The organism is Burkholderia sp. Bp8991, assembly GCF_003853795.1.
GTDB lineage: Bacteria > Pseudomonadota > Gammaproteobacteria > Burkholderiales > Burkholderiaceae > Burkholderia.
Genome location: NZ_QTQJ01000030.1, coordinates 1 through 57,671 on the forward strand (window position 1 = coordinate 1; position 57,671 = coordinate 57,671).

Sequence of the window (57,671 nt, forward strand, 5' to 3'; positions counted from 1 at the left end):
ACGAGGATCTCGCCCTGCTGGAACGGCTCGAGGCCGTTCACGGTCTTGATCAGCGTCGACTTGCCCGAGCCGGACGGGCCGCAGACGACGACCACCTCGCCTTTCTTGACCTCGGTCGTGCACTCGGCGAGAACCTGAAACTGGCCGTACCACTTGGAAACGTTGCTGATGGAAATCATGAAAGTCCCTGCATCGTAATGAGGCGCGCGCGGCGCCGGTTCAGCGCGCCTTCGCGACGCGATAGCGGCGCTCGAGCGTGCGCGCATACCACGTCAGCGGGAAGCACATCGCGAAGTACAGCAGCGCGACCATCGCGTAGATCGGAAACGGCTTGAATACCGCGTTGGTGATGATGTTGCCGGTCTTGGTCAGTTCGGTCAGCCCGATGATCGACGTGAGCGCGGTGCTCTTCACCGCCTGCACGAGGAAGCCGACGGTCGGCGCGAGCGCGATCTTCCACGCCTGCGGCCACACCACGTAGCGCAGCCGCTGGGTCCACGTCATGCCGAGGCTGGCCGCCGCGTGCCACTGGCCGTGCGAGACCGCGTCGACGCAGCCGCGCCAGATGTCGGCCAGACAGGCGCTGGCGTTCAGCGTCAGCACGACCGACGCCGCGACCCACGGCGTCACGTCGATGCCGACCAGCGGCAATCCGAAGAAGCCGAGGAACAGTTGCATCAGCAACGGCGTGCCCTGGAACAGTTCGATGTACAGGATCACGAAGCGGCGCAGCGCCGGCACGGGCGAGATGCGCATCGCCAGCAGCGCGAACCCGGCGAGGCCGCCGCCGGCGAACGTGATCAGCGACAGCAGCACGGTCCAGCGCGCGGCGAGCAGCAGGTTCCATGCAATGTCCTGGAAGGTGAATTCGATCATCGCGCACGTTCCGTCGGCAGGTGCGTTTCAGGGGAGCGGGCGCGCCACGTGAAGCGGGCAACCCGCGTGCGCCGCGGTGCGGCAGCCGCGCCGTGGCGCGTGCGACCGGCGAACAGCCGCCGGCCGACGCGATTGAGCAGCATGCGCAGCGCGATCGACAGCAGCAGGTAGATCGCGGTCACGACGATGTAGATCTCGAACGCGCGGAAGTTGCGCGACTGGATGAAGTTGGCCGCGTAGGTCAGGTCGGGCACCGAGATCTGCGACACGACCGCCGAGCCGAGCATCACGATCAGGACCTGCCCGAGCAGCGCGGGGTACACGTTCGCGAGCGCCTGCGGCAGCACGACGTGGCCGAACACCTGCCGGCCGTGCAGCCCGAGCGCCCGCGCGGCCTGCACTTGCCCGTGCGGCACCGATTCGATCCCGGCGCGCAGGATCTCGACCGCATAGGCACCCAGGTTGACTGTCATCGCGAGCACGGCCGCCTGCGCTTCGTCGAGGTGTACGCCGAGTGCGGGCAGCCCGAAGAAGATGAAGAACAACTGGACCAGGAACGGCGTATTGCGGATCAGCTCGACGTAGGACGCGACGAGCGCGCGCGCCCAGCGCGGGCCGGCGAGCGCGATCCACGCGCCGCCGGTGCCGAGCAGGCCGCCGAGCACGGTCGCGGCCGCGGTCAGGGCGAGCGTCACGCCGACGCCGCGCGCGAGCATGCCGGCGTAGAGACCGAAATCGCTGAAGTCGAACACGTAGCTCATCGCGATGCCTTGGGTCGAGCGTGCGGGGCGAAGGCGCTGCGCATCACAGATCGGCCGGCAGGGCAGCGTGCAGCCACTTCTGCGACAGGGTGTTCAGCGTGCCGTTCTTCTTTGCGCCGGCGATCGCGTCGTTGACCTTCTGCATCAGGCGCGGCTCGTTCTTGTTCAGGCCGACGTGGTCGGGCGAGCTGAACAGCGAGAACTTCTGTTCCGGATCGATCGACGGATGACGCGCGATGATCGTGGCGCCCACGTCGTTGCCCACCACCAGCAGTTGCGCCTGTCCCGACAGGAACGCCGCGATCGCGCCGTTCGGGTCGTCGAAGCGCTTGATCGTCGCGCTCGGCGGCGCGACCTTGCTGATGCTCAGGTCCTCGAGCGTGCCGCGCGCGACCGCGACCGATTTGCCGGCGAGATCCGCGTTGCCCTTCACGGCGAGCGACTTCGGGCCGAATACCGCGAGGTAGTACGGCGCATACGCGTTCGAGAAGTCGATCACCTTCGCGCGCTCCGGCGTCTGTCCGACCGACAGCAGCATGTCGGTCTTGCGGTCGGCGAGATACGCCATCCGGTTGTCGCCGGTGACCTGCACGAGTTCGACCTTCGCGTTGAGCGCCTTGCCGATCAGGTTCGCCATGTCGATGTCGTAGCCCTGCGGCTTCATGTCGGGGCCGATCGAACCGAACGGCGGGTAGTCCTCGAACACGCCGATGCGCACGACGCCCGATTTGGCGATCGTGTCGAGCGCGTCGGCGTGCGCGAGCGGCGCGACGGCGGCCACGCCGGCGGCGCAGGCGCAGAGGAGGGCGGTGCGGGCGAGCAGGCGTCGCACGAGGCGGTTGGCTTGGGTCGATGCGTTCATGGCGGGATCCTTGTTGCTGCGTTGGGGAACGAAAGGAAAATCAGACGCCGCGTGCGGCGATCAGCTTGCATGCGTGTGCCGGCAGTTCGGCGGCAACCGGCATGCCGACGTGCAGGTCGGGTGTCTCGCGCGGCGTGGTCGCGGCCGTCAGCGTGAAGCCGCGGCAATCGATGGTCGCCTCGATCGACGCGCCGACGTCGCGCACGAACGTGATCGTGCCGGCGAGCGTGTTCGGCGCGCCCGACGCCGTCGCGCCCGGCCGCACGCATACGTCCTCGGGACGAATCAGCAGGCGCACGGCGTCGGGCGCGCGTGGCGTGTCGGGCGCGCGCCCGATCGAGAGGCGCTGTCCGCCCGGCAGGACGATCGCGTCGTCGCCGTCGCGCGCGACCGGCAGGATGTTGCCGAGGCCGATGAAGTCGGCGACGAATTCGTTGACCGGGTCGCGATAGATGTCGAGCGGCCGGCCGACCTGCTGGATGCGGCCTTTCTCCATCACGACGATCTCGTCGGCCATCGTCATCGCTTCGCGCTGGTCGTGCGTGACCATGATGGTCGTGATGCCGAGCCGTTGCTGCAGCAGCCGGATCTCGACCTGCATCGCCTCGCGCAGCTTCGCGTCGAGCGCCGACAGCGGCTCGTCGAGCAGCAGCAGGCGCGGCGACGACGCGATCGCGCGCGCGATCGCGACGCGCTGGCGCTGCCCGCCCGACAACTGCGTGACGAGCCGGTCGGCCATGTGCGGCAGCTGGATCAGCTCCAGCAGCTCGGCGACGCGCCGCGCCTGCGCGGCCCGGTCCGTCTTGCGCAGCCGCAGCGGGTACGCGATGTTCTGCGCGACCGTCATGTGCGGAAACAGCGCGAGCGACTGGAACACCATGCCGAAGTCGCGCCGGTTGGCGGGCACGTGCGTGAGGTCGCGGCCGGCGAACGTCACCGTGCCGGAGGTCGGCGTGTCGAGGCCGGCGATGATCCGCATCAGCGTGGTCTTGCCGCAGCCGGACGGGCCGAGAAAGCAGACGAGCTTGCCGTCCGGCACCGACAGGTCGACGTGATCGACCGCATACGCCTGGTGGAAGCGCTTGGTCACGTTCTGGAGGATGAGCTGGGTCATGACGGTTCCTTGCATGGTCGAGGGCGGGGCCGTGCGCGCATTAGAGCGCGACGCCCTTGTCGCCGACGAGTTTTTCGAGCATCCAGATCAGCGCGAAGTCGATCGCGACCGTGAACACGGCGAAGCAGAACACGGTCGGGTCGAGCGACGACACGGTGCGGCTGTAGAGCCAGACCGGCAGGGTCATCGTGTCGATGCTGTACAGGAAGAACGTCACCGTGAATTCGTTGAACGACACGATGAACGCGAACAGCATCCCGGCGAGAATCCCGGGCCGCATCAGCGGCAGCACGACGTCGACGAGCGCGCGCCGCGGGCTCGCGCCCATCACGCACGCGGCTTCCTCGAAGTCCGGGCTGATCGACGCAACCGAGGCGGCGCAGTTCTTCACGGTGAACGGCAGCGTCAGGATCACGTGCGCGACCACGAGCCGCACGATGCCGAGCTCGACCGGCAGCGCGTTGAACACGATCAGTAGCGCGAGGCCGAGCATCACGAGCGGATAGACGATCGGCAACGCGACGAGCTGCTCGACGAGCGCCTTGCCGCGGAAGCGGCAGCGCGACAGCGCGTAGGCCGCGGGCACCGACACGGCGGTCGCGATCAGCATCGTCGCGACCGCGACGACGAGGCTGGTCGTCAACGCGGCGCCCATCGACTGCGCGCTGCCCGCATCGGACGACACGAACGTCTGCCAGGCGGCGCGATACCAATGCAGGCTGAACTCGCGCGGCGGGAATTCGAGCGTGCCCGATGCGCCGAACGACATCGTGATCATCGTCAGGATCGGCAGTGCGGCGAGCAACAGCACGAGCGTCGCGAGCGTGCCCGTCGCGCGACCGAGGCGGCCGGGCAGGGGCGTACGCAAGAGCAGGGTATTCATCGGCTCACCTCGCCGGCACCTTGCAGGGTGCGCACGAGGCGCTGGGACACCGCCATCACGACGAGCGTCGCGGCCATCAGCACGACGCCCGATGCCGACGCGGCGGGCCAGTTGAGCAGCGGCGCGACCTGGTCGTGCACGAGCACCGCGAGCATCGGCACGCGTCGGCCGCCGAGCAGCAGCGGCACCGCGAATGCGCTGGCGTTGTATGCGAACACGAGCAGCGCGCCGGCGACGAGGCCGGGCATCGCGAGCGGCAGCGTCACGTGCCGCAGCGTCTGCCAGCGGCTCGCGCCGAGCGTCGCGGCGGCTTCGTCGTATGCGCGGGACACCGCACGCAGCGCGCTCGACAGTGGCAGCACGGCGAGCGGGAACGCGGTCTGGATCAGCCCGAGCAGCACGCCGTGCTCGCGGTACAGCAGTTGCAGCGGCCGGTCGACGACGCCCGAGGCCAGCAGCGCGCGATTGAGCAATCCCGCCGGGCCGAGCATCACGAGCCAGCCATAACCTTGCAGCAGCAGGTTCACGAGCAGCGGCAGCAAGACGCCGGCGAGCATCAGCCGGCGCGCGAGCCGCGATTCGGTGCGCGCCATCGCGAGTGCGACCGGGATCGCGAGCAGCACCGCGCACACCATGCTCTGGAACGCGAGGCGCAGCGTGAGCCACAGCGATTTCGTGAAGTACGGGTCCGCGAGATCGGCGTAGTTCTGCAGCGTGAAGGTCCGCCATTCGTCGCCGGATACGCCGACGCTCATGCGCAACACGGTGAGCGTCGCGGCGGCGAGCACCGCGAGGAACGCGAGGATCGGCGCGAGCAGCAGCCACGGCGGCACGCCGGCCAGCGCGGGCCCGGCGTCCGAGCCGGCGCCGGCCGGTGTGCCGGCGGCCGGCGCCGCGTCGCGGGGGGAGGACAGGGAGGCCATGTCGTTACGCCGCGAAGAGGGCCGTGTAGCGCTTGATCCACGCCGGCTGGACGACGGCGAGCGCCTTGTCGTCGTGCAGCACGGCCTTCTCCGCGATCTGCTGCGGCGACGGCACGAACGCGCGGCTTTCCGCGGGAATCACGGCCTTCCCGTTCACGGGCCCGTTCAGCACGTCGGCCGCCATCCGGCCCTGCACGCCCGCGTCGAGCGAATGGTTGATGAACGCGTGGATCAGGTCGAGGTCGCCCGGATGCGCCTTCGGGATCACCGTGAACATCAGTTGCGTCGCGAAGCCTTCCTTCATTCCGTACGTCACGCCCATCTTGTAGTCGGGCTTGCGGATCTGGTCCGGGAAGAACGCCGGCGAATAGATGCCGCCGATGTCGAGCGAGCCGGTGCGGAACAGGTCGGCGACCTGGTTCGGGTTCTCGCCGAGGGTCATCACGCGATCCTTGAGCTGCGCGAGCTTCCTGAACCCCGGATCGATGTTCTGCTGCGAGCCGCCGGCCAGCTTCGCGGCGATGATCGCGAGGTCGACCGCTTCGGCCCACTCCGGCGGCGGCAGGAACAGCCGCCCGGCATATTTCGGATCCCACAGTGCCTCGTAGCTCGACGGCGCGCTCTTCACGGTCGCCGTGTTGTAGATCAGCCCGTCCGACCACAGCAGGTAGCCGATGCCGAAGCCGTTCGCGCCCGTGCGGTATTGCGGCGCGACGTCCTTCAGGTTCGGCAGCCGGTTCAGGTCGGGCTTCGCGAGCAGGCCGGCGTCGGCGAGGCCGGCCGCGCCGACGCCCGCGAGCGTGATGACGTCGTAGGTCGGCCGCTCGCCCGCGGCCTTGACCTTCGCGACCATCCCCGACGTGCCGTCTGCGCGATCGGCGATCACGCGCGCGCCGGTCTGCTTGCTGAAGGTTTCCGCGATGTTGCGCAGCGCGGCCGCGCCGGTATCGTCGGACCAGGTGAGCAGGCGCAGCGTCTTGCCCGCGAAGCTTCCCGACTGAGCCTTCGCAGTCCTGATGAACGGCATCGGAATGGCGGATGCGGCGAGTGCCGTGCCGAGGGTTTTGATCACCTGCCTTCTGCCCGCCTTGAAGTGTTGCATGGCCGTCTCCTGATGAACGATGCCGGGTGGTTCGATGCCGGTCGCCGGATGGCGGCGCGGGTGTGGATGAACTGTAGGGAGGTCAAATTTCCGCAACAAACGAAATATCCGCATGCGCGCCATGACATAAACGCATGGGTCGCCGGCCTCAGCGGGCCGCCGTCATGACCTGCTTGATCTCCTGGAAGGCGGCCAGTCCGAACGGGCCGAGCTCGCGCCCGACGCTGCTGCGCTTGTAGCCGCCCCATGAGGTTTGCGGATAGATCAGTTGCGGCGTGTTGATCCACACGACGCCCGCCTCGAGCGCATTGGCGACCCGCCTGCCGCGCGCCGCGTCGCGCGTGACGACAGTTGCGACGAGCCCGTATTCGGTATCGTTGGCGGCCGCGATCGCGTCGTCCTCGGCGTCGAACGCGCGCACGCACAGCACCGGCCCGAAAATTTCGTCGCGCCATAGCGCGCAGCCGGCCGGCACGTCGGCGAACAGCGCGGGGCGGATGAAGTAGCCGGGGCCGGCGAGCGCGTCGCCGCCCGTCACGAGCCGCGCGCCGTCGGCGCGGCCCTGTGCGATGTGGCGCTTCACGCGTTCGTATTGCGCGCGGTTCGTCAACGGGCCCATCTGCACGCCGGGTGCGAACGGCGGGCCGACGACGGTCGTCTCGATCCGTTGCGCGAGGCGCGCGATCAGGTCGTCGGCGAGCGGGGCGGCCACGAGCACGCGCGAGGTCGCCGAGCACATCTGCCCGGCGTTGAACAGGCCGCCGCCCGCGATCAGTTCGACCGCGTGATCGAGGTCGGCGTCGTCGAACACGACGATCGACGATTTGCCGCCGAGTTCGAGACCGACGCCCTTGATCGTGTCCGCGGCCGTCTTCATGACCTGCGCGCCGACTGCCGTGCTGCCGGTAAACGACACCTTCGCGACGAGCGGATGCGCGCACAGCCGGGCACCGACCTCGTGGCCGGTGCCCGTCACGACGTTCAGCACGCCGGGCGGCAGGCCCGCTTCGGCGACGATCGCGGCGAGTTCGAGCTCGGGCAGCGGTGTGATCTCGGACGGCTTCAGCACGACGGTGCAGCCGGCGGCGAGCGCGGGCGCGAGCTTCCATGCGGTCGTGACCATCGGGAAATTCCACGGCACGATCAGCGCGGCGACGCCGGCCGGTTCGCGCCGGATCCACGCGCGATGGTCGCCGCCGGGCAGCGCGATCTCGGTTTCGCCGTCGGTGTCGAGGGTATCAGCGAGGCCCGCGTAGTAGTCGAAGGTGGCGATCACGTCGGCGACGTCGATCTCGGCTTCGGCGAACGGCTTGCCGTTGTTGAGCGACTGCAGTGTCGCGAGCCGCGTGCGCCGTGCGTCGACGCCGCGCGCGATGGCACGCAGCAGCGCCGCGCGTGTGGCGCCGGTCGTGCGTTTCCAGTCGCGAAACGCGCGCGAGGCGGCTTGCACGGCATGCTCGACGTCTGCCTCGCCGCCCGCGCTGACGTCGGCGATGACCATTTCCGTCGACGGGTCGACGACGGGCAGCGTCGCGCCGCCGACGCTCGTGCGCCACGTGCCGTCGATGAAGTGGCGCGTGTGCAGCGGCGGATCGAACGCGAGATCCGGTGTCGTGCTCATCGCCGCACCTGTTCGAACCAGGTTGCCTCGTCGATTTCGATCACGGTCGGCATCGGACGTGCCGTCGCATCGCGCAGCGCGTCGGCCAGCGCGTCGGGCGTCGCGGCCGCCTGCGCCGCGCAGCCGAAGCCGCGTGCGAGCGTCTGGAAATCGGGCGTATACGGATCGACGCCGACCGGCGTGATGTCGCGCTCGACCATGTATTTGCGGATCTCGCCGTAACCGCGGTTGTTCCAGACGATCACGATCACCGGCACGCGAGCCTCGACCGCGCTCGCGAGCTCCGGCAGCGTGAACTGCAGGCCGCCGTCGCCGATCAGGCACACCACGGGCCGCGCAGGCGCGGCGAGCTTTGCGCCGATCGAGGCGGGCAGCCCGTAGCCGAGCGTGCCGTAGCCGGTCGACGAGTTGAACCAGCTGCGCGGTGCCGGCGCATCGTGCGTGAAATTGCCGACGTAGACGGGGCTCGTCGAATCGCCGGCGATGATCGCGCCGGGCAGCGCGGTGACGATGGTGTCGATCAGCCGTGCCTGGGCACGCGCGGCGCCGTCGTGGCCGGCCGCGATCGCGGCACGCACGGCGGCCACCCGCGACGCGCCCCAGCCGGGCTCGGGTGCCGGCGCCGGCCGTTCGTGCAGGCGGGTCGACAGCGCGCCGAGCGCCAGCCGCGCATCGCCGGCGATGGCGATTTCGGCGCGCGCGTTGCGCATCAGCTGTTGCGCGTCGATGTCGATGCGGATCAGCCGGCCGTCGATCGCGAAGCCGCCGTCGAACGTGACGTCGTAATCGGTTTCGCCGAGTTCGGTGCCGACCGCGAGCACCACGTCGGCCTCGCGGATCGCCGCGCGCGTGGCCGGTAGCGACTGGGTGGAGCCGATCAGCAACGGGTGGCCGGCCGGCAGCAGGCCCTTCGCGTTGATCGTCAGCGCGACGGGCGCGTGCAGGCGTTCGGCGAGTTCGCGCAGTTCCGTCGCGGCGTGGATCGCGCCGCCGCCGGCCAGGATCAGCGGCCGCCGGGCCTGCGCGAGCAGGTCGGCGGCTGCCGCGAGCGCGTTCGCGTCCGGCGCGGGGCGCGCGGGCAGCGCGAGCGGCGCGGCGGGCAGCGCGGGCGCCGGCATCACGATCACGTCGAGCGGGATCTCGATATGCACGGGCCGCGGACGCGCGCTTTCGAACACCGCGAAGGCGCGCGCGAGGACCTGCGGCAGGTCGGCCGCGTCGAGCAGCGTGTGCGAGAACGCGGTGAGCCCCGCGAACACGTCGCGCTGCGACGGCAGCTCGTGCAGGCGGCCGTCGCCGCTGCCGAGCTCGCGCCGCGCGTTGACGCTCGAGATCACCAGCATCGGAATCGAGTCCGCGTAGGCCTGTGCCATCGCGGTCGCGATATTGGTCATCCCCGGCCCGGTGATGATGAAGCAGACGCCCGGCCGGCCGGTGACGCGGGCATAGCCGTCGGCCATGAATCCGGCCCCCTGTTCGTGGCGCGGCGTCACATGACGGATCGACGATGCGGCGAGGCCGCGATAGAGCTCGACGGTATGCACGCCGGGAATGCCGAACACGCATTCGACACCCTGGCGTTCGAGAAGATCGACGAGCGCTTCGCCGCAGGTGCGGGGGCGCGCATGGAACGGTGCCGCCGTGGCCGCGCAGGCCTCGGCAATGCAGGAGACAGGGGCGGGATGGTTCATGGATCGTGACGTGCCGATTGGGAGGGGGAGTGGCCCGTACCGCAAGCAACGGGCATGAAGCGGATTGTCGGGGTCGATCGGCGCTGCCAACAATCGATTAGTTTTCATGCAGCGCATGAGCGCCGTGCATGGCGGCGTCGAGGCTTGCCGACGGCCCGACGCTTGCCGCGGCGAGCGGTCGGCATGCGCGGGAACCGTTCGGCCCGCGCACGATTCCCGCGTCCTGCTGCTTCACTCTCCATCGGGTACGCGCGTGCCCGGATGTTCGTGGTTGGCGGGCCGGACCCGTCAACGGCATGCCCGGCCCGGCCTGCAGGCGAACCCGCGACGGTCAGTGCGGCGCGGTGAAGCGCGGATCGATATACGCGTCGACGTCCTGCGACTGTTTGTACACGGCGTTACGCACGTTGAACGCATTCGCGTTGCGCGTCGAGCCATAGATCGAGTCGAGCCCGTCGCCCTTGCGGAACGCACGCTTCGCGGCAGCCTGGTCGAGCAGGTGCGTGCCCTTCAGCAGCGGAAGGTATTGTTCCGGCGCGAGCCCGACACGCGCGGACATGATCCTGACCGCGTCGGCCTGCGTCTTCGGGTCGTTGATGTACGCGACGCAGCGGTACCAGACCTTGACCACCTTCGCCCAGTCGGCCCGGCGCGCGGCGAGGCTCGCGGGCGCAACCGTGATCGCATCGTAGATCAGCCCCGGCGCATCGGCCGACGTGAAGATCGCCCGTGCGCCCGGTGCGCGCTTCAGCGCCTCGCCCGCGTTCGGCTGCCAGGCGGCCACCGCGGCGATGTCGGACGACGAGCCGAGCACCTGCGGCAGTTCGTTGGTTTTCGCATTCACGAGCGTGACGTCGCCGTCCTTGAGCCCGTGCTTCTGCAGCGCGGTTTCGAGCAGCAGGTGATCGACCAGGCCGAGCTCGACGCCGACCTTCTTGCCCTTCAGGCCTTCGACCGTGCGCAGCGGCGGCTTCGCGACGATCATGTCGTTGCCGGCCGAATAGTCGGTCAGCAGGATCATCACGTTCTTCGCGCCGGCCGCGCCGGTGACGAGCGCATCGCCGTTGGTCGCCGCGACCGCGTCGAGCTTGCCCGCGGAAAACGCGTCGAGCGACGCCGAATAATCGAACCATTCGAAGTCGACGTCGACGCCGGCTTCCTTGAACCAGCCCTTGTCGAGCGCGACCTGGAACGCGACCCAGCCGGGCCAGTCGCTGTAGCCGATCTTCAGCGGCGCGGCCGCGTGCACGGCGGGCGCCGTCAACAGCGCGGCGGCCGTGACGGCGGCCCCCAGTGCATGACGGACGAAACGGAGGGACGGCAGGCGGCGGAGCGCCAGGGCGGGACGGGTCATCGTTGTTCTCCAGGAGACCGGGATCGGGATCGTCGATTCGGACCGCGCCTGTGCGCGGTCCGGCCGCGTGGCCGGTTCCTGCGGATGCGGAACGAACGAAGCGGCCACGGAGAGGCGCGACGGCCGTTGCCATCGCCAATCTCCCGGGCTTTTGTCCCGCCGTGTAGCGCGGGTGCGTCCGGTCTCGCGATCGGACGCACCCGCGCCGGGCTGCTCTCGGACCAGACGTTCGATGAACCGGAACCCTAGCACCCCTAAGATGCGACGCTGCCGCACCTCTCGGCGTCATGCCGAGCGAGAAGCGTGCCAATGGCACGCGGTCACGCGATTCAACGGCGCCGCGCGGCGCGCTGAAGTTCGATGAAGCGGGCGGAGAACAGCGCGCTCAATGCGCGCCGGAGCAGGTCGAGCTTGTTCATGACGCGTGAGATATCGAGTGACGATGCATCCGTTCAGCAATGCCCATGCCATTGCCGAACGCGCGGCGCAGGTGCGCGCGATCCGCACTGCGCCGGTGCGCGATCGCATGCGCATGGTGCGCCGCACGCCCGCTGCGAGGGCAAGCCGTCGTCGCCGCCGATTCGTGCATGCCGCGGGTCGGCGCGCCGTCGTGCCGCGTCGTGCGGTCGTTGCGCGGTCGTCGTGTGGTCGTTGCACGGCGGCTGGCACGCAACTCGCTAGATTGACGCTCGAGAGGTGCGAAGCAATTTGCATCATCTTCAGGATCGCTAGGGTTCCGGTCGTGCGGCGTTCGCGCCGCGCGATGACTGGTCCGAGAGCAATCCGGTCTTGCGTTCGCCTCGATTCGAGGAAACGGCGAGGCTCCACGGAGGGATAAAAGCCCGGGAGGTCGCGATGTCGTTCGGTCGCCCTCTCACGCCTTTTGTCCAACCCTCCACGGAGCCGCCATGTCGCCGAGCCCCCAAGCCCTCCTTGCCCCGCCGCCGCACGTCGTGTGGGAAACGCTGATTCCCGCAGGCACCCACTGGTCCGGCATCCTGCGCCGCGGCCTCGCGCTGCGCCTCGTCGACGTCGACGGCGGCGCGAACCTGTCCGCCGTGTTTCATCGCCAGGAAGACCCGCTCGAACGCTACAACATGGCCGATACGCTGAAGGCGCAGCACACCGCGCATCTCACGCGCGGCCATGCGCTGTACACGGACATGGGGCGCGTGATCGCGTCGATCACGGCCGACACGCTCGGCTGGCACGACCCGCTCGGCGGTGTCGGCGATGCGCGCTTGTTCGCGCACAAGTACGGCACGAGTTCGTACCAGGCCGATCGCAACGCGATGATCCGCAACGGCCGCGACAGCCTCGTGCTCGAGCTCGCGAAATACGGACTGTCGGCGCGCGATCTCGCCGCGAACGTCAACTTCTTCAGCCGGCTCGACACGCGCGACGACGGCACGCTCGATTTCGTCGCCGGACATTCGCCGGCCGGCAGCGCGCTCGACCTGCGCTTCGAGATGAACACGCTCGCGGCGTTCTCGACCGCGCCGCATCCGCTCGATCCGCGTACCGACTATGCGCCGAAGCCCGTGAAGCTGATCGCGTACCGCGCGTATCCGGCGGACGGCGCCGCGCCCGAGGACGACCCGTGCCGGCGCGCGTGCGCCGAGAACATGCGCGGCTTCACCAACACCGACCGCCTGTTCGCGTAAGGAGCCGGACCATGCCGATCATCGAAAGCCGTCTCGACCCGCGCGACGCGATCCACGACACCACGCTGAACGCGGGCGAACCGTGGCTGCACGACCTGAAACGCGGCCAGGTCTTCCGCATCCTCGACCTGGAAGGCAACCAGGCGGTCGACACGTTGTTCTACCGCACCGACGACACCGAGGAGCGCTACAGCGCGCAGGACACGATTCGCGCGCAGCGCAACCTGTACCTGAGCGCGGGCAGCGTGCTGCTGTCCAGCCGGGGCAACCCGATGGTGACGATCGTCGCCGACACGTGCGGGCGCCACGACACGCTCGGTGGCGCGTGCGCGGCCGAGAGCAACACCGTGCGCTATGCGCTCGACAAGCGCTACATGCACAACTGCCGCGACAGCTTCCTCAACGCGATCGCGCACTGCACGTGCGGCGCGGGTGCGCGGCTCGGCAAGCGCGACCTCGTCGGCAACGTCAACTTCTTCATGAACGTGCCCGTCACGCCGCTCGGCGGGCTCACGTTCGAGGATGGCATTTCCGCGCCCGGCAAGTACGTCGAGATGCGCGCGGAGATGGACGTCACGGTGCTGATCTCGAACTGCCCGCAGCTCAACAACCCGTGCAACGGCTACAACCCGACGCCCGTGCGCCTCACGATCTGGGAGGCCGAATGAACCTCGCCCACGCTCGCCATCGTTCGCGGGAGGCCGCATGAGATTCGCCAAAGTCCTCGTCGCGAACCGCGGCGAAATCGCATGCCGCGTGATCCGCACGCTGAAGCGGCTCGGCATCGCGTCGGTCGCGATCTATTCGGACGCCGATCGCGACGCGCGTCACGTGGCGCTCGCCGACGAAGCCGTGCGGGTCGGGCCGGCGCCTGCGGCCGACAGCTACCTGAACGTCGCGGCGATCCTCGCCGCCGCGCGCGAGACCGGCGCGCAGGCCGTGCATCCCGGCTACGGCTTCCTGTCCGAGCATGCGGGCTTCGCCGATGCATGCGAAGCGGCGGGCCTGCGCTTCATCGGCCCGCGCGGCGATCACATGCGCGCGTTCGGCCTCAAGCACACCGCGCGCGCGCTCGCCGCCGCACAGGGCGTCGCGCTGTTGCCGGGCACGGGCCTGCTCGACGACGTGGCGACGGCGCTCGCCGAAGCCGGCACGATCGGCTATCCGGTGATGCTGAAAAGCACCGCGGGCGGCGGCGGGATCGGCATGTCGCTCTGCCGCGATGCCGCGCAGCTCGAGGCAGCGTTCGAATCCGTCGTGCGGCTCGGCAACGCGAACTTCGCGCATGCGGGCGTCTATCTCGAGAAGTTCGTCGAACACGCGCGGCACATCGAAGTGCAGATCTTCGGCGACGGCCGGGGCGGCGCGATCGCGCTCGGCGAACGCGATTGCTCGGTGCAGCGCCGCAACCAGAAGGTGATCGAGGAAACGCCCGCGCCGGACCTGACCGATGCCGAGCGCGACGCGCTGCACGCGAGCGCGGTGCGGCTCGCCCGCGCGGTCGGCTACGCATCGGCCGGCACCGTCGAATTCGTGTTCGACGCGAACGCGCGCCAGTTCTATTTCCTCGAGGTGAATACGCGCCTGCAGGTCGAGCATTGCGTGACCGAAGCGGTGACGGGCGTCGATCTCGTGGAATGGATGATCCTGCAGGCCGAAGGCGACCTGCCGCCGCTCGACACGCTCGCGGTCGCGCCGCGCGGCGCGAGCATCCAGGTGCGGCTGTATGCGGAGGATCCGCACAAGCAGTTCCTGCCGAGCGCCGGCCTGCTCACGCACGTCGCGTTTCCGGACGACGTGCGCGTCGACGGCTGGATCGAGGCGGGCACCGAGATCAGCGCGCATTACGATCCGCTGCTCGCGAAGCTGATCGTGCGCGGCGATACGCGGCGCGACGCGCTGGCCGCATTGCAGGCCGCGCTCGCGCGTACCGAGCTGTACGGGATCGAGACCAACCTCGACTACCTGCGCGCGATCGCCGGCTCGGACACGTTCGCGCGCGGCGCGCCGACGACGGCATTCCTGTCGCGCTTCGCGTTCGCGCCGCACACGATCGACGTGCTCGACGGCGGCGTGCAGACCACCGTGCAGCAGGCCCCGGGGCGCGTCGGCTACTGGAGCGTCGGCGTGCCGCCGTCCGGGCCGATGGACGATCGCGCGTTCGACCTCGCGAACGCGCTGCTCGGCAACGCGCGCGACGCGGCCGGGCTGGAATTCACGATGGTCGGCGCGACGCTGCGCTTCAACACGGCGACGCTGTTCGTGCTCGGCGGCGCGCCGCTCGCGGCCACGCTCGACGGCGAGCCCGCGCCGTTCTGGCAGGTGCTGCGCGCGCGGCCCGGTGCGGTGCTCAAGCTCGGCGGCGTGACCGGCGCGGGCGTGCGCGCATGCCTGGCCGTGAAGGGCGGGCTGCAGGTGCCCGACTATCTCGGCAGCAAGGCGACCTTCACGCTCGGCCAGTTCGGCGGCCACGCGGGGCGCGCGCTGCGCAAGGGCGACGTGCTGCATCTGCACGCGGACGCGGGGCGCGGCGACGCGGGCGCGACGCTGGCCGCGGCCGAGGTTCCCGCGCTGACGCACGCATGGACGCTCGGCGTGCTCGACGGTCCGCACGGCGCGCCGGACTTCTTCACGCCCGACGACATCGCGATGCTCTACGGCACGCAGTGGACGGTCCATTACAACTCCAGCCGCACCGGCGTGCGGCTGATCGGCCCGAAGCCGCAATGGGCGCGGGTGGACGGCGGCGAGGCGGGCCTGCATCCGTCGAACATCCACGACAACGCGTATGCGATCGGTGCGGTCGATTTCACCGGCGACATGCCGGTGATCCTCGGCCCCGACGGCCCGAGCCTGGGCGGCTTCGTGTGCCCGGTGACGGTCGTGCGCGACGAGTTGTGGAAGCTCGGGCAGTTGCGCCCGGGCGACACCGTTCAGTTCGTGCGCGCCCGCGTGTCGCCCGCGCCTGCTGCCGCCGCGGTCGTGCCTGCGGCTTGCGCCGGCGCGCCGGACGATTGCGTGCTGCATCGCGATCCGGCGGCCGGCGGCGGCATCGGCGTGGTGTACCGGCGCTCCGGCGATCGCAACGTGCTGGTCGAATACGGGCCGCTCGTGCTCGACCTGAACCTGCGCTTTCGCGTGCATGCGCTGATGTGCTGGCTCGACGCGCACCGGCTGCCCGGCATGCTCGACCTGACGCCGGGGATTCGTTCGCTGCAGGTGCAGTTCGACGCGCGGACGCTGCCGCTCGCCACGCTGCTCGCGCATCTGCAGGCAGCCGAGCGCGAACTGCCCGACGTGGCCGACATGCGCGTGCCGAACCGCATCGTGCATCTGCCGCTGTCGTGGGACGACCCGTCGACGCGCATCGCGATCGAGCGCTACATGCAGTCGGTGCGGCCCGATGCGCCGTGGTGCCCGAGCAATATCGAGTTCATCCGGCGCATCAACGGGCTGGCGAGCATCGACGACGTCAAGCGCATCGTGTTCGACGCGCGCTATCTGGTGATGGGGCTCGGCGACGTCTATCTCGGCGCGCCGGTCGCGACGCCGATCGATCCGCGGCACCGGCTGGTGACCACGAAGTACAACCCCGCGCGCACCTGGACGCCGGAGAACGCGGTCGGCATCGGCGGCGCGTATCTGTGCGTGTACGGGATGGAAGGGCCCGGCGGCTACCAGTTCGTCGGCCGGACCGTGCAGATGTGGAACCGCCACCGCACCACGCGCGAATTCGAAACCGGCAAGCCCTGGCTGCTGCGCTTCTTCGACGAGATCCGCTTCTACGAAGTCAGCGAAGCCGAGCTGACCGCACTGCGCGCGGATTTCATCGCGGGCCGTGCGGCGCTCGAGATCGAGGAATCCGTGTTCGATCTGGGCGCATACAACCGCTTCCTGCGCGACGAGGCGGATTCGATCGCGACGTTCAAGGCCGCGCAGCAAACCGCGTTCGAAGCCGAGCGCGAGCGATGGCGGGCGGCCGGGCAGGCGGAATACGTCGGCGAAGCGGAGCCGGGCGACGGGCAGGCGGCGCGCGCGGCGGGCGTGCTCGACGACACGCAGCGGGCGATTGCCGCGGACGTGTCGGGCAGCGTGTGGAAGGTGCTGGTCGAAGCCGGCGAGCGCGTGACCGAAGGACAGGTCGTCGCGATCGTCGAGTCGATGAAGATGGAGGTGGCGGTGACGGCAACGGAAGACGGCACGATCGAGACGATCGATTGCGCGCCGGGCGCGGCGGTGGTGGCCGGCCAGCGGTTGATGGTGATGCGCGCGGGTGCTGCCGAGGAGGTCGCATGAACACGACGGAACGCTCCCTCCTGCCCGGGCTGCGCTCGATTGCCGCGCTGCGCGCGCGCTATGAAGCGGGCGACCTGACGCCGCATGCGCTCGTCGACGCGATCGCCGCGCATTTGGACGCGGGCGACCCGCATCACGCGTGGATCCGGCCGCTGTCGCGCGCGGAGATGACGCGGTATGCCGACGCGCTCGCCGGGCGCGACATCGCGACGCTGCCGCTGTACGGCGTGCCGTTCGCGATCAAGGACAACATCGACCTCGCGGGCATCCCGACGACGGCGGCCTGTCCGGCTTATGCGTACACGCCCGCACGCAGCGCGCCCGTCGTCGAGCGGCTGATCGCGGCCGGCGCGATCCCCGTCGGCAAGACCAATCTCGACCAGTTCGCGACCGGGCTCTCGGGGCAGCGCTCGCCTTACGGCGCATGCCGCAATGCGCTCGATCCGCGCTATGCGTCGGGCGGGTCGAGTTCCGGGTCGGCGGTGGCGGTCGCGCTCGGCGTCGCGACCTTCTCGCTCGGCACCGACACGGCCGGCTCCGGGCGCGTGCCGGCCGCGTTCCACGGCCTCGTCGGGCTCAAGCCGACCCGCGGCGTGGTGAGCACGCTCGGTGTCGTGCCGGCCTGCCGCTCGCTCGATTGCGTGTCGGTGTTCGCGCACTCGCCGGCGGATGCGCGGGCCGTGTTCGACGTCGCGCATGGCGTGACCGAAGGCGATCCGTACGGGCGCGCGTGGCAGCCGCTGCCGGGCGCCAACGGACTGCGCGCGCATCCGGGGCGGCCGCTCGCGCAACTGCGCTTCGGCGTGCCGCGTGCCGATCAGCTCGAGTTCTTCGGCGACGAATCGTATCGCGCGGCGTGGGGTACTGCGCTCGAACGCCTGCGCGCGACCGGCGCGCGGGTCGTCGAGATCGACTTCGGCCCGTTCCTGGCCGCCGCGCGGCTGCTGTACGAAGGCCCGTGGGTGGCCGAGCGGCTCGCCGCGATCGGCGCATTCGCCGCGCGGGAACCCGATGCGCTGCATCCGGTGATCCGCGAGATCGTCGGCGGTGCGTCGCGTTTCAGCGCGGCCGATGCGTTCGCGGCATTCGACCGGCTCGCGACGCTGCGCGTCGAGGCCGATCGCGCATGGGGCGGGCTCGATGCGATCGTGATGCCGACCTCGGCGACGACCGCGACCGTCGACGCGCTCGAAGCCGACCCGATCGGCGTCAACTCGCGCTTCGGCTACTACACGAATTTCGTCAACCTGCTCGACCTGTCGGCGATCGCGGTGCCGGCCGGCACGTGCGAAAGCGGACGGCATGCGGGTTTGCCGTTCGGGATCACGTTCGTCGGCCGCGCGCACGACGATGCGCGGCTGCTGGATCTCGCGCAGGCGTGGGTCGGTGGCGCCGTCGCGGGCGGCGATGCGGGCGGCGATGCGGGCGTCGGCGATGCGGTTGTCGGCGATGCCGGGGCGTCAGCGCCGGCGGCGCCTGCGTCCGGCGCATCGTCCGGTGTGTCGTCCGATGTGTCGTTTGGCGCATCGTCTGGCGTGTCGTCCGATGTGTCGTCGGGCGTGTCGTCCAACGCGTCGTCAGGTGTCGTGCGCGTGGCCGTCGTCGGCGCGCATCTGCGTGGCGAGCCGCTGAACGGGCAGCTCACGGATCGGGGCGCGCGTTTCGTCGCCGCGACGACGACGGCCGCCGCCTATCGCCTCTACGCGCTGTCCGCGGCGGCCAGCGGCGGCGTCGCCAAGCCGGGCCTCGTGCGCGTGCCGGACGGTGGCGCGTCGATCGCGGTCGAGATCTGGGAGATGCCGGTCGATGCCTACGGCAGCTTCGTCGCCGGGATTGCGGCGCCGCTCGGCATCGGCACGCTGGCGCTCGCGGACGGCTCGCGGGTGCAGGGTTTCCTGTGCGAAAGCGCGGCGCTCGACGATGCGCAGGACATCACGCGCTTCGGCGGCTGGCGGGCCTACCGCGCCCAGGCCGCCGGCGGCGCATTGCAATGAACGCCCGGTCGCGCGTGGCCCTTGGGCGGCGCGCGACCGGCACCCGCAACGATACGGAGATTCCCATGTCAATGACCCGCAACACGACCGGCTGGCTGGCCGTGCGCCGCGAACTGACGACGCGCGGCAAATGGACGCTCGGCCTCGCGTCGTTCCTGCTGCCGTGCGCCGTCTGGTGCCTGATCAGCTATGTGCCGTTCGTCTGGCATCCGCAGATGCGCATCACGAATCCCGGGAGCGTCGACTATTTCCAGGCCGGCATGCAGATCGACCGCGACGTGTTCGACGACGAGCTCGCGCATGCGCGTGCGACGCACGCGGCCGTGCCCGAAGGCGTGCGCGCGAACCCGGTCTACCTGCCCGCGCCGCACCAGGTGCTGCGCGCGTTCTACACGGCGTTCACGACGCCGCCCGCATCGCGCGACGGCGTGTGGCTGCACGAGAGCCTGTGGCACAGCATCCGGATCATCTTCTGGGGCTTCGTGATCTCGTCCGCGATCGGCGTGCCGCTCGGCATCGTCTGCGGCACCTTCAGTGCGCTCGCGCGGCTGCAGGAGCCGTTCCTGGAGTTCTTCCGCTACCTGCCGGCGCCGGCGTTCGGCGCGCTGATGGTCGCGATTCTCGGCATCTACGACGCGCCGAAGATCGCGATCATCGTGATCGGCACGCTGTTCCAGCAGGTGCTGATCATCGCGAACACGACGCGCAAGCTCGAATACGGGTTGTTCGAGGCCGCGATGACGCTCGGCACGAAGAAGCTGAAGCTGCTCACGCACGTCGTGATTCCGGGCGTGCTGCCGGACCTGTATCGCGACCAGCGGATCCTGCTCGGCTGGGCGTGGACCTACCTGATCGTCGCCGAACTCGTCGGCACGAGTTCGGGCATCACGTGGTACATCAGCCAGCAGGCCCGCTACCAGCATTTCGACAACGTATACGCGGCGATCCTGATGATCGGGATCATCGGCCTCGGCACCGACATCGTGCTCGGGCTGCTCGGCCGCAAGCTGTTTCCGTGGGATCGCACGCTGAAGGCGTGACACCCGTCGACGCGCATCCATCGACCGATTTTCGCAGAGGGCATCATGCAGAATCCGCAGACCGTTCCCGATTACCTGATTCAATCCGACGCGGTGCGCGAGCGCTTCGCGCGGCTGAAAACCCGCGACGTGATTCTCGACGTGCGCCATGTCGGCAAGCGTTTCGCGACGCCGCAGGGCGAGTGCGTCGCGCTCGACGACATCAGCTTCCGCACGCACCGGCGCGAGTTCGTGTGCGTGATCGGCCCGTCCGGCTGCGGCAAGTCGACGTTGATCCGCATCCTGGCCGGGCTCGACGCGCAGACGAGCGGCGAGGTGCTGCTGGACGGCAAGCCCGTGCAGGGGCCGGGCGCCGACCGCGGGATGGTGTTCCAGGGCTATACGCTGTTTCCGTGGCTCACCGTGAAGAAGAACGTGATGTTCGGCCTGCGCATGAACGGCAGCAGCAGCGGCGAGGCCGAGCGCGAGGCGCTGCAGTGGCTCGATCTCGTCGGGCTGACGCGTTTCGCCGACGTGTATCCGCACCAGTTGTCGGGCGGAATGAAGCAGCGCGTGGCGATTGCCCGCGCGCTCGCGAACCGCCCGCGGATCCTGCTGATGGACGAGCCGTTCGGCGCGCTCGACGCGCAGACGCGTGCGCGGATGCAGACCCACCTGCTCGACATCTGGCGCAATATCGACGTGACGATCCTGTTCATCACGCACGACCTCGACGAGGCGATCTTCCTGGCGGACCGGATTCTGGTGCTGAAGGCGAACCCGGGCGGCGTGCAGGAACTGATCGAGGTGCCGGTACCGCGACCGCGCGATTATGCGCAGGTCAATACGCCCGAGTTCATTGCAACGAAGGCGCGGCTCGAAGCGCTGATCCATCCGAAGGAAGCGGTGGCCGCGGACGACGAAGGCGTCAAGCCGCACATGATCCGGATGACGGACGTCGCGGACAATGTCGAGTAGCGGGGGAGCCGGGCGCGCGTGCGCGCCCGGGATCTCGTACCGGGCGTGATCCGTGCGACTGCATGACGGGATCCCGGCCACGCACGAGTGCGAACATTTGTCGTCAGTCGTTTTGCTGCGGATTTTTTCTTGATCTATCGCGGTGGAATGCGAGATGAAATAATGCCGTTACACGTGTGGTTCGGTAATGGCGAAGTTGGGCGCGATTCGCGCAAGTCTTTTTGTTTCTGTTTTTGCGTGAAATGCGAGATTCAATTCAAATATATGCGCATCAAGGTCGCGCGTTCGTCCCGGAAAATGGCGGCGTTAATAAAAATATTATTGAAACGCTGAAATACTCCTTATTGGGTCTGCGCCCCGCCTGACGCGTGCTTGCCGCATTTGAACCGCGCTCCCGCGTATCCGGCGAAGGCTTCGCCCCGGGTGCGCCGATTTTGCAGTATTGAAAATCGTGTGAAATATCGATTCAATCCGGAATATTGTTTTCGAAAATTGATGTCCTTATAAAAAATAATCGAGAACTGTCAGCATTTACAGGTTCATTGGATTAACCGCTCGATGTAAATTCGAGTCGCGGGACAAATTGATGTTTTCAAGGTTTCGTGCGAATCGATCACCCGATCGGTGATCGAAGGTCGCATGGAACGGTGTCCACGCACCGGCAACCCATCTACCTGAACGGGAGCTTCTATGTCACGCGTTACCGATGTGCTCGTCTCGATCGATACCGAAACCATTCTCCAGAAATATCCGAATCCCAGCCGGGATCCGAAAAACCCGACGCTGATCGACTGGAAGCACGTCTACATGGTCACGAACCAGGACAACGTCGTGTCCGGGCAGGCGGGCGGCGAACTCGACCTGAAAGCCCAGGTGGGCGACCTGATCCGATGGCGTGAAACGAGCCTGTCGCTGGGCTTCGAGAAGCAGGTCGTGTTCTACGGCTTCATCGCCAACCAGGGCCGCGACCTGATTTCGACGCCGACGCCGCGCAAGGCCACCGCATCGATCCCGATTCCGAACCCGAGCTCGCCGTCGACGCCGACCTGCCAGAAGGTGGACAACTACTACTGGTCGTCGGAAACGCTGTCGGAAGGCCGCGTCACCTACCACTTCTACTTCCAGATCATCGACCGCAATTGCCAGTCGCTGGGTTGCTATCAGTGGGACCCGTTCATCTCGATCCACAACTGATCTCGGCAGGCGGGCGACCATGCGACGGTCGCCCGCGTCATTGTCCCGTTCCGGAGGAAGCGCCATGCCTGGTCTTCGTTGCGACGTGCTTGCGATCGTCGATGCCGTCACGCTGCTGTCGGCCTGTCCCGATGCGAGCCGGAACGCGGATGCGCCGACCGTGATCGACGGCCGGCACATCTACGTGGTGAGCCCCGGCGACACCGGGCCGCTCGGCCGCAACGACAGCCGGCTCTTTGCCGGCCTGTCGCCGGGCGACCAGCTCCGCCTGCGCGAAACGGCGCTGGCGCTGCGTGCCGAAGTGAGCGTCCTGTTCATCCGGTTCGCCTTGCGGGACGCCGGCATCGTCGCGCCGATCGAAGCGCAGGTGCGCGACGCCGCGACGCCGGTGCCGTCCGACGACGACCTGCTCCATCCGCAGTGCCGGCCGATGCCGGACCATTACTGGCGCAGCGACGTGCTGGCTGCGGGCGCCACCACGTGCACGGCCGATTTCGCCGTGCTCGACCGTGGCGGTGCGGTGTCCGGCTACTTCCGCTGGGAGACGTCGATCGAGATCGCCGGCGGCCGCGCGGATTCGTAGCAGCCCGATTGCAAGCCGTCGCCGGACCGCGACGGCAACGTCGACCTTGTGTCCGATACCGGCTTCGGGCGATCTTCTGCGCGAATGCCGATTTCAGGCAGGATGCCGAACCGTTTGACTCACGGGCCGCTCGTGTTTCATCGGCAGCCGGCCCGCCCGAATCAGTTTCGTTCCCGTTCGAGCCAGCGTCGTTGCGAGGCGTGACCACCCGAGCGCGCCGCGTCCGTCGCGGCCCGGGTTCCCCGCATTGCCGCCCGCTGATCCAATCCGGAATTTGTCTAGTCATCCTTGCGAATGGATCGTACGAGATGCACCAAACGCGTGCCTGAATTCCCCACGACGAGGCACGTCAGAGCCCCGAAATTAGGGGATTTCCCGCGTTTCACCGGTTTTTTTTGATCGCTGCTTGTCGCGCTGTTTTTCTTCTTGCATGCTTGTATAGACAAATTCCTGAGGCGGCTTGCTGCAGCACCGAAGGGATGACGAACCTCAACGCAAGGAGAAATCTCGTGAACGGCAAGCGGATCAAGTGGGCAATCAGGACGATCGGTGTCATCGCGGCTGCGGCGGCAACGCTCGCGGCGCCGGCGCAGGCGAAGGAATGGAAGACGGTGACGGTCGCGCTCGAAGGCGGCTACGCACCGTGGAACCTCACGCTGCCGGGCGGCAAGCTGGGCGGTTTCGAACCGGAGCTGCTCGCCAACGTGTGCGAGCGGATCAAGGTGCAGTGCAACATGGTCGCGCAGGACTGGGACGGGATGATTCCCGGCCTGCAGGCCGGCAAGTTCGATATCCTGATGGATGCGATCTCCATCACGCCGGAGCGCGAAAAGATCCTGCTGTTCTCGCGTCCGTATGCGGCGACGCCCGCGACGTTCGCCGTCACCGATACCAAGATCCTGCCGAAGGCCGCGCCCGGCGCGCCGATGGTCAAGCTGACGGGTGACGCGAACGCGGACAAGCCCACCGTCGACGCGCTGCGCAAGCAGCTGAAGGGCAAGACGATCGGCATCCAGTCGGGCACCGTCTATACGAAATTCATCAACGACAGCTTCAAGGACATCGCGTCGATTCGCGTGTACAAGACCTCGCCCGAACGTGACCTCGACCTCGTCGCCGGGCGCATCGATGCGTCGTTCGACGACGTCACGTACTACGCGGCGAACAACACGAAGAAGGACACCGCGTCGATCGTGCTCGCGGGGCCGAAGCTCGGCGGGCCGATCTGGGGGCCGGGCGAAGGGCTCGCGTTCCGCAAGCAGGATGCCGACCTGAAGACGAAGTTCGATACGGCGATCGGCGCGGCACTCGCGGACGGCACGGTGAAGAAGCTGGCCGACAAGTGGTTCAAGACCGACGTCACGCCGTAAGCACGCCGCCGCCGCGCGAGCGACCCGAACGACGCGCGGCGGCAGGCATCCTGCCGATTCACTCAACGCTTGCCGGGAGGCACGCATGGCGATTCTCGAAATGCTCGGCTTCGGAACCGAAGGCTGGGGCGGTGTGCTGCTGCTCGCCGCACTGATGACGGTCGCGCTGACGCTCGCCGCGCTCGCGGTCGGCGCGGTGATCGGCGCGGCGATCGCGGCGGCGAAGCTGTCGCGCTACCGCAGCGCCCGCCTGCTCGGCGACCTGTACACGACGGTATTTCGCGGCGTGCCCGAACTGCTCGTCATCTATCTGTTCTACTTCGGCGGCTCGACGCTCGTCACGGCCGTCGGCCAGTGGTTCGGCGCGGAAGGCTTCATCGGCGTGCCGCCGTTCGTGATCGGCGCGCTCGCGGTCGGCATGATCTCGGGCGCCTACCAGGCGGAGGTGTATCGCGCGGCGGTGCTCGCGGTGTCGAAGGGCGAGCTCGAAGCGGCGCGCGCGATCGGCATGCCGCGCAGCATGGTGCTGCGGCGCATCCTGGTTCCGCAGGTGCTGCGCTTCGCGCTGCCCGGGATCGGCAACGTGTGGCAGCTGAGCCTCAAGGACTCGGCACTGATCTCGGTCACCGGGCTCGCCGAGCTGTTGCGCACGAGCCAGATCGCCGCCAACTCGACCCACCAGTACTTCGTGTTCTTCGTCGCGGGCGGGGCGTTGTATCTGCTGATGACGGGCGTGTCGAACCGCGTGTTCAACCGGGCGGAAGCGATCGTCGGCCGGTCGTTCCGCCGCAATTTCGCGCGCAACTGACGGAGAACGTGCATGTCCCTCGATTTCGCTTTTCTCTTCGATACGCTGCGCCAGCTGCTCGCGGCCGTACCGACCACGCTCGGCCTGTTCTTCGCCTCGCTCGTGCTCGGCGGCCTGCTGTCGCTCGTGATCGTCACGATGCGCGTGTCGCCGCGCTGGCTGCCGAACCGCTTCGCGCGTGCCTACATCCTCGTGTTTCGCGGCTCGCCGCTGCTGATCCAGATGTTCCTCGTGTATTACGGGCTCGGCCAGTTCGGCGTGATCCGCGAAAGCTTCATGTGGCCGCTGCTGCGCGAGCCGTACGTCTGCGCGGTGCTGTCGCTCGCGCTGTGCACGGCGGGCTACACGGCCGAGATCCTGCGCGGCGGGCTGATGGCCGTGCCGGTCGGGCAGATCGAGGCCGGCTATTCGATCGGGCTGTCGGGCTTCGCGCTGCTGCGGCGCGTGATCGGCCCGATCGCGTTGCGCCAGTGCCTGCCCGCGTATTCGACCGAAGCGGTGCTGCTCGTCAAGTCGACCGCGCTGGCGAGCCTCGTCACGGTATGGGAAGTGACGGGCGTCGCGCAGCAGATCATCCAGCAAACCTATCGGACGACCGAGGTGTTCGTCTGCGCCGCCGTGATCTATCTGGGCCTGAACTTCATCGTCGTGCGCCTGCTCGGCGCGCTCGAATGGCGGCTTTCCGGGCACTTGCGTGCGCCGAAGCCCACCGGTGCGCCCGCCGCGGCGACGCGCAATCCTCAACGCGTCGCGCCCTGAGCGTCCCCGTCCTTTCCAGGAGAATCCGATGAACACCGCTGCTCCCGTTGCGCTGTCGGTCAAGAACATCCACAAGTCGTTCGGCGACCATCATGTGCTGAAGGGCATTTCGCTCGACGCGCATGAGGGCGACGTCATCTCGATCCTCGGCGCGAGCGGCTCGGGCAAGAGCACGTTCCTGCGCTGCCTGAACCTGCTCGAGACACCCGACGACGGCTCCGTCGCGCTCGCCGGGGAAACGCTCGCGATGAAGCGCGCGCGCGACGGCAAGCTGCATCCGAGCGACCGGCGCCAGGTCGACCGGATCCGCTCCCAGCTCGGCATGGTCTTTCAGAACTTCAACCTGTGGTCCCACATGACGGTGCTCGACAACCTCGTCGAGGGGCCGCTGCGCGTGCAAAAGCGCAGCCGCGCCGAAGCGGTCGAGGAGGCCGAGGCGCTGCTGGCGCGCGTCGGTCTCGCCGACAAGCGCGGCTACTATCCGGCGCACCTGTCGGGCGGCCAGCAGCAGCGCGTCGCGATCGCCCGCGCGCTCGCGATGCATCCGAAAGTGATGCTGTTCGACGAACCGACGTCGGCGCTCGATCCGGAGCTGGTCGGCGAAGTGCTGCGCGTGATGCGCTCGCTGGCGGAAGAGGGGCGCACGATGCTGGTCGTCACGCATGAAATGGGCTTCGCGCGGCACGTGTCGAATCGCGTGCTGTTCCTGCATCAGGGCGAGGTCGACTCGGACGGGCCGCCCGACGCGCTGTTCGGCGGCCAGTGCTCGGAGCGCTTCCGGCAATTCGTGTCGAGCCACCACGACCGCACCACCAACTGAGGCTGCCATGACCGTATTCCGTGCGGCCCGGCCGCTCGACTGGCGACAGGTTGCGGCGGTGGCGGCCGGCGAGCCGCTGGCGCTGGCCGACGAGGCACGCGCGCGCGTCGTTGCCGCGCGCGAACTCGTCGACGAGATCGTCGCGCGCGGGATTCGCGCTTACGGCGTCAATACCGGCGTGGGCGCGCTGTGCGACGTGATCGTGTCGCCGGCACAGCAGAGCACGCTGTCGCGCAACATCCTGATGAGTCACGCGGTCGGCGTCGGCATGCCGCTCGGCGCGGCCGAAACGCGCGCGATCATCGCGGCCGCGATCAACAATTTCGCGCACGGGCATTCGGGCGTCCATGCCGACGTCGTCGACCAGCTCGTCGCGCTGCTCGAGCATGATTGCCTGCCGGAGGTGCCGGCGCACGGCTCGGTCGGCTATCTGACCCACATGGCGCACGTCGCGCTCGTCTGCATCGGGCACGGCCATGCGCGCCACCGCGGCGAACGCATCGGCGGCGCCGAGGCGCTGCGCCGCATCGGCCGCGAACCGCTCGTGCTCGGTGCGAAGGAAGGGTTGAGCCTGGTCAACGGCACGCCGTGCGTCACGGGGCTCGCCGCGCTCGCGCTGGCCCGCGCGGAACGGCTGCTCGACTGGGCCGACTGGATCGCGGCGGCGAGCTTCGAGAATCTCGGCGGGCAACTCGCCGCGTTCGACCCGGCCTCGCTCGCGTTGCGGATCTCGCCCGGCATCGGGCACGTCGGCGCGCGCTTGCGGACGATGCTGGCCGACAGCCCGATGCTCGCCGCGGCGAGCGGGCGGCATACGCAGGATCCGTTGAGCCTGCGCACGATTCCGCACGTGCACGGCGCGGCGCGCGACGTGTTCGCGGTCACGGCGGACGTCGTCGATCGCGAGCTCGCGTCCGTCACCGACAATCCGATCGTCGCCGGTACGCGCGATGCGCCGGCCGTTCATTCGCAGGCGCATGCGGTCGGCGCGGGCATCGCGCTGGCGATGGACAGCCTCGCGGCCGCGATGGCGCAGGTGGCGGCCATCGCCGAGCGGCGGCTGGACCGTCTCGTCAATCCGCTCGTGAGCGGCCTGCCGGCGTTTCTCGCGGCGCCGGGCGGCACGTGTTCGGGCTTCATGATCGCGCAGTACACGGCGGTCGCGCTGGTCGCGCAGAATCAGCGGCTCGCGGCGCCGGCGAGCCTCGACGGCGGCATTACGTCGGGGCTGCAGGAAGATCACCTGTGTCATGCGACGCCGGCCGCGCTGAAGGCGCTCGACATCATCGAGAACGCGACGCGCGTGCTCGCGATCGAGCTGCTCGCCGCCGCGCAGGCATACGACTTGCAAGCGAACGAAACCGGGCGGGCCGCGTCGACCGACGCGCTGTGGCGACACGTGCGCGAACGCGTACCGGCGTATCGCGACGACCGGCCGCTCGCGGACGACATCGCGATCGCGGCCGGCATCGTCGGGGGGGCGCCGCCGCCGTTGCAGTGACGACCGGCGACGACGGGCGGATCATCCATTATTCATTCGGTCGAGGGTGCATGAACGAGACGGAGCGACAACTTTCCGCACGACCGGCGAGGGCATCGGGCGAGGCCGTGCCGGCGCGCGCACTGCCGGCCTATCAACAGATCAAGCGCTACGTCGTCGAGCGGATCGCGAAGGGCGACTGGAAACCCGGCGGCGCGATCCCGACCGAGGCCGAGCTGGTCAAGGAATTCGGCGTGGCCCGGATGACGGTGTCGCGCGCGCTGCGCGAACTGACGAACGAACGCGTGCTGACCCGCATCCAGGGTGCCGGCACGTTCGTCGAGCGCCGGCATTACGAGTCGACGGTCCTGGAGATCCGCAACATCGCGGACGAGATTGCGGAACGGGGGCATCGGCACAGCGCGCGCGTCGTGCTGATCGAGCGCAGCATCGACCCGGATGCGATCGATGCGCTCGGGCTTCGCTCGGGGCCGGTGTTTCATTCGCGCATCGTGCATTTCGAGGAAGACGAGCCGATCCAGTTCGAGGATCGCTACGTCAATCCGGCGTTGTTTCCCGACTACCTGGAGCAGGATTTCACGATCGAGACGCCGAACCACTACATGGTGCGGCTCGCGCCGATCCAGCGCGCCGAGTTCCGGATCTATGCGGAGAAACCCAATGCGCAGGTGCGCCGGCATCTCGTGATGGAAATCGGCGAGCCGTGCCTGGTGTTGAAGCGCCGCACCTGGGTCGGCGAGCACGTCGCGACGTCGGTCAGGCTGTGGCATCCGGCGTCGCGGTTTCACCTGGCGGGGAAGATGTAGGGACGCGGCGGGCGGCGCGGATCGAGCCGAGGCAATCGGCGTGGATGTCCTGCACGTCGGCGAATGATGCGGCCGCTGATGCCACCGGCCGCGCCCATCAAACCGTTCGTTCCTTCGCTCGTCGGCATGCGTACGCGCATTCACCGACCTGAATGCCGGCAGAGAGTGGCGCATAATGTTTCGAGGTCGACCCTTGGCTGGAAGAGGGTTTTATGCGCTGCACAATTTGCGGATCGGAGAATCCTCCCGGTGCGGGGTTCTGCCAGGAATGTGGCGCCGTGCTGTCCCGCACCTGCCCGCAGTGCGGGCATGACGCAGCGCCGACAGCCCGCTTCTGCAGCCATTGCGGTGCGCCGCTGGCGACACCTGCCGCCATGCCGCCATCGTCCCGACCGCCGGCTCAAGCACCGTCGCCCACCCCGATTCATTACACGCCCGATCATCTGGCCGAGCGCATCCGTGCCGAACACGCGGCGATGGAAGCGCGCGGCGAGCCTGCCGGCGAGCGCAAGACCGTTACCGCGCTGTTTGCCGACATGGCCGGGTCGACCGCGCTGATCCACGACCTCGATCCCGAAGTGGCGCATCGCCTGATCGTGCCGGTGGTCGAGCTGATGATGGAGGCGGTCCACTACTACGAAGGGTACGTCGCCAAATCGCTCGGCGACGGTATCCTCGCGCTGTTCGGCGCACCGATCGCCCACGAGGACCACGCGCAGCGCGCGCTCTTCGCCGCATTGCGCATGCAGCAGGCGATGCGCCAGCACGGCGACCGGATTCGGCTGCAGGAGGGCATTCCTCTGCAGATTCGCGTCGGCGTGCATACCGGCGAGGTCGTCGTCCGTTCGATCCGCACCGACGACTTGCACACCGAATACGACCCGCTCGGGCATACGATCCACATCGCGTCGCGGATCGAGGGCATCGCCGCGCCCACGTCGATTCTCGTCAGCGAATCCACCCACAAGCTGGCCGAAGGCTATTTCGAGTTCAAGGCGCTCGGGGCCACGCAACTCAAGGGCATTCCCGCGCCGCTATGCGTCTACGAAGTGCTGGGGCTGGGTGCGTTGCGCACGCGCCTGCAGCTGGCGGCGCACCGTGGTCTCGCGCGGTTCGTCGGGCGCGAAACGGAACTGGAGCACCTGAACCGGGCCCTGGAGACCATGCGGGCCGGGCACGGGCGCGTGGTCGGCGTGGTCGGCGAGGCCGGCGTCGGCAAGTCTCGTCTGTTCCACGAGTTCAAGGAGCGTTCACGGCGCGGCGCGCTGGTGCTGGAGACGTTTTCGGTATCGCACGGCAAGGCGTTTTCCAATTTGCCGCTGATCGAACTCCTGAAGAACTATTTCCAGATCACGCCGCAGGACGACGAGCGGCGCTGCCGGGAAAAGGTGATCGGCAAGGCGCTCGCGCTGGAGCGCGGTTTCGAGGACCTCGTGCCGTACGTCCTCTATCTGCTCGGCATCGGCGAGGGCGGCTCGGTGCTGGTCGAGATGGACCCGCAGATCCGGCGCGAGCGCACCTTCGACGCGATCAGGCAGTTGCTCGTGCGCGAGAGCCAGAATCAGCCGGTTCATTTGCTGTTCGAGGATCTGCAATGGCTGGACCGTGAAACGGAAGCATTCCTGAGCTACCTGATCGACCACGTGCCGGACGCACGCATCCTGCTGTTGGTGAACTACCGGCCCGAGTATCGGCCGGCGTGGGCCGGCGTGGTTCATTGCAGCAGGATCCGGCTCGAGCCGCTCGGCCCGTCCGATGCGCAGGGGCTGCTCACGGCGCTGCTCGGCGAGGATCGCACGCTCGTGCCGCTGAAGCAGCTCATTCTGGAGAAGACGGAGGGCAATCCGTTCTTCATGGAGGAAGTGGTCCAGACGCTCGTCGAAGAGAAGTCGCTGCTCGGCGATGCCGGGCGTTATCGCATCGTGGAGACGCCGGCGACGCTGCATATCCCGACCACCGTGCAGGGCGTGCTGGCGGCCCGGATCGATCGGCTTCCCGTCGAGGAAAAGGAACTGCTGCAGGCGCTTGCCGTGATCGGCCACGAGTTTCCGTTCAGCCTGATCCGGCGCATCTGCGGCGAGGTGGCGGCGCGGGACGACGAACTGCGTCGCCTGCTCGCGCATCTGGAAGCCGCGGAGTTCATCTACGAGCGGCCCGCCTTTCCCGAGGTCAATTATTCGTTCAAGCACGCGCTGACCCAGGAAGTGGCCGGGCGCTCGTTGCTCACGGAGCGGCGCACCGCGCTGCACGAGCGCACCGCGCAGGCGATCGAGGTGCTGTTCCCGACGCGCATCGCCGATTACTGCAGCGAACTCGCGCATCACTACGGTCAGAGCGGCAACATTCCGAAGGCGGTCGAATACCTGCATCGTGCGGCCCAGCAGGCGCTGCGCCATGCGGCTCATCACGATGCGATGAATCACCTCGGCGCGGCGCTTGCGTTGCTGAAGGGCTTGCCGGACACACCGATGCGCGCGCATTGGGAACTGACGCTGCTGCTGTCCCTCGGGCCGGTCCTGATGGATGTGCGCGGGTATGGCGCGACGGAGGTGGGCGCCACCTATACGCGCGCGCTCGAGTTGTGCGAGCGCACGGGCGAGGTATCGCAACGCTTCGCGACGCAGCTGGGATTGCGGATGCACCACGTGGTGCGCGGCGAATATGCGCTCGCGACCGACCTGGGCCGGCAGATGCTCGGTACGGCCCGCGATGCGAACGACCCCGGCTTTCTCATCGAGGCCCATAGCGCGCTGGGTTCGTGCTTCTTCCTGCAGGGCGATTTCACGGCCGCCCGCACCCACCTGGAACAGGCGATCGCGATCTACGATCCGGAGCAGCATCAGGCCCACGTGTTCGCGCACGGGGTCGATCCGGGCATCCGGGCGCTCAGTTTCCTGGTGTTGACCCTGTGGATCCAGGGGTATCCCGACCAGGCGCTCAGGCGCAGCGTCGAAGCACTGGCGCTCGCACGGCACCTTTCCTATGGGCCGTCCCTGGCGTTCAGCCTGACCTACACGGCACACCTGCATCAGCTGCGGCGCGAGCCGACGCTTGCCGCCGAGCGCGCGGAAGCGGTCATTGCCGTATCGACCGAGCACGGCTTGCCGTACTGGCTCGCATGGGGGACGCTCCTGCGGGGCTGGGCGATGAGCGCGCAAGGCAACATCCGGGACGGCATCGCGCAGATGCGGCTGGGCCTCGATGCGCAGCGGGCCGCCGGCGGCGAAGACCAGCGGCCCTATTCCCTCGCGCTGCTGGCCGACAGTTACTGGCGCGCGGGCGACCGGCGGGCAGCGCTGGACCTGCTGGAAGAGGCGACGACGCTCGTCGAGCAAACCGGTGAGCACTGCTTCGAGGCCGAGCTGTACCGGCTCACGGGCGTCTATCTGGCCGGCGGGGCGAGCGAGCAGGGGGCCGTCGCGGCGAGCGAAGAGGGGGCCGTCGCGGCGTGCGACGAAGGGGCGGTCGCGGCGCGCGACGACAAGGCCACCGGCTGCTTTCACCGGGCGATCGAGCGCGCGCGCCGCCAGGGTGCCCGAGCGCTGGAATTGCGGGCGGCGTCGGACCTTGCGCGGCTCTTGCAGCGGCAGGGGAAAACCGTGGAGGCGAGGCGAGCGCTGTCCGAGGTGCTCGCCTGCTTCACGGAAGGTTTCGATACAAGCGACCTGCGCGACGCGAAAGCGCTGCTGGATGCATTGGACGCGCGCGCAGGATGAATGGAACAACGGCGCACGGCGACGGATCGCGTGACGACGTGCGCTCGATGACCTGCCGCTGCTCCGCCTGCGCGGAGCGCCGAGGAGACGGGCATGGCAACCACGCACGCAAGACGCGGCAACGATGGCCCGCGCAAACCGATCGCGCTCGCGTTGCAGGGCGGCGGAATGCACGGCGCCTTCACCTGGGGCGTGCTCGACCGCATGCTCGAAGACGGCCGGCTCGACATCGAAGGCGTCAGTGCAACCAGCGCCGGCGCGATGAACGCCGCGGTACTCGCATACGGGCTGCACAAGGGCGGCGAAGACGGCGCGCGTCAGGCACTGCACGACTTCTGGCACGCGGTCGCGCAATCGGCGGAGCGCTACAACCCGCTGCGCTGGATGCCCTGGCTGAAGGGCACGCACAGCTTCGGGCTCGATCATTCGCCGCTGTATGCGTTCGCCGACATGATGCTGCGGGTCTTTTCACCCTATCAGTTCAATCCGAACAACCTGAATCCGCTGCGCGAGGTGCTCGAAAGCCAGGTCGATTTCGACGCGCTGCGCAAGCACTGTCCGATCCGGCTGTACGTGTGCGCGACCAACGTCGAGACGGGGAAGATCCGCCTGTTCACCGGAGCGGACCTCAGTGCCGACGCGGTGCTGGCATCGGCATGCGTGCCGACCCTGTTCCAGGCGGTCTCGATCGACGGCGAGTACTACTGGGATGGCGGGTACATGGGCAATCCTGCCATCTATCCGCTCATCTACAACTGCGCGACGCGCGACGTCGTGATCGTGCACATCAATCCGCTCGTGCGTCGCGGCGTGCCGATCACCGCCGCGGAAATCCTCAACCGGATCAGCGAGATCAGTTTCAATTCGTCGCTGATGCGCGAGATGCGGGCGATCGCGTTCGTCACCGACTTGATCCAGCAAGGCACGATACAACGCGGCGAGATGAAGGAAATGCTGATTCATTCCATTCGCGCCGACGATGCGCTGTCCGCGCTGAGCGTATCGAGCAAGTACAACGCGGATTGGACATTTCTGAGCGAACTGCATGACCACGGGCGACGCGAGGCGGATGTGTGGCTCGCGCATCACTACGGAAACATCGGGCAGCGCTCGAGCATCGACATCCGCAGGGAATTTCTCTGAGCGCATCGCAGTCATGTCGGCATGGGGCGATTCCGCGCGGACGCCCCGGTCCAAGGAGCGAACGTGAACCGGATGCAGGCGCGGTTCGTCGCGTTGTGGTCGTGCAGCGGCGGGACCCATGCCGAGGAGGTCTATCGCAGGCTCGCGCAATGCTATGCGGAGCCGGTGCGCCATTACCATACGCTCGTGCATGTACGGCGATGCCTGCGTCATCTCGACCTGGCGCGCGACGCGATTCCCGCGCCGGACGCCGTCGAACTCGCGCTCTGGTTCCATGACGTGATCTTCGTGCCCGGCGCGAAGGACAACGAGCAGCGTAGCGCGGACTGGTTCCGGCACCAGGCCGGGGGGCGAATCCGCGCGTGCGACCCCGTCTGCGCGATGATCCTCGCGACGACCCACGCGGGCATTGCCGCGCAACCGGATACCCGCTTCACGTGCGACATCGACCTGGCCGCGCTCGGCGCTTCCCGCAGCCGGTTTCGCGAAGACGGCCGGCGTTTGCGGGCAGAGCGTCCCGATCTCGACGACCGGGCCTACGATTTTCATGAGCGGAACATTCTGCGCGGGCTGCTCGTGCGTCCGCGCATCTATCTGACGGAATTCTTCTACGCGCGCTGCGAGAGGCAGGCGCGCAGGAACCTGAGCTGGCGGCTGGGGTTGCCGGTTCCTGAACCGGAATGACGACCCGCCGCGCCGGCGCAATGATCGATCGAAGCGGTGCCCGGGCGCCAGGGCAACCTGACCCGACAGGGCCGCCGCGCGTGCGTCGCGCGCCAAGGGAACCGGTGCGCGCCCGCCGGTCGGGACCACGTTGCAGCGAACGGCGGCCCTCGGGCACTCTAGAATTGGCATGTAACGTATTGCAGTGGCCTGGCCCGGACAATGTTCCAGGTGTCGTTTCGATATCGCTTTGCCAGGCGATCTGCTCATTCCAACGGATACCAACATGCGCATCCCGCCGCTCAAGGCAATCATCGCGTTCGAAAGTGTCGCCCGGACCAAAAGCGTCAATCGTGCCGCGGAAGAACTGGGCCTGACCGCGTCCGCCGTGAGTCACCAGCTCAGCAACCTCGAATCGCAGATCGGCCAGCCGCTGTTCCAGCGATCAGGGCGCGGGCTCGTCCTCACGCCGACCGGCGAGCGCTATCTGGCGGACGTCACCGGCTCGCTGGCCGACCTGAGCCGCGCCACCGAGCGCGCGTCGAGCCGCGCCGAGGTCGATATCCTGCGCGTGCATTCGAGCCCGAGCTTCGGGCTGATGTGGCTGTTGCCGCGGCTGTCGTCGTTTCAGGAAGCGAACGGCGATATCCAGCTGAACCTGGCGTGTTCTTACGAAAACGTATCGTTCTCGAACGGCTTCTACGATATCGACGTCCGCCACGGCTACGGCAACTGGGACAACCTCGAGGTGAAGACGATGCGCGGCGAGTTCATCGCGCCGCTCGCGTCGCCGCAATACCTCGAACGGCATCCGGTGAACGCGCCGGAAGACCTCCTCGCGCATCGGCTGATCTATTCCGAAACGCCGCTCGTGCAGTGGAAACAGTGGTTCGGCCGGGCCGGCGTATCGCTCGCGGCCCGCAAGACCTTCGACTTTTCGTTCGACCGGTCGTACATGTCGCTCGAAACCGCCGCGCTCGGCCTCGGCATCGCGCTCGAAAGCCTGATGCTCGCGTCGGTGAAGATTCGCGAAGGCGCGCTGGTGCCCGTGTTCGACGAGACGCATGCGGTGGAAGTCGGTGCGCATCATCTCGTTTACCCGCGGCAGAACGGGGAACTGCCTCGCGTGAAACGCTTCCTTGCGTGGATCGAGCGGGAAGTCGCGGCGCAGCGCCGCGCGAACTGAGCGTCGCGCGTCCGGGCCGCGTGCAATATTGCGTTGCAGCACGCCGTGACGGCCCGCGCGGCGTCATCTGAAATTTTCTCAACCATGCCTGAGCGTTTCCGCGTTGATGCGGGTGTCCGGCGAGCCGACACTCTGCACACACATCAACACAGGAGACGAACGATGTTGCTCGACAACAGGACCATCATCGTGACCGGCGCGGCATCGCCGCGCGGTATCGGCAAGGCCACGGCCCGCACGCTGGCCGCCCAGGGCGCGCGCGTGGCGATTCTCGACCTGCGTCGCGAGGACGCCGAAGCGGCCGCCGCCGAGCTCGGGCCCGACCACCTCGGCCTGGCCTGCGACGTGACCGATCGCGACGCGTGCGTGGCCGCGGCCCGCGCGACGCTGGCGCGTTATGGCCGTATCGACGGCCTCGTGAACAACGCCGGCATCACGCAGCCGGTGCGCACGCTGGACATTTCCGGGCGCGACTTCGATGCGATCGTCGACGTGAACCTGCGCGGCACGCTGTACATGTCGCAGGCGGTGCTGCCGGCGATGAAGGAGCAGCGCGGCGGCAGCATCGTGTGCATGTCGTCGGTGTCCGCGCAGCGCGGCGGCGGCATCTTCGGCGGCCCGCACTACAGCGCCGCGAAGGCCGGCGTGCTCGGCCTCGCGAAGGCGATGGCGCGCGAGTTCGGCGCCGACCGTATCCGCATCAATTCGATCACGCCGGGCCTGATCCAGACCGACATCACCGGCGACAAGCTGACGCCCGACATGCGCGAGGAGATCGTCAAGGGCATTCCGCTCGGCCGCCTCGGCGATGCCGTCGATGTCGCCAATGCGTGCCTGTTCCTGCTGAGCGACCTGTCGAGCTACCTGACGGGCATCACGCTGGACGTCAACGGCGGGATGCTGATTCACTGAGAACGGCGCCGCGACACGCGCGGCGCCGACCATCATGCACCCGGGACAACCCGGGGCCATGGCAGGAGACAAAGATGAGAGCAAAGTACCCCGCCTCGCCGGTTCAGGGCGAGCTGCTGCAACGGGACGACGCGCAGACGTTCGAAGCGGCGACCTATGCGAAGGTCGCGCGACGGCTGATCCCGTTCCTGATGTTGTGCTATCTCGGTGCGTATCTCGACCGGGTCAACGTCGGCTTCGCGAAACTGCAGATGCTCAACGACCTGCGTTTCAGCGAGACCGTGTACGGGATGGGCGCAGGCATTTTCTTTCTCGGCTACTTTCTGTTCGAAGTACCGAGCAACCTGATCCTGCATCGCGTCGGCGCGCGCCGCTGGCTCGCGCGCATCATGCTGACGTGGGCCGTGATTTCCGCGAGCTTCGTGTTCGTGAAGTCGCCCGCCGCGTTCTACGTGCTGCGGTTCCTGCTCGGCGTCGCCGAAGCGGGCTTCGCGCCGGGCGTGATCCTGTACCTCACGTACTGGTTCCCGTCGGCGCGTCGTGCCAAGGCACTGTCGTTGTTCTTCATGGCGATTCCGCTGGCGGGGATCATCGGCGGCCCGCTGTCGGGCGCGATCATGCATTCGCTGCACGGCGCGATGTCGATGGCGGGCTGGAAGTGGCTGTTCCTGCTCGAAGCGTTGCCTTCGTTCGTGCTGGGCTTTGCGATCCTGCTGTATCTCGATGACGGCATTGCCGGCGCGAAATGGCTGACCGATGCCGAAAAAGCCTTGCTGGCGCGCAACGTGTCGGCGGACGCCGAGCACACGACCGCCCACCTGTCGATTCGTGCGTTCGTCGCCGACCGCCGCCTGTGGTTGATGGCCGCGATCTACTTCTGCGTCGTGCTCGGCCAGTACGGCCTCACGTTCTGGCTGCCCACGATCATTCGCAAGGCCGGCGTCGCCGATCCGCTGTGGGTCGGCCTGTTCACCGCGATTCCGTATGCGTGCGCGATCGTCGCGCTGCCGCTGATCGGCATGAGCGCGGATCGCCGCCGCGAGCGCCGCTTCCATCTCGCGGTGCCGATGCTGATCGCGGCGGCGGGCTTCGCGACGTTGCCGATGCTCGGCAGTGTCGGCGCGTCGATCGTGTGCCTGAGCATTGCGTCCGCCGGCATTCTCGCGTCGTCGTCGCAATTCTGGTCGCTGCCCACGGCGCTGCTCGGCGGGATGTCGGCGGCGGCGGGCATCGCCGCGGTCAACTGCTTTGCGAACCTCGCGGGCTTCTTCTCGCCGGCGATCGTCGGCTGGCTGAACGACCTGACCGGCAAGTCCACCGCCGGACTCCTCTTCATCTCCGTCGCGATTACGTTCGGCGCGCTGCTGGTGTTCCTCGTGCCGCGCTCCGTCAATCGCTGATCACCGCCGATTCGACCTGCATGCCTTCCGATCCAATACTGGAGCCAACGATGGATACCGAAACCATTCATGAAGCGGTCACGCTCGCCGAGCGCGCGTACCGCATCCGCAGAAACGCCGTGCTGATGGGCGAAGTCCAGGGGCAGGGTTATGTCGGCCAGGCGCTCGACATCGCCGACGTGCTGGCCGTCGCGTATTTCGGCGCGATGCGCTATCGCCCCGACGATCCCGAGTGGGAAGGGCGCGACCGCTTCCTGCTGTCGAACGGCCACTATGCGATCGCGCTGTACGCGGCGCTGTTCGAAGCCGGCATCCTGCCGGCCGAGGAGCTCGAAACCTACGGCAGCGACGACAGCCGTTTGCCGATGTCGGGGATGGCGAGCTACACGCCCGGCATGGAGATGTCCGGCGGTTCGCTCGGCCAGGGCCTGACGATCGCGGTCGGCCGTTGTCTCGGGCTCAAGCGCAACGGCTCGGACGCGCTCGTCTATACGCTCTTTTCGGATGGCGAGCTCGACGAAGGCGCGATCTGGGAAGGGCTGATGTCGGCCGCGCACTGGAAGCTCGACAACCTGATCGCGATCGTCGACGTGAACAACCAGCAGGCCGATGGCCCGTCGACGCAAGTCATGGCGTTCGAGCCTCTGGTCGACAAGCTCGAAGCATTCGGCTGGTATACGCAGCGAGTCGACGGCAACGATATCGACGCGGTAAAGCGCGCGTTCGACAACGCGCGCCGACATGACAGGCCGCAGCCGCGGATCATCGTCTGCGACACGAAGATGGGGTGCGGCGTGCCGTTCCTCGAAGCACGCGAGAAGAGCCATTTCATCCGCGTCGATGCGCACGAGTGGAAGCTCGCGCTCGACGCACTCGAAGCAGGGAGACACGCATGAGCACCGTCGACAACAAGCCGCGCCTGAAGACTTCCGCGATGATCGCGTCCATCGCGACCGAGGGGCAGGCGACCCGCGCCGCGCCGTTCGGCCATGCGCTCGCGAAGCTCGCGCGCACGAACGGCAACGTGATTGGCATGACGGCCGATCTCGGCAAGTACACCGACCTGCACATTTTCGCGAAGGAATTTCCCGAGCGTTACTACCAGATGGGCATGGCCGAGCAACTGCTGATGGGCGCCGCCGCCGGCTTCGCGCACGAAGGCGCGCAGCCGTTCGTCACGACCTATGCGGTATTCGCGACGCGCCGCGCGTACGACTTCATCCATCAGGCGATCGCCGAGGACAATCTCGACGTGAAGCTGGTGTGTGCATTGCCGGGCCTCACGACCGGTTACGGGCCGAGCCATCAGGCGGCCGAGGATCTGGCGCTGATGCGCGCGATGCCGAACATGACCGTGATCGATCCGTGCGACGCGCTGGACATCGAGCAGATGGTGCCGGCGATCGCCGCGCACCAGGGGCCGGTGTACGCGCGCCTGCTGCGCGGCAACGTGCCGGCCGTGCTCGACGAATACGATTACCGTTTCGAACTCGGCAAGGCGAAGCTGCTGCGCGACGGCAACGACGTGCTGCTGATCTCGTCCGGGATCATGACGATGCGTTCGCTCGAGGTCGCGAAGGCGCTTGAAGCCGACCGCATCGATGCAGCCGTGCTGCACGTCCCGACGATCAAGCCGCTCGATACGGCGACCATCGTTCGGGAGGCGTCGCGCAAGGGGCGCATGGTGATCGTCGCCGAGAACCATACGGTGATCGGCGGACTCGGCGAAGCGGTGGCGACTGCCTTGCTTGCGGCTGGCGTCGCGGCGCCGTTCCGGCAGATCGCGCTGCCGGATGCGTACCTCGCTGCCGGCGCGTTGCCGACGCTGCACGACCGTTACGGGATCTCCGCCGGCGCGATGCGGGCGAATATCAGGACGTGGCTCGGTTGATCGTTTCAAAGCGCCTCTGCCCGCTCGGCGGGGAGTATTCCATCGGCAAGCCGGGCGGGCCGGCTTCAGGGTGGCGCACCGGGCGCCCGGCCATGCGCGGCCATGCGCGGCCGACCCGTCGGCAACGCCGCCGGCACGGCGCTCGGATCGCGCATGCGCGTCACTCGAACGTGATGAACTGGGCAGACGACCACACCTTGCTGTCGTTGCGCTGCCGCCCGAAGAAATAGACGGGGCGGAATCCGAACGACGCATTTTCCGCCGCGACTTCGATGCTGCCCGCGAGATCGACGGGAAGCGTCTGGTCCGTCAACCGTTCGACCGCGACGAACAACTCGGTGCCGCCCAGCGCATGCGTGGCCGTTCCTTGCGCGAGCAGGTCCGCGCCGCTGATCTCGAAGCGGAACGTCGGCGCATGCACGAACGGATTGCGCTGCAGCGGATCGCCGACCTTCGCGAAGCTGTCGATCGTGCCTTCGACCACGATCGTCGCGTCGGCAAGATTGCCGATGTCGAGCTCGATGCTGTCCGCATCACCATAGGTGTCGCTGCGGAATTCGACGTCGGTCGCGCCGGTACGCCATGCCGACTCCTCGACATGCTCGAAGCCGTTCGATCCGAAACGGTGGATCGTGCCGTTGACGACGCGGATCCGGCCGCGCCACGCGGCCCAGCGATAGCGGTCCCGGATGCGGGCGCCGCCCCAGCGCACGCGGATCAGGCGATCCGCGTAGCCGAGTTCCGCATGCAGGTTGCGTTCCCACACCCGTCCTTCGTGATCGTACGCGGCCACGTATTCCCACCCGGACTGGCCGAGCAGCCGGTAGTCGAGCCGCGCCGGCCAGCGATGCGCGAACGCATCGCCTTGCCAGTGATCGCCGCAACGCACGAGCAGCGCACTGTGCTCGCCGGTGGTCGCCCATGTGCGGCGCGCGCGCAGCGCCTCGCCGACGTGCTTGCGATCGAGCACGTCGGCGAGCACACCCGTCAGCCCGCCGTGCACACCGAACACCTGCACGCCGGGCGCGCCACCACCCGGCCGGCCGCGATGTTCGTCGCCGCTGGCCGCGACGCCGAGCCGGTAGCCGCGTGCGATCACGTCCTGGTACAGCCAGCCGAAGTGCCCCCACGACGACGCGATCTCGACCAGCCGTTCGAGCTCGGGATGGTGCCAGTCGGGAATGTAGCGGCGGCCGCCCACGTGCGGCATCACCAGATGCTGCGCGGCAGCGTCGGCATACGCGTCCCACAGTTCCTCGACGGGCCAGCGGCCGAGCTCGACCGCATGACCTTTCATGTCCTCGTTCCAGACCAGCGTACGGTTGTGTTCGCCGCGCGCGTTGTACGGAAAATCCGGCCGCGCATCGCCGAGGAACACCACGTTATGGTCGCCGCCCGCGGTCGAGCTGCCGCACCATTCCTGCACCGGGTACACGACGAAGCGGCCCGGCTCGTTGAAGCGTTCGACCGCGTCGACGCCGAGCTGCCAGTTCTCGTCGGTGATCTGGAAATCGTTCGCGGTATAGCCGAGCACGTCGATGCCGCCGATGTCGCGTGCGTAGCGTGCGTTGTACTCGGGGCTGTTGGTGCCGACCGTGTCGTGCGCATGCACATGGAGATCCGCATACAGCGCGCGCGATACCGGCAACGACGCGTCGAGCGTCAGCCACGCTTCGGCCGCACGCACGTCCGGCCGCGCGGGCACGTCGGCCACGATGCGCAGCGTGCCGGCGTCGACCGGCAGGTCGTCGACCGCGCAACTCGCGAATCCCGCCTCGGGCAGCGCATGTTCGCGCCGGTAGACGGCTTCGCCTTGCGCGTCATATGCAACGACGCGCGCGGTGCCCCCGACGTCGCGGCACGCATTGCCCCAGCGATCCTGCAGCGACAGCCGGAATGGCGCGCGGGTGCCCGGCCGCACGAAGCGCGGGCCGTTCAGCAGCACGTCGGACGGCGCGCCGGCGCGGATGTCGATCGAGACGTCGCCGGGCACCGCGACGAAACGCGACGTGCCCAACGGATCGACGTAGAGCCGGAACCGGAAGTTGTCCTCGGCGAAGGTCTGCACGCGCGTGCCGGGGCCGCGACGGCGATCGCCGAGACGGATCACGATCCGGTCGCCGGCGTTCACGTAGCCGTCGACGACGTCGACGATCACCGCCTTCTGGAACGGCCGCTCGTGCCCCTTCTGGTCGAAGCGCACGTTCAGCGCCTGCACGGTGGCCGGGCTCTGCCCCGGCACGAGCGGCGCCGCATGGTATTCGGCGCTGATGTAGTTCGCCGCGGCCGGGTCGCTCGTCTGGAACAGCGCCCAGTCGGAATAGAACTTGAAGGTGGCCTTCAGCCAGCCGCCGTCGGCGATACCGGACGAGCCGACCTCGTAGTCGAGCACGATCTCGCTCCACTCGCCGGCTTCGAGGCGCGTGACGTTGCAATGCACGCGCCCGGCGAACGGCAGGCGCTTGTGGCGTTCGTACAGGCCCGCGGGTGCGACGTGCGGGCCCAGGCGGTCGCGCAGCGCGGCGGCGCGGGCTGCGACGGAATCGGGAGCGTCCGTGGATTCGTTCATGAGGGATGCAACATGATGTCGTTGGAAAGCGGCGCGCTTCAATGCGCGAACGGCCAGGGCGCGCTCGCGTCCCAGACGGGGATGCCCATGTACGCGTACCACGGCGCGATCACGCAGAGGCCATAGACGATCGCGATCAGCACCGATACCGCGCCGACCTTCGCGTAGTCGGCCGTCGAGAACGCGCCGCTGCTGTACGCGATGACGCCGGCGGTGATCTGCGTGGGCAGCAGATAGGCGAAGCTGTCGGTATCGCTGACGAGCATCGTGAACGCGACCGGATGCAGCCCGAGGCGCGGCGCCAGCGCGAGCGCGATCGGCGCGATCATCGTGACGGCCGCGACGTTGGACAGCATGCCGATGCGGATCACGTGCGTGCCGAGCATCACGATCGCGATCGCGAGCCACCAGCCGTGCCCGCGCGCGGCGACGTAGATGTGATCGGCGGCCCAGTTCGCGAGCCCGGACGCACTGATCGCCGACGACAGCGACAGCGCACCGGCCAGCAGGAACAGCGTGCCCCAGATCGTCCGCTGCTCGACCTCGGCCCAGCCGAAGCGCAGCACGCCGGGTGCGAACAACAGCGCCAGCGCGATCAGCGCGACGATTTCCGACGGCAGGTGATGGAGCGGCTCGGTCGCCCACAGCACGGCGACGGCCGCGAACAGCGCGAGCACGGCCCAGTCGTTGCGGGCGGCGGGCGGTTGCGTACGGCGCATCGCCGCGATCGCGCCGGGGCCGCCGGGAAGCGCGACGGCGCGCGAGCGGAAATGGAACTGCACCCAGCCCTGCGTGATCGCGAACATCCCGAGATACGGCCACTGCAGCTTCAGCCACGTCAGGTAGGAGATCCGGATGCCGAGCTGCTTCTCGAGCAGGCCGGACACGACCATGTTCGGCAGATGCGCGGTGAGGATGCACATGCCGCTGATCATCGCGCCGTACACGAGCGTCTGGATCACGATCGCCTTGCGCGCGGCGCGTTCACGCGGCGATTCGCCGAACAGCCGGACGATGCCGTTGGTGACCGGCAGCAGCGTGGCGGCGCGTGCGTTCGCGGCCGGCACGACGAGCGCCATCACGCAGTTCACGGCGAACATCGCCCAGATCACGCCGTTGGCCGTGCGCACCTTCAGGCGATCGAGCAGCAGCAGGGCGATGCGCCGGTCGAGCCCGCTCGCCTGCATGATCGCGGAGAACAGGAACGCGGCGAGGCACAGGAACACGACGGGCGCGGCGAAGCCGCTGGCCGCCTTCGGAAACGACGGGCTCGCATGCGACAGCACGAGCAGCATCGGCAGCAGGATGCCGCTCACGCCGACGGGAATCGCCTCGGTGATCCAGACGATCGCGACCCACGCGACGACCGCGAGCGTCGCCCGGCCCTCGGCGGAAAGATGCGCGGGCGCGGGCAACCACCAGGCGATCGCGAAGAACGCCAGCCACGCGGCGGCAAAACCGATCGCGGCACGCCGCTGCGCGCCGCGCGATCGTCCCGCCGCGTGCGGATCGGTGCGTGGCGCCGTGGCCGCTTCGGCCCGTGTCGGCCGGCTGCCCTGCACGCCATCGAGCGGCGGCGTGCCGATTGCGTTTTCAGTCACTGGTATGCTCCCCGGGGCATCGGGACCCCGAATCGCGGCCCCGACCGTCTGTCGAGATGTAATAATACGTATTAATACAAGTTGAGCATTCCAATTGCTTTTCATATCGATATCGGGAAACGCGCATAGCGCGAACCCAGCACGACGAGGAAGGATCGATGACGCTGGTGCGTGACGACACGACATCGCTTTACGAGCAGCTTGCGACGACGCTGCGCGACGAGATCGAGCGCGGTGTGTACGAGCCGACCGGCAAGCTGCCGTCCGAGGCGCAGTTGAGCGAGCGTTTTCAGGTGAGCCGCGTGACCGTCAGGCTCGCGCTCGATCGGCTGAGCGACGCGCGCATCGTCGAGCGCAAGCAGGGAAAAGGGACGTTCGCCGCGAAGCAGCGGCTGCGGCATCGACTCGATGTGCTGCGCGGGCTGCACGATTCGATCGCCGCGCAGGGCGCGCGGGCGCGGATGGAATTGCTGCGCATGGAAGCGTGCGACGTGCCGCCGGGCTTGCGGCACGCATTTGCCGCCGACGTCACGCGCTGCATCTATCTCGAACGCCTGCACTGGGTCGACGACGAACCCGTCGCGCTCGCGCAGACCTGCCTGCTGCCCGACGCCGGCGCCGTCACGTTCGAGCAGGCCGAGCGCATGTCGACCTACGAGGTGCTGGAGAGCCTGCTCGGCTGGCGCATCACGGATGCCGACATGTCGGTGACGGCCATGGCCGCGCCGGACGATATCGCGGCCCGGCTCAACGCCGACAAGCACGCGCCGCTGCTCGTGCTGCGGCGCACGTCGCGCCTCGCGGACGGCCGCACGTGCGAATCCACGGTGTTTCACATTCGGCCGGAACGGTTCGACCTCGTCGTGCGCAGTGGCGTGGAGGCGAAATTCGTCGGCTGAGCCCGCAATGGCGACGGCAGCGCACACGATCTGAAATTCCTGGCACAGCGTCGATCGGTATATCGCGCGATCAGATATCCATCGAAAAAATAACCATTTGGTACACGCTTGCGCGCGCATTACAGTCTGGCCTCCTGCCGGCTGCGACGCCGGTCGTTTCGACGTTATTTCAGAAATGCGCCACATGAATCGTTTGATGCGTTCCAGGGTCCGCCGTGCCGCGGCCGCGCTGTTCGTACTCGGCCTCGTGCCGGCTTCCCATGCAGCCCAGCCGACGTTGCGCGTCGGCATCGACGCCGAGTCGTATCCGCCGTTCTTCTCGAAGGACGCGGCCGGCAAGTGGAAGGGCTGGGAAATCGACCTGCTCGATGCCACGTGCGGCAAACTGAACGTGCGCTGCGAGCTCACCGACATTGCGTGGGACGGCCTGATTCCGGCGTTGCAGAACCGCAAGATCGACGTGATCTGGTCGTCGATGACGATTACCGGCGAACGGCAGAAGGCGATCGATTTCAGCCGTGCCTATTACGAGTCGCCGACGGTGTTCGTCGGCGCGAAGAGCGACCGGCGCCGTGTCGATTGCGCGGTGCCCGCGAGCTTCAAGGGCCGCGTGATCGGCGTCGAGGCCGGCACGAACTTCTCGGCGTTCCTCGACTCCCGCTTCAAGCCGGACGCGCAGATCAAGGCCTTCGACAAGTTCGACAACGCGCTCGCGGATCTGGTGTCCGGCCGGGTCGACTACGTGCAGGAAGGCAAGGGGCTGTTTACGGCATTCCTCGCGTCGCGCGACGGCAAGGACTTCGAGGTCAAGGCGACCTGCGCGGACAATCCGGTGCTGGGCCTCGGCATCGGCGCGGGCGTGCGCCAGGGCGATGCGCTGCGCGGCAAGCTGTCGACCGCGATCGCGCAACTGCAGCAGGACGGCACGTGGGATGCGATCACCGCCCGCTATCCGAACCTGAAGGGCACGATCGAGAAGGGCCGCTGACCCGATGGCCGCGGACGATTCGCTGCTCGCGTTGCTCGCATTCGGCGACGGCGGCTATGGCCGCGTGTTCGCGGGCGCGTTCGCGCTGACGTTCGGCGTCGCGGCAGCGTCGTTCGGCACCGGCGTGCTGCTCGGCATCGCCGGCGCGCTCGGCAAGCTGTCGCGCCACGCGCCGCTCGCGTGGCTCGCGCGGCTCTACACGACGCTGGTGCGCGCGCTGCCCGAGCTGTTGTGCCTGCTGCTCGCGTTCTATGCGCTCGCGCCCGCCGTCGAGGCCGCGCTGCACCGCGGCGGCCTCGCGCCCGACGACTTCGCGTTCCCGCCGTTCCTCGTCGCGGCGCTGTCGCTCGGGTTCATCCAGGGTGCGTATCTGACCGACATCTTCCGCGCGGCGCTCGTCAACGTGCCGGCCGGGCAGATCGAAGCCGCGCACGCGTACGGGATGACGCCGTGGCAGACGTTCGCGCGCATCCGGCTTCCGGCCGCCGCGCGGCTCGCGTTGCCGGGCACGGGTAACGTGTGGCTCAACGCGACCAAGGATGCGTCGTTCATCAGCGTGCTCGGCTCGTTCACGGATCTGCTGAAAGCGAGCCAGCTCGCGGCCGGCGCGACACGCCACTACGTATTCTTCTATCTCGTCACGGCCGCGTTGTTCCTGTTGCTGAGCATCGCGTCGACGGGACTCTTCGCGGCGCTCGAGCGCCACGCGAACCGTGGCACGAGGCGCGCGACCGCATGATCTTCTCGCTGCCATTCCTGCTCGACACGGTGATGCCGAAGCTGCTCGCCGCGGTGCCGACGACGCTCGCGCTGACGCTCGTGTCGGGCGCGGCCAGCGTGCTGCTGGGCGTGCCGCTCGCGCTCGCCGCCGGCGCGCGCCATGCGCCGCTGCGCTGGTCCGCGCGCGGCTGGCTCATGCTGATTCGCGGCACGCCGCTGCTCGTCCAGCTCTATTTGCTTTACTACGGATTCGGGCAGATCGTGCCGCGCGAATGGATGCGCGACAGCTGGGCGTCGCCGCTGCTGCGCGACGCGTTCTGGTACGCGATCGTCGCGTTGAGCGTGAACGAGAGCGCGTATGTCGCGACGATCCTGCGCGGCGCGATCGCCGGCGTGCCGGCCGGCGAGATCGAAGCCGGGCACGCGTACGGCATGACGCGCGTGCAGGTGCTGCGCCGCATCGTCGGCCCGCGCGCGTGGCGGCTCGCGCTGCCCGCGCTCACCGGCGAGGCGATCCTGCTGCTGAAATCGACCGTCCTCGCGTCGACCGTGACGGTGTTCGACGTGATGGGAACGGCCAATACGCTGCGCTTCGAGACGTTGCGCGTGTACGAGCCGCTGGTCGGCGCGGCTGTCGTCTATGTCGTGCTGGTCGCGCTGCTCACCATTCCGGCCGCTCGTCTCGAGAGGCATGTCAATCGCCACCTGACGCGCACCCCCGACGCTCGCGTCCCCGTACGCCGCCGCCGCGCGTCGCCGGACGCGTGGGCGGCCCCCAACTGATTCCTGGTAACGAACCTGACGATGTCCGATCCTCGCCCCTTGCTGTTTTCCCTGTATGAACAAGCCAGCGTCGGCTGCGGCGGCGCGCCGAGCCTGTGGACCCATCCCGCCGACGAACGGCTGCGCGCGAATACGCTCCCGTTCTGGTCGAACCTCGCGCGCACGGCCGAGCAGGCCGATCTCGACATGCTGTTCTTCGCGGACGTGCTCGGCCTGTACGACGTCTATGGCGGATCGGCCGACGCAGCGGTCCAGTGGGCGGTCGAGGCGCCCGCGAACGACCCGATGATGCTGATTCCGGCGCTCGTCGCGCAGACCGAGCGACTCGCGTTCGGCGTGACGGCGAGCACGACGTACGAGCACCCGTTCGCGCTCGCGCGCCGCTTCAGCACGCTCGATCACCTGAGCAACGGCCGGATCGGCTGGAACATCGTGACGTCCTACCTGACGAGCGCGGCGCGCAACTTCGGGCTCGACCGGATGATCGGCCACGACGAACGCTACGCGCGCGCGGAGGAGTTCCTCGACGTCGTGTACAAGCTGTGGGAAGGGAGCTGGGCGGACGATGCGGTGGTCGCCGACAAGCAAGCGCCGCGCTATGCGCGCGGCGACCGCGTGCGGCCGATCGCGCACGAAGGCACGCACTACCGCGTGCAGGGGCCGCACGTCTGCGCGCCGTCGCCGCAGCGCTCGCCCGTGCTGATCCAGGCCGGCTGGTCCGGGCGCGGGCGCGAGTTCGCGGCGAAGCACGCGGAGGTGGTGTTCGTCGCGAAGTCGAATCCGCACGAGATTCGTGCGGGCCTCGACGAGATTCGCCGGCTTGCGACGGAGCGCGGCCGCGCGGCGGACGACGTGAAGTCGCTGACCGTGCTGCGGATCGTGACCGCGCGCTCGTCGAGCGATGCGAAGGAGAAATACCACACGCTGCAGCAGCACTATCACCAGCACGCGCAACTCGTCAGCTATGCGGGCGACACCGGCATCGACATCGACCGCTATGCGGACGACGAACCGCTGACGACGCACACGGAAGGGCTCACGTCCTACGTGGTGCGGCCCGACGGCAGCGGCAAGCCGCTCACCGCCGGCGACGTGCGGCGCAAGTTCGCGAGCGTCACGCGCGGCACCGACCTGATCCTCGTCGGCTCGCCCGACGAGGTCGCCGATCAGCTCGCCGAGCATGCGCGCCAGTCGACGACGAGCGGCTACATGCTCAATCCGCTGATCAGCCCGGGCACGCTCGACGATTTCGCCGAGCTGATCGTGCCGGAACTGAAAAAGCGCGGCCTGTACCGCACGACGGCGCCGGCCGGCACCTTCCGCTCGCGGCTGAGCGGCCGCGACCGCCTGCCGGACACCGCGCACGGCGCGTCGTTCCGGCAATCCGCCATCCGCATCTGACGGACGGTGACGCGCCGGTCGATACGGAACGACTATCAGGGGAGGGGCGTGACGTGAACCACGACGTGCTGTTCCGGCTGCAACCGCGCCGTGCCCGACAGGGGAGGCCGGCATGACTACGACGGCGAACGAGGTTGCCGGCGCGATGCACGCAGGTCGATCGGCGTCGTCGCCCGTCCTGAGCGCCGCCGGCATCGCGAAGCGTTTCGACGCGACCGTCGCGCTGTCGGCGTTGAACCTGACGATCGACGCGGGCGAAGTGGTCGCGCTGATGGGCGCGAACGGCGCGGGCAAGTCGACCTTCGTCAAGATCCTGAGCGGCGTGCTGCGGCCGGACGGCGGCACGCTGACACTGCGCGGCCAACCGTACCGGCCGGCGTCGCCGCACGCGGCCAAGCGGCTCAGTGTCGCGACCGTGCACCAGTCGGTCGCCGACGCGGTCGTGCCGACGCTGTCGATCGCCGACAACCTGCTGCTCGACCGGCTGTGCGATCGGGCGTCGCCGTGGCGCGCGACGCCGGCCGCGCGGCGTGTCGCGGCGCGACCGCTCGCCGCGCGGGTCGGGCTCGACGTCGACCTGGCCGCGCCGCTCGCGTCGCTGTCGCTGGCGGACCAGCAACGCGTGACGCTGGCGCGCGCGCTCGGCGCTCAGCCGTCGCTGCTGATACTCGACGAGCCGACCGCCAGCCTGTCCGCACCGGAGGCCGAGCGGCTCTTCGCGCTGCTGGACGCGCTGCGCCGCGATGGCGTGGCAATCCTGCTGGTGTCGCATCGGCTCGGCGATTTGCGGCGCATGGCCGATCGCGTGGCGATCGTCCGCGACGGCCGCATCGTCGCGGATCTGCCCGCGCCCGTCGATCTGGATGCGGCGGTGCAGACGATGATCGGGCGGCCGTTGCCGAACACGCGTGAGCCGGTGCCGGCCCGCGCCGCGCCGCGCGAACCGGACGCGGCATTCAGCATGCGGCGCATCCGGCTGACGCCGGCCAGTACGCCGTTCGACCTCGAGGTGCGGCGCGGCGAGATCGTCGCGATCGCGGGGCCGGTGGGCGGCGGCAAGTCGCGCCTCGCCAATACGATCTTCGGCGCCGCGCGCGCGGTGGCCGGCGACATGACGCTCGACGGGCGGCCGTGGCGGCCGCGTTCGCCGGCGGATGCGATTCGCGCCGGCGTCTTCCTGGCCGGCGAGGACCGCTGGCGCACGTCGCTGTTTCCCGACAGCGTGCCGTTCGCATCGATCGCGGGCACGATCGGCTTTCCGTTTCTGGCGCGCTGGTTCGCGCGCGGCCCGGTGGGCAGGGCGCGCGAACGCGCGGCCGCCGCGGCGGCGATCGCGCGGTTCGGCATCCGCTGCACCGGCCCGGACGATCGCGTGGCTCACCTGTCCGGCGGCAACCAGCAGAAAGTCGTGCTCGCACGCTGGCATGCCGAACCGGCGCGGCTGTTGCTGCTCGACGAACCGTTTCAGGGCATCGATGCCGGCGCGCGGGCCGATATCGTCGATACGCTGCGGCGTCATGCGCAGGCGCGCGCGACGATCGTGTTCGTCAGCGATCTCGAGGAAGCTGCCGAGATCGCGGATCGTATCGTGCGGTTCGATCGCGCGACGCTCGATGACCCGCCTCCGACGTCCTCCACCTTGCGTGACTGCTCATGAAAACCGTGACTTCTTCCGCCGGGCACGATGCCGCGCCCGTCGAACGACCGCGCGCCGCGGCGGCCCGCGTCCGCGACGCACTCGAGCGCACGGGCATCCTGCTCGTGCTGACCCTGCTGGTGATCGGGTTTGCGCTCAGGGAGCCCGCGTTCCTGAACGTCGACAATCTGTTCAGCATCCTGCAGTCGGTGTCGATCGTCGCGTTGCTCGGCATCGGCGTGACGATCACGCTCGCGGCCGGCGGTTTCGACCTGTCGGTCGGCAGCGTGGCCGCGACCGCGCAGATGGCCGCCAGCTATGTGCTGGTCGTGTGGCACGGCGGCACGCTGGCGGCGGTGATCGCCTGCGTGACGCTCGGCGTGGCCGCCGGGCTGTTCAACGGCGTGCTGATTACGCGCCTGCGCGTGCCCGACCAGCTCGCGACGCTCGGCACCTTGTTCCTGATGGCCGGCCTGCAATTGATTCCGACCGGCGGCCGTTCGCTCGCGACCGGCTCGGTGCTGCCCGACGGCACGGACGCGACCGGTGTGTTCCCCGACGCCTTTCTCGCGCTCGGCCGGCTGCGCGTGTTCGACGTGGTGCCGCTGCCGGTGCTGCTGCTCGCAGCTGTCACGGCACTGGCCTGTGTCGCGATGGAGGCCACACGATGGGGCCGCGTGATCTACGCGATCGGCGGCAACGAAACGGCCGCGCGGCTCGCCGGCGCGCCCGCCGCGCGCTACCGGGTCGCCGCGTACGTCGTATCGGGGGCGATCGCGTCGCTGGGCGGCGTATTGATCGCCGCGCGGGTCGGTCGCGGCGACGTGAGCGCGGGCCACTCGCTGCTGCTCGACGCGGTGGCCGCCGCGCTGATCGGTCATGCGGTATGGGGCGCGAAGCGGCCCAACGTGTTCGGTACCGTCGTCGGCGCGGTATTCGTCGGCGTGCTGCTCAACGGGCTGACGATGCTGAACGCACCGTACTACATGCAGGATTTCATCAAGGGCGCGCTGCTCGTGCTCGCGCTGGCGTTTACGTTCGGCATCGGGCGTCGCACGGATGCGCGAGCGTGATGCGCATGCCGCGATGCGCCGCAGCGGCTCGCTTTGATCGGCCGGCTCACCGAATCGGAACGGTTTGTCATCCTAAGTCATATCTATTTCCGAATCGCTCGGTTTGAGTTCGCGTGCGGCGCTGATAGATTGGGCCGATATCGTCCTATCTGGAGACAGGCCCGCCATGCGCTCGTTGCTTCGCCGGAAATCGCGCGTCGATCTGAAGATCGGTGCATGCATGCTGTGGTTCGCGACTGCGCTGGGCGTGCCCGCCGCGCAGGCCGGTCCGCTCAAGGGCGCGCCCGCGCCGTTCGACAAGGGCGGCGTGAAGATCGCGCTGGTCAACTATCTGTCGACCGGCGACTTCTTCCAGGCCTACGAGGCCGGTGCGCAGAAGCAGGCGCGTGCGCTCGGCGTCGATCTGCGCATCTACGAGGGCCGGCAGGATGCGGCCGAGCAGCGCGAGCAGATCCAGCAGGCGATCAGCGTCGGCGTGTCCGCGATCATCGTCAATCACGGCCTGCCGGAATCGCTGAAGGACGTCGTGCAGCGTGCGCTGGACAAAGGCATCAAGGTCGTCGCGTTCGACGTCGACCTCGGCAACCCGAAGGTGCCGCAGATCGAGCAGAACGATCGCGACCTCGCGAACCTGCTGCTCGGGCAGGCCGTCAAGGACAACGGCGACGCGTTCTCGGCCGGGTACGTCTACGTCGCCGGTTTTGCGCCGCTCGACCGGCGCGATGCCGCGTGGCGCGACTTCAAGCGCGCGCACCCGAAGGTGCGGGAGAAGGCGCGCTGGGGCACCGTCGATAATCCGATCGCGCAGTCCGTCGCGAATCAGGCGGCCGCCGCGTATCGCGCGAATCCGGATATCCGTGTCGTCTTTGCGCCTTACGACGAGTTCGCGCGCGGCGCGAAGCTCGCCGCGGACGAAGCGAAGCTGGCGTCGAAGATCCGCATCTACAGTGCCGACATCTCGACGGCCGACATCGAGGCGATCCGCGCGCCGAACAGCGCGTGGGTCGCGACGGCCGCGACCAATCCCGCGGTCGTCGGCGCCGTGTCGGTGCGCGCGGCGGCACTGCTGGTGGCCGGCCAGGATCCGGGCGCGCGCATCGCGGTCAAGCCGACGCTGATCACGCGCGACGATCTCGTGAAAAACGACATTCGCACCGTGGCCGAACTCGGCGCGAAGTTTCCTGCGTTCCGCGCAAGCGACGCGGCGACCGCCGCATGGATTCCGGCGGCCGACTGATCGCCTCGGCACGCGGCGAATCGATCCGTCGCCCGCGTGCAGCCTACCCCTGACTCGACCATGACGACACTCAACGACTATCTCGCACAAAAACGCGATGCGTGGCACGCGAAGCAGCAGGCAGCCCGCAACGATCCCGATTTCAAGGCGACGCCGCTGAAGGCGACCGTGCGCGCGCTCGGTCGCAGCGGCGTGCGCGAGATCCGGATTCGCGACTTCCAGGTGATCAGCGACAGTCCGCCCGACTTCGCGGGCTACAACCTCGGGCCCGCGTCGCCGGAGCTGCAGCTTGGCGTGCTCGGCAGTTGCCTCACGCATATCACGTTGATCCAGGCGGCCGAGCGCGGCCTGAAGATCGACTCGATCGCGGTCGAGGTCACCGGCGACCAGCATCCGCTCGCACAGCAGCCGGGGTTCGAGCATGTCCCGGTATTCCCGCACAACATCCGCTATGCGCTCGACATCGTGTCACCCGAGCCGTCCGAGGCCATCCGCGCGCTGCATCAGGCGGTCGAGGCGGTCTGCCCGATCTTCAACCTGCTGAGGCTGCCGCAGGAGATCGACGGCGAATTGCGGCATACGCAGGGTTGACGCGCGGGAGCGGCGATGCGTCTGCGGGCCATTCCTGCTGTTTGATTTGCCTTCAGCATGAAGCAAGAAATCTGGCCCGATTTTTAACGTCCATTGGGTGTTCGGGCGGGACACCGCAGATCCTGGGTTGGAGGACGGGGGCGGCAAGCCTTGCGGGCATTGGCTCACGGGACGGGCACGATCCAAACTTAAACGATTTGTGACCCCTTTCCGCCGCAAAATTTTGCACAATGGCGGCAGCGCGGCATTGCGCCGCGATTCGCCCCGGGCAGGCCGGCTTGCCGGACCTGGCCGGCCAGACCCGCCGTTCGAGACCGAAGACCGCCGCCTCCGTGCCGCCGCCGCCATGGACCACCCCAAACGCATCCTGATCGTCGAAGACGACGCCGACATCGCCGACGTGCTGAGCCTGCACCTGCGCGACGAGCGCTACGAAGTCGTGCACAGCGCGGACGGCACGGAAGGGCTGCGCCTGCTCGAACAGGGCAACTGGGACGCGCTGATCCTCGACCTGATGCTGCCCGGCGTCGACGGCCTGGAAATCTGCCGGCGCGCGCGCGCGATGACGCGCTACACGCCGATCATCATCACCAGCGCGCGTTCGAGCGAGGTGCACCGGATCCTCGGCCTCGAACTCGGCGCCGACGATTACCTGGCGAAGCCGTTCTCGGTGCTCGAACTCGTCGCGCGGGTCAAGGCGCTGCTGCGGCGCGTCGACGCGCTCGCGCGCGATTCGCGGATCGACGCCGGCACGCTCGACGTCGCCGGGCTGTCGATCGACCCGATCGCGCGGGAAGCCGCCGTCGACGGCACGCGCATCGACCTCACGCCGCGCGAGTTCGACCTGCTGTATTTCTTCGCGCGGCATCCGGGCAAGGTGTTCTCGCGGATGGACCTGCTCAATGCCGTGTGGGGCTATCAGCACGAAGGCTACGAACACACGGTGAACACCCACATCAACCGGCTGCGCGCGAAGATCGAGGCCGATCCGGCCGAGCCCGTGCGGATCCTCACCGTGTGGGGGCGCGGCTACAAGCTCGCCGCGCCGGACCAGCGGGACACGTGATGAAGCTGACCCTCACCCAGCGGCTGTCGCTCGTGTTCTCGATCCTGCTGCTCGCGTGCTCGGGTGCGTCGGCGTGGCTGCAGATCCGCGCGAACGACATGCGCGAGAAGGAAGTCGTGCAGGGCCTGTCGCGCGATCTCGCCGCGCACATCGCCGGCAGCACGCCGCTGATGGACGCGAATGGGCTGCGCCCGGACGCCGTGCGCACGCTGTTCGGCCAGTTGATGGGCGTGAACCCGAGCGTCGAGGTGTACCTGCTCGACAACGCGGGGCGCATCAAGGGCGACGACGCGCCGCCCGGCCACGTGAAGCGCGAGCGCGTCGATCTCGCGCCGGTGCAGCGCTTCATCGCGGGCGAGCCGCTGCCGATCCTCGGCGACGATCCGCGCAGCCCCGACGCGCGCAAGGTGTTCAGCGCCGCGCCGCTGCAGCGCGCAGGGCAGCCGCCGTCCGGCTATATCTACGTGGTGCTGCTCGGCGAAGCGCACGACCGGCTGGCCGCGCGCGTCGACGCCGGCAACGTGCTGCGCACGACGCTGTGGTCGATGGCGGTCGTCGCGCTGCTCGGCCTGCTCGCGGGCCTGATCGCGTTCAGCTTCATCACGCGCCCGCTGCGCCGGCTGACCGACGCGATGCGCCGCTTCGACGCGAACGCCGCGCCCGATGCGCAGCCGCCGGTGCCGCGCTCGCCACCGGGGCGACGCGGCGACGAGATCGCGGTGCTCGAATCCGCGTTCGCGCAGATGGCCGACCGGATCGGCGACCAGTGGCGCGCGCTGACGCGCCAGGACCAGCAGCGGCGCGAACTGATCACGAACATCTCGCACGACCTGCGCACGCCGCTGACGTCGCTGCACGGCTATCTGGAGACGCTGTCGCTGAAGTCCGACACGCTCGCCGAACCCGAGCGTCGCCGCTACCTGTCGATCGCGCTCGCGCAGAGTTCGAAGGTCGGCCGGCTCGCGCAGGCGCTGTTCGAGCTCGCGCGGCTCGAGTCGGGCGGCGTGCAGGCCGAGCGCGAGCCGTTCTCGCTCGTCGATCTCGTGCAGGACGTATTCCAGAAGTTCGAACTCGCCGCGCAGTCGCGCGGCATCGCGCTGCATGCGCGGATCCCGCCGCGCGTGCCGGTCGTGTCGGCCGATCTCGGGATGATCGAGCGCGTGCTGACCAACCTGCTCGACAACGCATTGCGGCACACGCCGCAGCACGGCGAGGTCGAGGTCACGCTGACGCCGCTCGACGATCGCGTGGTGGTGACCGTGTCGGATACCGGCGAAGGGATTCCGCCGGCGCGGCGCGAAGGGCTGTTCCGGCGGCCGCAGCGGCCGATCAGCGGCGGCGCGGCGACGAGCGGCGGGCTCGGGCTGCTGATCGTGCACCGGATGCTGGCGCTCAACGGCAGCGGCATCCGGCTCGTCGATCGGGACGGGCGCGGTGCGGTGTTCGAGTTTGCGCTGGCGGTGGCGAATCCGGCGGCGGGTGAGGCGCGGTGAAGCTGACGGAAGCCGACTGAAGCCGACCCGCGCCGTTGGCGCGATTTCCGCCCGAATGCATGCGCGGAAATCGCGGCGGGCTGCCCCCGGCTCGTCGGTCGTCCGTGGCTTCGGGCGATGTCGCGATTTCAGCATCAGGATGTCACGCTGAAAGCGCTCGGTGCCGAGTGCTGCCGTGCGAGTCGCCAGCGTCAAGGCATCCTGAGCAATCGCTCGAATTCCGCCGGTATGGCCTCGAACTTGTTCACGCCGTCTGGCGGCCACGAATCGGGGCTGCAATCGCCGAGATCCACTTGGGATGGCGTCGCGGCGGGCCGGTAGCCGCGCAGGGTCAACGGCAAGTCGGTGCCGTCGCAGCGCAGGCGTGCAAGCAAGACGCCGGTACGCTTGTTCACCACCGCAGCCTCCCAGCATTCATCGGCACAGCCGCGCGACTGGTAGACGAGCTTCTCGCCTGGATGGGTCCACTTCAGTTCGAACGGCCCGGAAGTCTGCGCATGCGCGGATGCGCAGACGAGCAGCCAGGCAACAGACTTGACGCCACCGAGAAGTGCCAGGCGACGGCTATGCAACGGTTTCATGATTCGCCCTGTTCAACGCGCAAGATCGGCACGGCGGCTGGCGAAAGCGCGCCTTCTTTCGGCTGAAAAAAGGAACACGGTCGGTTTGCGCTGCCTCGGTGACGACTTCACCGATCCTGGTCCACGTCACCGGCGGTGCTCGCCGTCACCCGCCACGCTTGCGCCGCACCTCGCTCGGCGTCGTGCCGGTCCAGCGCTTGAACGCGTGGCGGAACCCCACCGCGTCGCTGAAGCCGAGCGTCAGCGCGATGTCCTCGGTGCTGAGCGTGGTGGTGCTCAGGTAATCGATCGCGAGCGCCTTGCGCACACTGGTCAGCAGTTCGCTGTACGACGAGCCTTCGGCGTCGAGCTTGCGGCGCAGCGTGCGCGACGTCATGCACAGGGTATCGGCGATCGCGTCGATGTCCGGAAACTGCCCGGGCGTGCGCGTGAGTTCCTGGTAGACGCGCCGCGTGACGCCGGCCTGGCCGCGCAACTCGTCGAGCAGGCGCGCGCAGTGCGACGACACCTGCGCGGCGGTGATCGGGTTCGCGAGCTGCGGTGCGCGCGCGAGCCACGCGGCCGGGTAGCTCAACGCATGGTGCGGCTGGTCGAACGCGATCGGGCATTCGAGCGCATCGGCGAGCTGCGCCGCGTGCGCCGGCTCCGGCTGCGCGAACTGCGCGCGGGCCGGCACGCACCACGCGCCCATCACGTCCTTGATGATCGTCACGTGCAGCGCGAACTGCATGTCGATCAGGAAGCGGTACAGCGGCAGGTCCGGCCCGGGCAGCGCGGCTTCGTGCGGATCCGGGAACAGCCACGACGCGGTGTCGCCCTGTTCGACCCAGCGGATCGCGAGCATCCCGTTGGCCAGCTGGTGATATTTGACGGCGGAATCGAACACATGCGCGAGCGATTCCGAGCACAGCATCGCGTAGCCGTACATCCCGTAGCTCGACGCATGCAGCCGGCGGCCGACCTGCACGCCGAGATCGGTGCCGTCGTAGCGGCCGATCGCGTTGCGCGCGGCGGTCAGGAACTGCAGCGGCGACGTGAGCGTGAACGGGTCGGCGACGGCGTCCGGCGCCAGGCCGGTGCCGTCGAGCACCGCGGCCGGGTCGAGGCCGAGTTCCTGCGCGACGCCGACGAGCACGGCCAGCT

Annotated in this window: 48 protein-coding genes and 2 riboswitches (1 of these 50 running past the window's edge); of the genes, 33 read left to right on the plus strand and 15 right to left on the minus strand. The window is 68.4% G+C overall.

Annotation, left to right across the window (positions count from 1 at the left end):
• The 11 genes from DIE02_RS27370 to DIE02_RS27420 form a co-directional block, all read right to left on the minus strand.
• On the minus strand, positions 1-179 hold a 179-nt coding region (locus DIE02_RS27370; RefSeq protein ID WP_124529840.1), incomplete at its 3' end, for an ATP-binding cassette domain-containing protein.
• 40 nt (positions 180-219) lie between these two features.
• Positions 220-876 carry an amino acid ABC transporter permease gene (locus DIE02_RS27375; protein ID WP_124522730.1) on the minus strand — a complete coding sequence of 219 codons (657 nt, stop codon included), beginning with the start codon at positions 874-876 and terminating at the stop codon, positions 220-222.
• A complete protein-coding gene (locus DIE02_RS27380; protein WP_124522732.1) occupies positions 873-1,637 on the minus strand; it encodes an amino acid ABC transporter permease in 765 nt (254 codons plus the stop codon). Before DIE02_RS27380 ends, DIE02_RS27375 begins: the two co-directional genes overlap by 4 nt.
• A gap of 43 nt (positions 1,638-1,680) precedes the next feature.
• Complete coding sequence (locus tag DIE02_RS27385; protein ID WP_124522734.1) at positions 1,681-2,499, minus strand: transporter substrate-binding domain-containing protein; 819 nt, start codon at positions 2,497-2,499, stop codon at positions 1,681-1,683.
• Positions 2,500-2,539: 40 nt separating this feature from the next.
• On the minus strand, positions 2,540-3,613 hold the full coding sequence (locus tag DIE02_RS27390) for an ABC transporter ATP-binding protein (protein ID WP_124522736.1): 1,074 nt from the start codon (positions 3,611-3,613) through the stop codon (positions 2,540-2,542).
• A gap of 40 nt (positions 3,614-3,653) precedes the next feature.
• On the minus strand, positions 3,654-4,496 hold the full coding sequence (locus DIE02_RS27395; protein WP_124529843.1) for an ABC transporter permease: 843 nt from the start codon (positions 4,494-4,496) through the stop codon (positions 3,654-3,656).
• Complete coding sequence (locus DIE02_RS27400) at positions 4,493-5,419, minus strand: ABC transporter permease (protein WP_124522738.1); 927 nt, start codon at positions 5,417-5,419, stop codon at positions 4,493-4,495. The genes DIE02_RS27395 and DIE02_RS27400 overlap by 4 nt, the downstream gene beginning before the upstream one ends.
• Before the next feature lie 4 nt (positions 5,420-5,423).
• Positions 5,424-6,521, minus strand: coding sequence for a PotD/PotF family extracellular solute-binding protein (locus DIE02_RS27405; RefSeq protein ID WP_124522739.1), 1,098 nt, complete (start codon positions 6,519-6,521; stop codon positions 5,424-5,426).
• A gap of 148 nt (positions 6,522-6,669) precedes the next feature.
• Positions 6,670-8,142, minus strand: coding sequence for an aldehyde dehydrogenase family protein (locus DIE02_RS27410; RefSeq protein ID WP_124522741.1), 1,473 nt, complete (start codon positions 8,140-8,142; stop codon positions 6,670-6,672).
• Positions 8,139-9,833, minus strand: coding sequence for a 5-guanidino-2-oxopentanoate decarboxylase (locus DIE02_RS27415; protein WP_221623424.1), 1,695 nt, complete (start codon positions 9,831-9,833; stop codon positions 8,139-8,141). Before DIE02_RS27415 ends, DIE02_RS27410 begins: the two co-directional genes overlap by 4 nt.
• A gap of 331 nt (positions 9,834-10,164) precedes the next feature.
• On the minus strand, positions 10,165-11,187 hold the full coding sequence (locus DIE02_RS27420) for an ABC transporter substrate-binding protein (protein WP_124529845.1): 1,023 nt from the start codon (positions 11,185-11,187) through the stop codon (positions 10,165-10,167).
• Positions 11,188-11,325: 138 nt separating this feature from the next.
• Positions 11,326-11,447: riboswitch (guanidine-I (ykkC/yxkD leader) on the minus strand.
• A 457-nt stretch (positions 11,448-11,904) separates the two neighbouring features.
• Positions 11,905-12,038, plus strand: a riboswitch (guanidine-I (ykkC/yxkD leader).
• Positions 12,039-12,095: 57 nt separating this feature from the next.
• Here DIE02_RS27420 and DIE02_RS27430 point away from each other — a divergent pair.
• The 22 genes from DIE02_RS27430 (at position 12,096) to DIE02_RS27535 (ending at position 39,890) form a co-directional block, all read left to right on the plus strand.
• The gene (locus tag DIE02_RS27430; protein ID WP_124489568.1) at positions 12,096-12,851 is read left to right on the plus strand and encodes an urea amidolyase associated protein UAAP1; all 756 of its coding nucleotides are present in this window, start codon (positions 12,096-12,098) and stop codon (positions 12,849-12,851) included.
• A gap of 11 nt (positions 12,852-12,862) precedes the next feature.
• On the plus strand, positions 12,863-13,519 hold the full coding sequence (locus DIE02_RS27435) for an urea amidolyase associated protein UAAP2 (RefSeq protein ID WP_044848699.1): 657 nt from the start codon (positions 12,863-12,865) through the stop codon (positions 13,517-13,519).
• Between the two features lie 37 nt (positions 13,520-13,556).
• Complete coding sequence (uca, locus tag DIE02_RS27440; protein WP_124529847.1) at positions 13,557-17,147, plus strand: urea carboxylase; 3,591 nt, start codon at positions 13,557-13,559, stop codon at positions 17,145-17,147.
• The gene (gene atzF, locus DIE02_RS27445; protein WP_124529849.1) at positions 17,144-19,141 is read left to right on the plus strand and encodes an allophanate hydrolase; all 1,998 of its coding nucleotides are present in this window, start codon (positions 17,144-17,146) and stop codon (positions 19,139-19,141) included. Before uca ends, atzF begins: the two co-directional genes overlap by 4 nt.
• A gap of 65 nt (positions 19,142-19,206) precedes the next feature.
• Positions 19,207-20,181: an ABC transporter permease gene (locus DIE02_RS27450; protein WP_044848741.1), complete on the plus strand. Its 975-nt coding sequence runs from the start codon at positions 19,207-19,209 to the stop codon at positions 20,179-20,181.
• Between the two features lie 45 nt (positions 20,182-20,226).
• The gene (locus DIE02_RS27455; protein ID WP_044848696.1) at positions 20,227-21,138 is read left to right on the plus strand and encodes an ABC transporter ATP-binding protein; all 912 of its coding nucleotides are present in this window, start codon (positions 20,227-20,229) and stop codon (positions 21,136-21,138) included.
• Between the two features lie 690 nt (positions 21,139-21,828).
• Positions 21,829-22,332 (plus strand): inclusion body family protein, encoded by a 504-nt coding sequence (locus DIE02_RS27460; protein WP_124489572.1) that lies wholly within the window; start codon positions 21,829-21,831, stop codon positions 22,330-22,332.
• A gap of 64 nt (positions 22,333-22,396) precedes the next feature.
• Positions 22,397-22,915, plus strand: coding sequence for an AidA/PixA family protein (locus tag DIE02_RS27465; protein ID WP_124489573.1), 519 nt, complete (start codon positions 22,397-22,399; stop codon positions 22,913-22,915).
• A 509-nt stretch (positions 22,916-23,424) separates the two neighbouring features.
• Positions 23,425-24,285, plus strand: a complete 861-nt coding sequence (locus tag DIE02_RS27470; RefSeq protein WP_044845555.1) for a transporter substrate-binding domain-containing protein — start codon at positions 23,425-23,427, stop codon at positions 24,283-24,285.
• 85 nt (positions 24,286-24,370) lie between these two features.
• Positions 24,371-25,093, plus strand: coding sequence for an ABC transporter permease (locus tag DIE02_RS27475; RefSeq protein WP_044845491.1), 723 nt, complete (start codon positions 24,371-24,373; stop codon positions 25,091-25,093).
• A 12-nt stretch (positions 25,094-25,105) separates the two neighbouring features.
• Positions 25,106-25,852, plus strand: a complete 747-nt coding sequence (locus DIE02_RS27480; RefSeq protein WP_124489575.1) for an ABC transporter permease — start codon at positions 25,106-25,108, stop codon at positions 25,850-25,852.
• Between the two features lie 28 nt (positions 25,853-25,880).
• Positions 25,881-26,672: an ABC transporter ATP-binding protein gene (locus tag DIE02_RS27485; protein ID WP_124489576.1), complete on the plus strand. Its 792-nt coding sequence runs from the start codon at positions 25,881-25,883 to the stop codon at positions 26,670-26,672.
• Between the two features lie 7 nt (positions 26,673-26,679).
• Entirely contained in the window at positions 26,680-28,173 is a 1,494-nt protein-coding gene (gene hutH / locus DIE02_RS27490; RefSeq protein ID WP_124522749.1) for a histidine ammonia-lyase, read from the plus strand.
• Between the two features lie 50 nt (positions 28,174-28,223).
• Positions 28,224-28,979, plus strand: coding sequence for a histidine utilization repressor (gene hutC / locus DIE02_RS27495; protein WP_124522751.1), 756 nt, complete (start codon positions 28,224-28,226; stop codon positions 28,977-28,979).
• Between the two features lie 212 nt (positions 28,980-29,191).
• Positions 29,192-32,695: an adenylate/guanylate cyclase domain-containing protein gene (locus DIE02_RS27500; RefSeq protein WP_124522753.1), complete on the plus strand. Its 3,504-nt coding sequence runs from the start codon at positions 29,192-29,194 to the stop codon at positions 32,693-32,695.
• Positions 32,696-32,788: 93 nt separating this feature from the next.
• Positions 32,789-33,838, plus strand: coding sequence for a patatin-like phospholipase family protein (locus DIE02_RS27505; protein WP_124489580.1), 1,050 nt, complete (start codon positions 32,789-32,791; stop codon positions 33,836-33,838).
• Positions 33,839-33,901: 63 nt separating this feature from the next.
• On the plus strand, positions 33,902-34,522 hold the full coding sequence (locus tag DIE02_RS27510) for a hypothetical protein (protein ID WP_124522755.1): 621 nt from the start codon (positions 33,902-33,904) through the stop codon (positions 34,520-34,522).
• 265 nt (positions 34,523-34,787) lie between these two features.
• Positions 34,788-35,687 carry a LysR substrate-binding domain-containing protein gene (locus DIE02_RS27515; protein WP_124522783.1) on the plus strand — a complete coding sequence of 300 codons (900 nt, stop codon included), beginning with the start codon at positions 34,788-34,790 and terminating at the stop codon, positions 35,685-35,687.
• Positions 35,688-35,849: 162 nt separating this feature from the next.
• The gene (locus DIE02_RS27520) at positions 35,850-36,599 is read left to right on the plus strand and encodes an SDR family NAD(P)-dependent oxidoreductase (protein ID WP_124522757.1); all 750 of its coding nucleotides are present in this window, start codon (positions 35,850-35,852) and stop codon (positions 36,597-36,599) included.
• A 74-nt stretch (positions 36,600-36,673) separates the two neighbouring features.
• Entirely contained in the window at positions 36,674-37,999 is a 1,326-nt protein-coding gene (locus tag DIE02_RS27525; RefSeq protein WP_124522759.1) for an MFS transporter, read from the plus strand.
• A 50-nt stretch (positions 38,000-38,049) separates the two neighbouring features.
• Entirely contained in the window at positions 38,050-38,895 is an 846-nt protein-coding gene (locus tag DIE02_RS27530) for a transketolase (RefSeq protein WP_124522761.1), read from the plus strand.
• On the plus strand, positions 38,892-39,890 hold the full coding sequence (locus DIE02_RS27535; protein ID WP_124522762.1) for a transketolase family protein: 999 nt from the start codon (positions 38,892-38,894) through the stop codon (positions 39,888-39,890). The genes DIE02_RS27530 and DIE02_RS27535 overlap by 4 nt, the downstream gene beginning before the upstream one ends.
• 160 nt (positions 39,891-40,050) lie before the next feature.
• On the opposite strand, the gene DIE02_RS27540 is transcribed toward DIE02_RS27535, so the two are convergent.
• Both DIE02_RS27540 and DIE02_RS27545 read right to left on the minus strand, forming a co-directional pair.
• On the minus strand, positions 40,051-42,459 hold the full coding sequence (locus tag DIE02_RS27540) for a hypothetical protein (protein WP_124529851.1): 2,409 nt from the start codon (positions 42,457-42,459) through the stop codon (positions 40,051-40,053).
• Between the two features lie 38 nt (positions 42,460-42,497).
• Positions 42,498-44,060 carry an anion permease gene (locus DIE02_RS27545; RefSeq protein WP_260427362.1) on the minus strand — a complete coding sequence of 521 codons (1,563 nt, stop codon included), beginning with the start codon at positions 44,058-44,060 and terminating at the stop codon, positions 42,498-42,500.
• Between the two features lie 158 nt (positions 44,061-44,218).
• Between DIE02_RS27545 and DIE02_RS27550 the strand changes: the two genes are divergently transcribed.
• The 11 genes from DIE02_RS27550 to DIE02_RS27605 all read left to right on the plus strand — a co-directional run bounded on the left by DIE02_RS27550 (position 44,219) and on the right by DIE02_RS27605 (position 55,947).
• On the plus strand, positions 44,219-44,959 hold the full coding sequence (locus DIE02_RS27550; protein ID WP_124522766.1) for a GntR family transcriptional regulator: 741 nt from the start codon (positions 44,219-44,221) through the stop codon (positions 44,957-44,959).
• 184 nt (positions 44,960-45,143) lie between these two features.
• The gene (locus tag DIE02_RS27560; protein WP_124529853.1) at positions 45,144-45,947 is read left to right on the plus strand and encodes a transporter substrate-binding domain-containing protein; all 804 of its coding nucleotides are present in this window, start codon (positions 45,144-45,146) and stop codon (positions 45,945-45,947) included.
• 4 nt (positions 45,948-45,951) lie between these two features.
• A complete protein-coding gene (locus DIE02_RS27565; RefSeq protein ID WP_124522768.1) occupies positions 45,952-46,686 on the plus strand; it encodes an ABC transporter permease in 735 nt (244 codons plus the stop codon).
• Positions 46,683-47,450 (plus strand): ABC transporter permease subunit, encoded by a 768-nt coding sequence (locus tag DIE02_RS27570; protein ID WP_044848614.1) that lies wholly within the window; start codon positions 46,683-46,685, stop codon positions 47,448-47,450. The genes DIE02_RS27565 and DIE02_RS27570 overlap by 4 nt, the downstream gene beginning before the upstream one ends.
• Positions 47,451-47,471: 21 nt before the next feature.
• Positions 47,472-48,851: an LLM class flavin-dependent oxidoreductase gene (locus tag DIE02_RS27575; protein WP_124522770.1), complete on the plus strand. Its 1,380-nt coding sequence runs from the start codon at positions 47,472-47,474 to the stop codon at positions 48,849-48,851.
• A 112-nt stretch (positions 48,852-48,963) separates the two neighbouring features.
• Positions 48,964-50,508 carry a sugar ABC transporter ATP-binding protein gene (locus DIE02_RS27580; protein WP_124529855.1) on the plus strand — a complete coding sequence of 515 codons (1,545 nt, stop codon included), beginning with the start codon at positions 48,964-48,966 and terminating at the stop codon, positions 50,506-50,508.
• Entirely contained in the window at positions 50,505-51,560 is a 1,056-nt protein-coding gene (locus DIE02_RS27585) for an ABC transporter permease (protein WP_124529857.1), read from the plus strand. The genes DIE02_RS27580 and DIE02_RS27585 overlap by 4 nt, the downstream gene beginning before the upstream one ends.
• 166 nt (positions 51,561-51,726) lie before the next feature.
• Positions 51,727-52,797: a substrate-binding domain-containing protein gene (locus DIE02_RS27590; protein WP_044848611.1), complete on the plus strand. Its 1,071-nt coding sequence runs from the start codon at positions 51,727-51,729 to the stop codon at positions 52,795-52,797.
• Between the two features lie 60 nt (positions 52,798-52,857).
• On the plus strand, positions 52,858-53,388 hold the full coding sequence (locus DIE02_RS27595; protein WP_124529859.1) for an OsmC family protein: 531 nt from the start codon (positions 52,858-52,860) through the stop codon (positions 53,386-53,388).
• Positions 53,389-53,734: 346 nt separating this feature from the next.
• Positions 53,735-54,454: a response regulator transcription factor gene (locus DIE02_RS27600; protein ID WP_124524332.1), complete on the plus strand. Its 720-nt coding sequence runs from the start codon at positions 53,735-53,737 to the stop codon at positions 54,452-54,454.
• Complete coding sequence (locus DIE02_RS27605; protein WP_124529861.1) at positions 54,454-55,947, plus strand: HAMP domain-containing sensor histidine kinase; 1,494 nt, start codon at positions 54,454-54,456, stop codon at positions 55,945-55,947. Before DIE02_RS27600 ends, DIE02_RS27605 begins: the two co-directional genes overlap by 1 nt.
• A 191-nt stretch (positions 55,948-56,138) precedes the next feature.
• Here the strand turns inward: DIE02_RS27605 and DIE02_RS27610 are convergent, their stop codons facing one another.
• Together DIE02_RS27610 and DIE02_RS27615 are read right to left on the minus strand one after the other, a co-directional pair.
• Positions 56,139-56,528 (minus strand): hypothetical protein, encoded by a 390-nt coding sequence (locus tag DIE02_RS27610; protein WP_124529863.1) that lies wholly within the window; start codon positions 56,526-56,528, stop codon positions 56,139-56,141.
• A 145-nt stretch (positions 56,529-56,673) separates the two neighbouring features.
• Positions 56,674-57,671, minus strand: the 3' portion of a protein-coding gene (locus tag DIE02_RS27615) for an AraC family transcriptional regulator (protein WP_124529864.1). Its footprint extends 103 nt past the window's final position; the window shows 998 of its 1,101 coding nt (coding positions 104-1,101); its start codon lies beyond the right edge, outside the window — the gene reads right to left on this strand; its stop codon occupies positions 56,674-56,676.

Excerpts from the sequence above, each read along its gene's own strand:
- DIE02_RS27375 (WP_124522730.1), bottom strand. The coding sequence starts at position 876 with ATGATCGAATTCACCTTCCAGGACATTGCATGGAACCTGCTGCTCGCC.
- DIE02_RS27380 (WP_124522732.1), bottom strand. The coding sequence starts at position 1,637 with ATGAGCTACGTGTTCGACTTCAGCGATTTCGGTCTCTACGCCGGCATG.
- DIE02_RS27385 (WP_124522734.1), bottom strand. The coding sequence starts at position 2,499 with ATGAACGCATCGACCCAAGCCAACCGCCTCGTGCGACGCCTGCTCGCC.
- DIE02_RS27390 (WP_124522736.1), bottom strand. The coding sequence starts at position 3,613 with ATGACCCAGCTCATCCTCCAGAACGTGACCAAGCGCTTCCACCAGGCG.
- DIE02_RS27395 (WP_124529843.1), bottom strand. The coding sequence starts at position 4,496 with ATGAATACCCTGCTCTTGCGTACGCCCCTGCCCGGCCGCCTCGGTCGC.
- DIE02_RS27400 (WP_124522738.1), bottom strand. The coding sequence starts at position 5,419 with ATGGCCTCCCTGTCCTCCCCCCGCGACGCGGCGCCGGCCGCCGGCACA.
- DIE02_RS27405 (WP_124522739.1), bottom strand. The coding sequence starts at position 6,521 with ATGCAACACTTCAAGGCGGGCAGAAGGCAGGTGATCAAAACCCTCGGC.
- DIE02_RS27410 (WP_124522741.1), bottom strand. The coding sequence starts at position 8,142 with ATGAGCACGACACCGGATCTCGCGTTCGATCCGCCGCTGCACACGCGC.
- DIE02_RS27415 (WP_221623424.1), bottom strand. The coding sequence starts at position 9,833 with ATGAACCATCCCGCCCCTGTCTCCTGCATTGCCGAGGCCTGCGCGGCC.
- DIE02_RS27420 (WP_124529845.1), bottom strand. The coding sequence starts at position 11,187 with ATGACCCGTCCCGCCCTGGCGCTCCGCCGCCTGCCGTCCCTCCGTTTC.
- DIE02_RS27430 (WP_124489568.1), top strand. The coding sequence starts at position 12,096 with ATGTCGCCGAGCCCCCAAGCCCTCCTTGCCCCGCCGCCGCACGTCGTG.
- DIE02_RS27435 (WP_044848699.1), top strand. The coding sequence starts at position 12,863 with ATGCCGATCATCGAAAGCCGTCTCGACCCGCGCGACGCGATCCACGAC.
- uca (WP_124529847.1), top strand. The coding sequence starts at position 13,557 with ATGAGATTCGCCAAAGTCCTCGTCGCGAACCGCGGCGAAATCGCATGC.
- atzF (WP_124529849.1), top strand. The coding sequence starts at position 17,144 with ATGAACACGACGGAACGCTCCCTCCTGCCCGGGCTGCGCTCGATTGCC.
- DIE02_RS27450 (WP_044848741.1), top strand. The coding sequence starts at position 19,207 with ATGTCAATGACCCGCAACACGACCGGCTGGCTGGCCGTGCGCCGCGAA.
- DIE02_RS27455 (WP_044848696.1), top strand. The coding sequence starts at position 20,227 with ATGCAGAATCCGCAGACCGTTCCCGATTACCTGATTCAATCCGACGCG.
- DIE02_RS27460 (WP_124489572.1), top strand. The coding sequence starts at position 21,829 with ATGTCACGCGTTACCGATGTGCTCGTCTCGATCGATACCGAAACCATT.
- DIE02_RS27465 (WP_124489573.1), top strand. The coding sequence starts at position 22,397 with ATGCCTGGTCTTCGTTGCGACGTGCTTGCGATCGTCGATGCCGTCACG.
- DIE02_RS27475 (WP_044845491.1), top strand. The coding sequence starts at position 24,371 with ATGGCGATTCTCGAAATGCTCGGCTTCGGAACCGAAGGCTGGGGCGGT.
- DIE02_RS27480 (WP_124489575.1), top strand. The coding sequence starts at position 25,106 with ATGTCCCTCGATTTCGCTTTTCTCTTCGATACGCTGCGCCAGCTGCTC.
- DIE02_RS27485 (WP_124489576.1), top strand. The coding sequence starts at position 25,881 with ATGAACACCGCTGCTCCCGTTGCGCTGTCGGTCAAGAACATCCACAAG.
- hutH (WP_124522749.1), top strand. The coding sequence starts at position 26,680 with ATGACCGTATTCCGTGCGGCCCGGCCGCTCGACTGGCGACAGGTTGCG.
- hutC (WP_124522751.1), top strand. The coding sequence starts at position 28,224 with ATGAACGAGACGGAGCGACAACTTTCCGCACGACCGGCGAGGGCATCG.
- DIE02_RS27500 (WP_124522753.1), top strand. The coding sequence starts at position 29,192 with ATGCGCTGCACAATTTGCGGATCGGAGAATCCTCCCGGTGCGGGGTTC.
- DIE02_RS27505 (WP_124489580.1), top strand. The coding sequence starts at position 32,789 with ATGGCAACCACGCACGCAAGACGCGGCAACGATGGCCCGCGCAAACCG.
- DIE02_RS27515 (WP_124522783.1), top strand. The coding sequence starts at position 34,788 with ATGCGCATCCCGCCGCTCAAGGCAATCATCGCGTTCGAAAGTGTCGCC.
- DIE02_RS27520 (WP_124522757.1), top strand. The coding sequence starts at position 35,850 with ATGTTGCTCGACAACAGGACCATCATCGTGACCGGCGCGGCATCGCCG.
- DIE02_RS27525 (WP_124522759.1), top strand. The coding sequence starts at position 36,674 with ATGAGAGCAAAGTACCCCGCCTCGCCGGTTCAGGGCGAGCTGCTGCAA.
- DIE02_RS27530 (WP_124522761.1), top strand. The coding sequence starts at position 38,050 with ATGGATACCGAAACCATTCATGAAGCGGTCACGCTCGCCGAGCGCGCG.
- DIE02_RS27535 (WP_124522762.1), top strand. The coding sequence starts at position 38,892 with ATGAGCACCGTCGACAACAAGCCGCGCCTGAAGACTTCCGCGATGATC.
- DIE02_RS27540 (WP_124529851.1), bottom strand. The coding sequence starts at position 42,459 with ATGAACGAATCCACGGACGCTCCCGATTCCGTCGCAGCCCGCGCCGCC.
- DIE02_RS27550 (WP_124522766.1), top strand. The coding sequence starts at position 44,219 with ATGACGCTGGTGCGTGACGACACGACATCGCTTTACGAGCAGCTTGCG.
- DIE02_RS27560 (WP_124529853.1), top strand. The coding sequence starts at position 45,144 with ATGAATCGTTTGATGCGTTCCAGGGTCCGCCGTGCCGCGGCCGCGCTG.
- DIE02_RS27565 (WP_124522768.1), top strand. The coding sequence starts at position 45,952 with ATGGCCGCGGACGATTCGCTGCTCGCGTTGCTCGCATTCGGCGACGGC.
- DIE02_RS27570 (WP_044848614.1), top strand. The coding sequence starts at position 46,683 with ATGATCTTCTCGCTGCCATTCCTGCTCGACACGGTGATGCCGAAGCTG.
- DIE02_RS27575 (WP_124522770.1), top strand. The coding sequence starts at position 47,472 with ATGTCCGATCCTCGCCCCTTGCTGTTTTCCCTGTATGAACAAGCCAGC.
- DIE02_RS27580 (WP_124529855.1), top strand. The coding sequence starts at position 48,964 with ATGACTACGACGGCGAACGAGGTTGCCGGCGCGATGCACGCAGGTCGA.
- DIE02_RS27585 (WP_124529857.1), top strand. The coding sequence starts at position 50,505 with ATGAAAACCGTGACTTCTTCCGCCGGGCACGATGCCGCGCCCGTCGAA.
- DIE02_RS27590 (WP_044848611.1), top strand. The coding sequence starts at position 51,727 with ATGCGCTCGTTGCTTCGCCGGAAATCGCGCGTCGATCTGAAGATCGGT.
- DIE02_RS27595 (WP_124529859.1), top strand. The coding sequence starts at position 52,858 with ATGACGACACTCAACGACTATCTCGCACAAAAACGCGATGCGTGGCAC.
- DIE02_RS27600 (WP_124524332.1), top strand. The coding sequence starts at position 53,735 with ATGGACCACCCCAAACGCATCCTGATCGTCGAAGACGACGCCGACATC.
- DIE02_RS27605 (WP_124529861.1), top strand. The coding sequence starts at position 54,454 with ATGAAGCTGACCCTCACCCAGCGGCTGTCGCTCGTGTTCTCGATCCTG.
- DIE02_RS27610 (WP_124529863.1), bottom strand. The coding sequence starts at position 56,528 with ATGAAACCGTTGCATAGCCGTCGCCTGGCACTTCTCGGTGGCGTCAAG.